We start from the raw sequence: 56,519 nt of genomic DNA, 5'->3' as shown, positions 1-56,519 counted from the left end.
ATCCGGATAGCACAGGACGAAACCGCGGACCAGCTTCTCTCGACTGATCCCTTCGCACTCTTGATCGGCATGCTGCTGGACCAGCAGTACGGCATGGAGCATGCCTTCCGCGGGCCGGCGAAGATCGTCGACAAGCTCGGCACCCTCGACCCCGGGACGATCGCGGCGCAGGACCCGGAGAAGTTCGCCGATCTCTGTTCGACCACCCCCGCCATCCATCGCTATGCCCGCTCGATGGCCGGACGTGTCCAGCAACTGGCGCAGGTCGTGCTCGACGAGTACGACGGCGACGCCTCGCGCATCTGGACGACGGCCGACACGACCGCCGAGTTGCTCAAGCGGCTGAAGTCGCTTCCCGGGTATGGCGACCAGAAGGCCCGCATCTTCGCAGCACTGCTCGGCAAGCAGCTGGGCGTCACGCCCGACGGCTGGCGCGAGGCGATCGGCCCGTATGCCGAGGTCGGCTCGTTCCGCTCGGTCGCGGACGTCGTCGACGAGACCTCACTGCAGAAGGTTCGCGAGTTCAAGAAGAGCGCCAAGGCCGCGGCGAAGGCGAAGGCCGCGAAATGAGCGATCGCCGCGTTGCCGTCATACTCTTCGAGGGATTCGAGCTGCTCGACGTCTTCGGACCCGTCGAATTGCTCCATGTGACACCGGGATTCACGATCGACTACTACGGTCCGCAACGCGGACCGATCGCCAGTTCACAGGGCGGGCAGGTCGTCGCGGAGCACGCGTATGACGAACTCGTCGACCCGGACATCATCCTGGTGCCGGGCGGCTACGGCACCCGCCCGCTGGCCGAGGACGCGGAGTTCCTGAAGCAGCTGAAGACGATCGGAACAGCAGCCAACCTCGTCACGTCCGTCTGCACCGGCTCCGGCCTGTTGGCCGCCGCAGGCCTGCTGGACTCCTACCGGGCAACCAGCAACAAGCTGGCTTTCGGGTGGGCTTCGTCATTCGGCACCGACGTCGAATGGGTGAGCACGGCGCGTTGGGTCCACGACCGCGACAGGTGGACCTCGTCGGGCGTGGCCGCCGGGATGGACATGGCGGCCGCCCTCATCGCCGACCTCTGCGGCACCGACGTCGCCCGCGAGGCGACCGTCTTCACCGAGCTGGAGGTGCACTCCGACAGCACCTGGGACCCGTTCGCGGCCATCCACGGGCTGGCGTGACCGTGGCTAGTGTGGCCGGCATGAAGCTGCGAGCGGAAGTGACGACCGAACCCTTCAAGGGCGAGGGCGACCTGCCCGGACACGTCACCGCCGCCGCAGAAGCGCTGCGCGCCCACGGACTGAAACCCGATCTGGGCCCGTTGGGCACCGCAGTGGAGGGTGACGCCGACACGGTCACGACCGCCGTACGGGATGCCGCACGTGCGGCCCTGGCCGCCGGCGCCACGCGCGTGAGCGTGCAGATCGAGCGCATCGATGACTGAGCGCGTTTCGCCCGCGACGGAGCTCGCGGCCGCATTGCAGCCCCTGTTGCAGCGCATCGGTGCAGTGGTCGTCGATGACGAGCCACAAGCCGACGACGTCCCGATCACCTTGCACGGCACCACGATCCACGTGCGCGTGCTCGACGAGCACGATCTGTCCGACGGCCTCGCCAGGCTGATCCAGACGGTCGAGCAGGAACTCGGTGGGCGCCTGTCGGAGTTGCCCCGCGCAGAGAAACAGCACGCGGTCCGCCTGCTGGAGGAACGCGGCGCCTTCGAGATGCGCCGCTCCGCGGAGACGGTTGCCGAGGCGATGGGGATGTCCCGCTTCACGATCTACAACTACCTGAACAGGGTTCGCGGCTGAACTGTCGGGCGTGAGGAGTGCGGCCAAGAATGTTCAACAAACTGTTGACTTGGATGTGATCTACGACATACTCTCGTTGACGCGATCAAATTTCATATGTTGAAACTCGCATTCCGTATAAGCGAATGACCGGTGTCCGTGGCATCTCAGTCCACCCCACGTCTCGCATGACCAGCGGAGTCTTCCCCCGGCCGGGCCGCCGAAGCGCGAAGATGCCCATGCCACCACATCATTGATGTCCACCTGCCCTGGAAGGACCGCTCGCAATGTCTGCTGCCACTGCTGAAAAAGTGCGCCCCCAAGCGAAGCACCCGGTCGACGAGGTACTCCCCCCACAGCAACTCGCCGTCTACGGACTCCAGCACGTCCTCGCGTTCTACGCCGGGGCGGTCATCGTCCCGATCCTGCTCGCCGGCGCGATCGGCCTGTCCTCCGATCAGCTGATCCACCTGATCAACGCCGACCTGTTCACCTGCGGCATCGCCTCACTGCTGCAGGCCATCGGCTTCTGGAAGGTCGGCGTCCGGCTGCCGCTGCTGCAGGGCGTGACCTTCACCGCGGTCTCGCCGATGATCATCATCGGCGTCAACGCCGGCGGTGGCGTCAACGGCCTGCTGACCATCTACGGCGCCGTGCTCGTCTCCGGTGTCGTGACGTTCCTGCTCGCGCCATACTTCGGCAAGATCGTGCGGTTCTTCCCGCCCGTGGTCACCGGGTCGGTCATCACCGTCATCGGCTTCTCACTGCTGCCGGTCGCCGCGGGTGACGCCCTGTTGCGCTGGGACCCCAAGACCCACTCCTACAGCGCATCGGTACTCAGCCAGGACGCCCATGGCACCTACCACCTGGCCGCCGGCGGCTGGAAGATCCTCTGCCTCGCACTCGGCACCGTTCTCGTCATCGTCGTCATCCAGCGCCTCTTCCGCGGCTTCATCCAGACCATCGCGGTGCTGCTCGGGCTCGCCATCGGCACCCTGATCGCCTGGTTCGCCGGCGAAGCTCACTTCGACTCCGTCAGCAGCTCCAGCTGGGTCGGTGTCACGACGCCGTTCCACTTCGGTATGCCGAAATTCGCTCTCGCCGCGATCATTTCGATGGTGCTGGTCATGCTCGTCACCATGGTGGAGACGTGCGGTGACGTCTTCGCCACCGGCGAGATCGTGGGCAAGCGAGTCGACGGCGAGGACGTCGCCCGGGCGCTGCGCGCCGACGGCCTGGCCACTTTCATCGGCGGCGTCTTCAACTCGTTCCCCTACACCTGCTTCGCGGAGAACGTCGGACTCGTCCGGCTGACCAAGATCAAGAGCCGGTATGTCGTGGCCACCGCCGCGGTCTTCATGATCATCCTCGGCCTGCTGCCCAAGGCCGGCGCGATCGTCGCCGGCATACCGTCCAGCGTGCTCGGCGGTGCGGGGCTCGCGATGTTCGCCACGGTCGCCGTGGTCGGCATCCAGACGCTCGGCAAGGTCGACTTCAACGACCACCGCAACGGCCTCATCGTGGCCACTTCGCTCGGCCTGGCGATGCTGGTGACGGCACAGCCGGGCGTCGCGACCCTGCTGCCGAAGGACTACCAGGTGTTCCTCGGCTCGGGCATCACCATCGGCTCGATCTCGGCCTTCGTGCTCTACCTGGTCTTCTTCCACATCGGCACGAGTCGCGGCGCCGGCGTCGCCACGAGCGCGACCGGGTCCGTGATCGGGCTGACACAGGTCAACGCCATGTCCAGGGACGACTTCGTGCACACCTTCGAGCCGCTCTTCCAGGGCAACTCGTGGATCATCGAGGACGCCTACGAGCAGCGGCCGTTCAAGGACACGCAGGATCTGCGGGCGTCCTTCCAGGAGGCGTTGTTCTCCGCGTCGGACGAGAAGCAGCAGTCCCTCATCGCCGGCTACCCCGACCTCGGCAGCGTGGACATCGCCGGTGGCGAGGTCGGCGAAGCGTCCACCCGCGATCGGGCTGCCATCATGCTCAGCCAGTTGCGTGACGACGAGCGCGAGGAACTCTCGACGCTGACGGCGGCATACCGGGAGAAGTTCGGCTTCCCACTGGTGACCTGCGTCCGGGAGACCGACTCCATCGAGCAGCTCGTGGAGCAGGGCCGGGCGCGGCTGGGCAACTCCCGGCAGCACGAACTCGTGACCGCCCTGCTGGAGAGCGCCAAGATCGCGGGACACCGCTTCGACGACCTCGTCGCGGACGCTGACCCGCTCGGCAACGCACGGAGCAAGATGGCGGCCACCTCGTGAGCGCCGTCAGCGTTCTCGACGGATGCACCGTCGTCACGATGGACTCCGAGCAGCATGAGTATGCCGTCGGACACGTCGTCATCGACGGCGGCCGGATCCGCTCGGTGGCACCCGGGCCCTACGTGCCGACCGGTGACGACGTCGACATCGTGGACGGCACCGGCTGCGTGCTCACACCGGGGCTGGTCAACACGCACCACCACCTCTATCAGTGGGCGACTCGCGGGTATGCCGTGGACGCAACGCTTTTCGAGTGGTTGACCGCGCTCTACCCGGTGTGGGGCAACATCAACGAGCGCGTCGTCGGCCAGGCCGCATCGGCGGGCATCGGGCACCTCGCACTGTCGGGATGCACGACGGTGATGGACCACCACTACGTCTTCCCGCGAGGCGGCGGCGACGTGCTCGGTGCCGAGATCGAGGCTGCCGGCGACATCGGCGTGCGGTTCTTCGCCACTCGCGGATCGATGGATCTGGGTCGCAGCGACGGTGGCCTGCCGCCGGATCACGTCGTGGAGTCGATCGATGAGATCCTGCACGCGAGTGCCGCCGCGATCGATCTGCACCACGATGCGTCGGCCGACTCGATGGTCCGCGTCGGCGTCGCACCGTGCTCACCCTTCTCCGTGACGACCGACCTGCTGCGTGAGGCGGCGACCCTGGCCCGCGACCGCGGCGTCCGGCTGCACACCCACCTGGCCGAGACGCTCGACGAGGATGACTTCTGCCGCGAGCGCTTCGGGCAGGCTCCGATCGACTACATGGAGTCGATCGGCTGGCTAGGCCCCGATGTGTGGTTCGCGCACGGAATCCATTTCGATGACAAGGCGATTCGGACACTGGCCCGAACGGGCACCGGTGTCGCACACTGCCCGTCGTCCAATGCGCGGCTCGGCGCAGGTGTATGCCGCACCCGGGACCTGCTCGATGCCGGAGCACCCATCGGACTCGGGGTCGACGGAGCTGCTTCCAACGAAGCGACGTCGCTGCTCGAGGAGGCGCGCCACGCGCTGCTCTTCGCACGGGCACTCGGCGGTCCGACCGCACTCGGTGTCCGGCAGGCCCTCGAGGCCGCGACGATCGGCGGCGCACGCCTGCTCGGCTGGGAGGACGAGATCGGCTCGATCGAGCCCGGCAAGCAGGCCGACGTGTGCCTCTGGCGGATGGACACCCTGGCCCATGCCGGCATCGCCGATCCGGTCGCCGGTCTCGTGCTCGGCACGCCGCCGCCCCTCGAGCTGGCGTTGGTTGCAGGGCGGCCGGTCGTCCGCGGCGGTCACCTCACGCGTGCCGACGAGGCGGCTCTGGCAGCCGGTGCCGTCGAGGCATCACGGCAGGTTCGAGCGCCGGTCCTGGCCGGCTGAGCATCCCCAAATTTCTTGTTCAACAAATTGTTGAGCCGTAGAGTTGAAGTGCACTCCCGGCTCGAAAGGAGTCGCTGATGACCGACGCCACAGCGCTGGACGTGACCGTCAACGGGCAGGCACGTGTGTTCACCGATGCCGCCCACACCAACCTGCTGGACTGGCTGCGCTCCGAGGGGCTCACCGGCGCCAAGGAGGGCTGCGCCGAGGGCGAGTGCGGTGCGTGCTCCGTGCTGGTCGCCCGCCCGGACGGAGAGGGCCGCACCCAGTGGACCGCCGTCAACGCGTGCCTACCCCCGGCAGCCGCATTCGCCGGCCAGGAGATCATCACCGCCGAGGGTCTGGGGAGCCCCGACGCGCTGCACCCGGTGCAGCAGGAGATGGCGGTCCGCGGCGGATCGCAATGCGGTTACTGCACACCCGGTTTCGTCTGCAGTATGGCGGCCGAGTACTACCGCCCCGACCGCGTCGCGTGCGACCACGATCAGGCCGACAGCGAACATGGCGAGAACGGCTTCGACCTGCACGCATTGTCCGGCAACCTGTGCCGGTGCACCGGCTACCGGCCGATCCGCGACGCGGCATACGCGCTCGGCGACGTTCCCGACGATGACCAGCTCGCCGCCCGCCGCGACTCCCCCGCGCCCGACGCGGTGCCCGCGACCTACAGCTTCGGGGGGCGCCGTTTCGTTCGTCCGGCAACGCTGACGGAAGCACTCACCGTCCTGCGCGACAACCCCGACGCCGTGCCGGTGGCCGGCTGCACCGACTGGGGCGTCGACGTCAACATCAAGTCCACCCGCGCCGACCTCGTCATCGGCCTCGACCGGCTGCCCGAGCTACGGACGTTCACGGAGGCCGACGACCACGTCGAGCTCGGTGCAGCACTCACCCTCAGCGAGATAGAGCAGCGCCTCGACGGGCGAATCCCGTTGCTGTCCAAGCTCTTTCCGCAATTCGCCTCCCGTCTGATCCGCAACGGCGCGACCATCGGCGGCAATCTCGGCACCGCCTCCCCGATCGGCGACACACCGCCGGCACTCCTCGCGCTCGACGCCGAGCTCGTGCTCGCCGGGCTCGACGGAACCCGGGTCGTGCCGCTCGCCGATTACTTCACCGGCTACCGGCAGACCGTGCGCGCACCGGGTGAGCTGATCCAGTCGGTGCGCATCCCGTTGCCGCTGGCCGGGATCACCGCGTTCCATAAGATCGCCAAACGGCGCTTCGACGACATCTCCAGCGTCGCCATCGGCTACGCGATCGGCGTCCAGGACGGCATCGTGCGCACGGCCCGGATAGGGCTCGGCGGTGTTGCTGCCACTCCCCTGCGGGCAACCGCCGTCGAGGCGGCACTCGAGGGCAGGCCGTGGACGGCCGAGACGGTGGGGGCCGCCGCGCGTGTGCTCCAGGAGGAGGGCACCCCGATGGACGACCACCGCGCCAGCAGCAGATACCGCCGGGCCATGCTCGGCACCTCGCTGCGCAAGATCCACACCGAGACCGCCTCCCAGGAAGGAGACGTGGCATGAGCGAGCTATCAGACCGTCCCGCGAAAGCCGTTGTCGGAGAGTCGATCCCGCATGAGGCAGCCATCGGTCACGTCACCGGGGCCGCGCTCTACACGGATGACCTGGTGGGTCGCACGCACGGCGTGCTGCACGCCTACCCGGTGTCGGCGCCGCACGCACACGCACTCGTCACGCGGCTCGACACGGCCCCGGCATACGACGTGTCCGGTGTCGTGCGGGTGCTGACCGCCGATGACGTGCCGGGTGTGAACGACTCCAACATCAACCACGACGAGCCGCTCTTCCCGACCGAGGTCATGTTCTACGGCCACCCGGTTTGCTGGGTGCTCGGCGCGAGCCTCGAAGCTGCCCGTTTGGGCGCCGAAGCGGTCCAGATCGACTACGAGGAGCTGCCGTCGATCGTGACGATCCCCGAGGCGATCGCCGCGGGGAGCTTCCAGGGGCGGGCGCCGACCGTTTCGCGCGGTGACGTCGAGGCCGGCATGTCGGCCGCCACCCACGTCTTCAGCGGCACCTGGGAGGCGTCCGGGCAGGAGCAGTTCTACCTGGAGACCCAGGCATCGATCGCGTATGTCGACGAGGCGGGCCAGGTCTTCATCCACTCCAGCACCCAGAACCCGAGTGAGACCCAGGAGATCGCCGCGCACGTGCTCGGCGTCACCTCCTCGGAGGTCACCGTGCAGTGCCTTCGCATGGGCGGCGGCTTCGGCGGCAAGGAGACCCAGGCCAACGGCTACGCCGCGATCGCGGCACTCGGTGCGACGCTGACCGGGCGGCCGGTGCGGGTGCGTCTCAACCGCAACCAGGACATCCAGTTCACCGGCAAGCGACCCGACTTCCTGTCCACCTGGGAGGCCGGCTTCGACGACGAGGGTCACCTGCTGGCGCTGAAGGTGGTCTTCACCGCCGACGGCGGCTGGAGCCTCGACCTGATGCAGCCGGTGCTGTCCCGGGCGCTGTGCCACGTCGACAACGCCTACTGGATCCCCAACATCGAGGCGCACGGACGCATCGCCAAGACCAACCGCACCTCGCACACGGCGTTCCGTGGTTTCGGCGGCCCGCAGGGCATGCTGGTCACCGAGAACATCCTGGGCACCGTCGCGCCCAAGCTCGGCCTGACCGGCGAGGAGATCCGGCGGCGCAACTTCTACCGATCCGCTGACCAGACGACGCCATACGGCCAACGGGTGCGGCAGATCGAGCGGCTACACCAGATCTGGGACGAGGTGCTCACCGAGAGCGACTTCGCCGGACGGCAGCGGGAGATCGAGCAGTTCAACGCCACGCACGAGCACACCAAGCGCGCCATCGCGGCGACGCCGGTGAAGTTCGGGATCTCCTTCAACAAGAGCTCGATGAACCAGGGCGGCGCCCTCGTGCTCGTCTACAAGGACGGCTCCGTGCTGGTCAATCACGGCGGCACCGAGATGGGCCAGGGCCTGCACACCAAGATGCTGCAGGTCGCGGCCACGGCGCTCGGGCTGCCACTGTCCCGGGTGCGGCTGGCGCCGACCCGGACGGACAAGGTGCCGAACACGTCGGCGACCTCGGCCAGCACCGGCGCCGACCTCAACGGCGGCGCGGTCAAGCACGCCTGTGACCAGATCCGCGACCGTCTCGCCGTCGTCGCGGGAGGCATTCTTGGCGTGCCGCCGGCGGACGTGCGGTTCGCGGACGCCGCGGCATACGGCCTGAACAGCGAGCGCGAGCCGATCCCGTGGGAGGAGCTGGTGCGCACCGCCTACCTGCAGCGCATCCAGCTGCACGCCGCGGGCTACTACCGCACCGAGGGCCTGGAGTGGAACGAGGAGACCTACCAGGGCTCGCCGTTCAAGTACTTCTCGTACGGCGCAGCGGTCGCCGAGGTCGAGGTCGACGGATTCACCGGGGCTTACCGGACCCGGCGGGTCGACGTCGTGCACGATGTCGGCGACAGCCTGTCGCCGCTCATCGACATCGGCCAGATCGAGGGAGCGTTCGTGCAGGGCGCGGGCTGGCTGACGCTGGAGGATCAGCGCTGGGATGCCGGTGAGGGCCCGACTCGCGGCCGGTTCAGCACCCAGGGCGCCAGCACCTACAAGCTGCCGAGCTTCTCGGAGATGCCCGAGGTCTTCAACGTGACGATGTTCCAGAACGCCACCGAGGAGGGCGCGATCTACGGCTCGAAGGCCGTGGGCGAGCCGCCGCTGATGCTGCCGTTCTCGGTGCGCGAGGCGTTGCGCAAGGCTGCCAACGCCTTCGGGCCGGCCGGCACCAGCGTGCACCTGGCGTCCCCGGCGACGCCCGAGGCGGTCTACTGGGCGATCGAGGATGCACGGGCGAAGTCCACGGATTCCGTTGCGGCACAAGAGGTTCCGGCTACCATTCCACAGCGCGTTCCCTCGGGAGTATGACGTGAACTGGTATGACGCGATCGGTCTACTCCGACAACAACGACGTGCCGCTGTCCTGGTCACTCTCGTCGACGTGCGCGGCCACGCCCCTCGGGCGGCCGGCGCGAAGATGGTCGTCACCGCCGAGGAGGTCTTCGACACCATCGGCGGCGGCAACCTCGAGGAGACCGCCGTCTCGAGGGCGCGTGCGCTGCTCGCGGCGCAGGACGACCGGGAGCCACAGGAACTGACCATCGCACTCAGCGACAAGGCACCGGCCGAACACGGCGTCCAGTGCTGTGGCGGCGAGGTGCGAATCCTGCTGGAACCATTGCCGATCCGACCCTCGATCGCGATCTTCGGGGTCGGCCACGTCGGGCTCGAACTGGCCCGCATCCTGTCCCGGCACGAGGTCGAGTTGCATCTGGTCGACTCACGGCCGGCGCACCTCTCCCCCGAGCGGCTCGCCGTGCTGGACGACGCGATCGCTTCCGTCATACCCCATCGGGCGCCGGTGCCGGAGGTCGTGCTCGGCGAGGTTCCGCCGGGCAGTCACGTGCTGGTGATGACCCATGACCACGCCGAGGACATCGCGATCTGCGACTCGGCGCTCCGCTGCGCGCACCTGGGCAGCATCGGGCTGATCGGGTCCTCGGCGAAGTGGGCGCGCTTCCGCCGCCGGCTGACCGAGGAGGGCCACAGTGAGGCGGAACTCGCGCGCATCACCACGCCGATCGGCCTGCCGGACCTGCCGGGCAAGGCGCCGGCGATCATCGCGCTCAGCGTTGCGGCCGACCTCGTGCGTCGCTTCGCCGACGTCTCGGCCTCGGCGGTGAGCCGATGACGATCTATCGCGCCACCGTCCTCGACACCCCGGTCGACCCGTTCACCGGCGGGACGCTGCGGGCCGATGCCGACATCGCCCTGGCCGTGACCGACGGCCGGATCACGGCGCGTGGTCCGTTCCCCACGCTGCGCGCGCAGGCGCCAGACGACGACGTGATCGACCTGCGCGACGGCATCCTGCTGCCCGGCTTCGTCGACACTCACGTGCACTACCCGCAGATCCGTGCCATCGGCGGACTCGGCAAGCCACTGCTCGACTGGCTCGAGCACTCGGCGCTGCCCGAGGAGGCCAAACTGCACGACGAGACCTACGCCGCGCAGGTCGCCGACGAGTTCGTGCACGGCATGACCCGGGCCGGCACCACGTCGGCGCTGGTCTTCGGATCGCACTTCGCGTCGGCGGTCGACGCGCTCTTCCGCAGCGCGGAGCGCAGCGGTATGCGGATCACGTCCGGCCTGGTCGTCTCCGACCGCTTGCTGCGCGAGGACCTGCTCACGACCCCCGAGCGGGCGTATGACGAGTCGGTCTCCCTGGCCGCACGCTGGCGGGGTCACGAGCGCCTGCGGTATGCCGTGACGCCGCGCTTCTCCTACTCGTGCAGTGCCGATCTGCTCGAAGCCTGTGGCGCGGCATACAAGGACATCGACGACGCCTGGTGCACCTCGCACGTGAACGAGAACGTCACCGAAGTCGCAGAGGTGGCAAGGCTTTTCGACGGATCGAGCTACGTGGGCACCTATCAGGACCACGGCCTGCTCGATGCCCACACGGTGCTCGCCCACAACGTGCACCCGACCGATGCCGAGCTGGACATGCTGTCCGCGAGCCGCGCAGCGGTCGCGCACTGCCCGACCAGCAACGCCTCGCTCGGCAGCGGCATGTTCCCGCTCGCCGGCCACCTGAAGCATGGCGTGCGCGTCGCCATGGGCACGGATGTCGGCGGTGGCACCGGCTTCTCGTTGCTCAAGGAGGGCTTGCAGGCCTACTTCATCCAGAGCCTGCTCGGCGCGCAGGGCGTGCCACTCACCCCGGCCCACCTGCTGCACCTGATCACCACGGCCGGGGCCGATGCGCTCGGCCTGCGTGACCAGGTCGGGGATCTCGGTGTCGGCACGCAGTTCGACGCGGTTCTCGTTGCGCCGGAGGCGAATTCACCACTCGCTGTCGGCGTCCGCCATGCTGCCGGCCCGGAGGACGCACTGGCGAAGGTCTTCGCCATGGGCACACCTTCGGACATCGCACAGGTCTGGATCAACGGGAACCGGGTCAAATAGTCATACCCCGGACGCGGCGCTACGGAGACGACACACCCCCTTGCCGAGAGGACACCCGTTCGCCGAGAGGACAGGCAAATTCGCCTCCTGAGCGCACATTTGCGTGTCCTCTCGGTGCATCCGGTGTCCTCTCGGCAAGAAGGGGGGCCGGGGTCGGGGTCAGTCTGGGAGCGGGTGTTCCGCGAGGTATGCCGCCGCCAGCTTCTTGGGTGCCCGGTCCAGCCACGCCTCGATGACGACCTCGGTCAGCTCGTCGACGTCGATCTCGTCCAGCCGCACGAGGACCGCGGGATAACCGTCGAAGTGCGGGATGGTGAAGTAGATGCTCGGATCGTCAGCAATGAAAGCCTGTTTCACACCTTCATCCGGCACACGCACCCCGAGGATCTCGCCGTCCGGAGCAGCGTCCCCGAGGTCGGCCCGGTCCTTCTTGCCCAGCGGTCGCTCCCATACGAAGCCCTTGCCCTTGACCCGCCACATGAGGTGGCCCCACGACACCTTCGTGTCCACCTCGGGCAGGTCCGCCACGATGCGCCGTACGTCGTCCCAGCTCGCCATACCCAGCGAATCTACGCGTGAACGCCCAGGACCGTCACCAGTTCTCGATCGACCGGCTGAGGATGCCGGCGATGTCGTCCTCGGTCGGGGTCTTCGGGCAGGTCGAGAGCAACCGCTGCTGCTTCATCACACCGGGCACCAGGTCGGGCACATCGGACTCCGAGAACCCCACAGCACCAATGCCATTGGGTATCCCGATGTCGCGCATCAGGGCGGTCAGCACCGCCGGTAGCTGCTCGCGCGGATCCGACTGCTCGGGCACGTCCGGGCCCAGCAACTCAGCCACCCGCAGGTGTCGTTCGGGAGCGGCGTCGAACGAGAAGCGGAAGGCCTCCGGCGCGGTCAGCGACACCGCCATACCGTGGGGCACCATCGGCTCGTCGCCGGGATAGCCCTTCGGCCGAAACTCCTTGACCTGCCCTGCGATCGGGTAGGCGTTCGCGTGCGGGATGTGCACACCGGCGTTGCCGAACCCCATCCCGGCGAAGGTGGCTGCCTGCATCATGTCGACCCGCGCCTGCTGGTCCTGCGCGCCGTGCGAGACGGCCCGCCGGAACGCACCGGCCAGCAAGGTCAGTGCCCGCTCGCACCAGAGGTCGGACACCGGGTTCGACCCGCAGTAGGTAACGCGCTCCTCCGGCCGCTTCCTGCTGTATGACGAAAACGGTTTGGCCGTAAAGGATTCGGCAGCATGGCAGACGATGTCCATCCCAGCAGCCGCCGTGACCTCGGGCGGAAGGGACATGGTCAGCGCCGGGTCGACCACTGCCATCGTCGGCCGCAGCCGCCAGTGGCTGATGCCGGTCTTCACCCGCATCGACAGCACGTCCAGCACGCACATGGCGGTGCTCTCCGAACCGGTGCCGGCCGTGGTCGGGACCGCGAAGAGCGGCTTCAGCTCCCCCGGCGGCACCTGTGCCCGGCCGATCGGCGCGTTCAGGTAGTCGCCGAGCTCGCCGGGGAAGGTCGTCAGCAGGTTGACTGCCTTGGCGGTGTCGATCGACGAGCCGCCGCCGACCGCGACGAAGCCGTCCCACGGACCCTGTGCGGCGGCGTACTCGATCGCCTTGTTCATCGAGTCGTCGGTCGGCTCGACGTGCACCCCGTCGAACAACTCGGCGGTCACGTCATACCGTCGCAGCGCGTCGATGATGCGATGCGCGACGCCACTGGCCGCAACGCCGGCGTCGGTGATGACCAGGACCCGCGACACACCGTATTGCTTGAGGTCGTAACCGATTTCGTCACTCGCGCCGATGCCGAACTTCAGCGGCGGTGCCCCCCAGGTGAAGATGGTCTCGCTCTGGCTCATCCCGACAAACCTCTCGTTGGACCCGGGGCCCCCGCGAAGTATTCGGAGGAGCGCAGCGGGGGAGAAACTTCGCGGGGTGGGTCAGGCATCGATGCGCTCCCGGTCGAGCTCGCGTGCGGAGTCGACGATGAAGTCCTTGCGCGGCGCGACATCGCTGCCCATCAGCAACTCGAAGACGCGCTCGGAGTTCTCGGCGTCCTTGAGCGTCACGCGACGCAGGGTCCGGTGACGCGGGTCCATGGTCGTCTCGGCCAGCTGCGAGGCGTCCATCTCGCCCAGGCCCTTGTAGCGCTGCGGCTGCTTGACGGCGCGGCCCTTCTTCTGGAACTGCCCGATGACCTGGCGCATCTGCTGCTCGGAGTAGGTGTAGACGACCTCGCCCTTGGCCCGGCCCTGCGCGGTGGTCTCGATCCGGTGCAACGGGGGCACCGCGGCGAAGACCCGGCCCGCCTCGACCAGCGGTCGCATGTAGCGGAAGAAGAGGGTCAGCAGCAGCGTCCGGATGTGCGCGCCGTCGACGTCGGCGTCGGTCATCAGGATGATCTTGCCGTAGCGCGCCATCTCCAGGTCGAAGGTGCGCCCCGAGCCGGCACCGACCACCTGGATGATGGCGGCGCACTCGGCGTTCTTGAGCATGTCGCCCACGGACGCCTTCTGAACGTTCAGGATCTTGCCGCGGATCGGCAGCAGGGCCTGGAACTCGGAGTTGCGTGCCGCCATACCGGTGCCGAGTGCGCTGTCACCCTCGACGATGAACAACTCACTGCGCTCGTTGTCGCCCGACCGGCAGTCCTTCAGTTTGCCCGGCAGCGAAGACGATTCGAGTGCGCTCTTGCGGCGCAACGTCTCCTTCTGGACGCGCGCATGGATGCGCGCCTTCATCTCGGCGACGACCTTCTCCTGCAGCTGCGTCGACTGCGTCTTCAGGTCGCGCTTGCTCGCCGTCAGCAGCGCGGTCAACTCGCGCTCGACGATCTTGCTGACGAGTTGCCGGACCGCAGAGGTACCGAGGACCTCCTTGGTCTGCCCCTCGAACTGCGGCTCGGCCAGCCGGACCGTGATCACCGCGGTCATCCCGGCGAAGATGTCGTCCTTCTCGACCTTGTCGTTGCCGACCTTGAGCCGCCGGGCGTTGGTCTCGAGTTGCTTGCGGAAGACCTTCAGCAGCGCCTGCTCGAAGCCTGCGACGTGGGTGCCGCCCTTCGGAGTGTCGATGACGTTGACGAACGACCGCATCCGCTGGTCGTAGCCGGTCCCCCAGCGCAGCGCGATGTCGACGCCGCAGTTGCGCTCGACCTCGGTGGGCGCCATGTGTCCCTGCGCGTCGAGCACCGGCACGGTCTCGGTGAACGTGGCTTCGCCCTGCAGTCGCCAGATGTCGGTCACTGCCGGGTCGGGCGCGAGGAACTCGGTGAACTCAGAGATGCCCCCCTCGTGCAGGAACTTCTCCTCGACCGGACCGTCGGCACCGGGTGTGCCCTCGAGGCCGCGCTCGTCGCGGACGACGATCTCCAGCCCCGGCACCAGGAACGACGTCTGGCGGGCCCGCCCGATCAGCCGCTCGTAGTCGAACGTCGCGTTGCGCAGGAAGATCTGCGGGTCGGCCCAGTAGCGGATGCGCGTGCCGGTCACACCGCGCTTGACCTTGCCGACGACGCGTAGCTCGCTGCCCGCGGTGAACGGGGAGAACGGCGAGTCGGGACTGGGACCCGACTTCGGGTCGTCGAAGATGCCGGGCTCGCCGCGCCGGAAGCTCATGGCATAGGTCTTCCCGCCACGGTCGACCTCGACGTCGAGCCGGGCGGAGACTGCATTGACCACGGACGCGCCGACACCGTGCAGACCGCCCGAGGCGGTGTAGGAGCCACCGCCGAACTTGCCACCGGCATGCAGCTTGGTGAACACGACCTCGACGCCGGACAGGCCGGTCCGCGGCTCGATGTCGACCGGGATGCCTGCTCCGCGGTCGGCGACGGCGACCGAGCCGTCGGGATACAGCGTGACCAGCACGTGGCTTCCGCGGTCGGCGAGCGCCTCGTCGACGGCGTTGTCGATGATCTCCCACACGCAGTGCATGAGGCCACGGCCGTCCGTCGAACCGATGTACATGCCGGGTCGCTTGCGCACGGCTTCCAGGCCCTCGAGCACCTGGAGGTGCCGCGCTGTGTATTCGCTCTTGGACGTGGTGGACGGGCTTGCGGTCACGGGTAGCGCTCTCCTGGCTGGTCTGCCGCTCGGTCTCCCGCGCGGTCTTGCACGTTGGCAGGTTAACGCTCGGCTCCGACGATGCCGCGCAGGCTCACTGCGCGACGCCCGGAACGGCGCGCCGAACGATCACGCATATTCGGTTGACAGCGCCACACGATGCCAGTTTGATCTCTTGATATCAAGATATTTCGTGGGAGAAGCGTTGCGCAAACTGCTTGATCGAATCCTGTCCGACGACCCGCTCATCCGGGCCATGTCCTACCAGTCGGTGCTGTCGGCCTTCGGTGAGGGCGCGTTCCTCACGGGCTCGGCGGTCTTCTTCACCCAGATCGTGGGGCTCAGCGCCAGCCAGGTCGGCCTCGGCCTCACCATCGCGGGCGTCGCGACCTTCCTGCTCGCGGTGCCGCTCGGCAAGCTGGCGGACACCGTCGGCACGCGACGCACCTGGATCCTCGGCGCGCTGGCGCAGGCGCTGCTCTTCGGTGCCTGGCTGCTGATCGGCAACTTCGCCGGGTATGTCGCGGTGACCATCGGCCTGGAGCTCGCGCAGGCCTGGATGCGCGCCGGTCGCAACGCCTACCGGTTCGACGTGTTCCCGCGCGAGGCCAGGGTCCGCTCGCTCGCCTACATGCGCGCGTCCCGCAATGTCGGCTACACGCTGGGCGCGCTGGCCAGTGGCCTCGCCCTGGCCGCCGACAACGACACGCTCGTGCGGGTGGTGCCCCTGCTGACCGCGGCAGTGCTGCTGATCAACACGGTCCTGGTCACCCGGCTCCCGCACGTCGCGCCGGCCGCGCGCGGCGCCACCGAGCCCGCCATACAGCACGTGGGGAAGGGTCCACACCGGCGCAGCGCCCTGCGCAATCGCGGTTTCCTGCTGGCGAGCGTCTTCGACGGAGTCCTCGGCACGCACGGCGTCCTGCTCAACACGGTGATCCCGCTGTGGCTCGTCGAGCGCACCGACGCGCCGCGGGTCCTGCTCGCCTGGTTGTTCGGCACCAACACGCTGATGGCGGTGTTCCTGCAGGTGTCGGCAGCCCGCGGGGTCGCCGACACCACCAGCTCGCTGCGGGCCGAGCGCCGCGGGGCAGCCTGTTTCGTGCTGTCCTGTGTCGTCGTGGCCGTCACCCACGACACCGTCGGCTGGTTGACGATCGCGTTGGTCTGGCTGGGACACGTCACGGTCACGGGCACCGAGCTCTTCCAGTCGGCCGGCGAGTGGGGCCTGCAGGCGGAACTGTCCGACCCGGCCCGCCGCGGCGAATACCAGGGAGTGGCCCAGCTCGGCTTCACGCTCGGCACCGTGTGGGCACCCGCCGCCTACACGTTCTGGGCGATGAACTGGGGGCCGCTCGGCTGGCTGGTCATCGCAGTGATCGTGGTCATCGCCGCGGTCGCCATACACCCGGCCGCGCGGAGCGCGGAGCGCTACCTGACCGAGCACGCCGACGGTGCCGAGCCGGTCCGCGCCTGAGCCGGAGGGTTCCCCACGGCGGAACTCATGGCGCCCGCCACTCGTCGGAATGGTCGTGATCGACAAAGGTCACAAAAGTGTGAAGCACGACACACGGCCGGGATATGTTTCGACGGGAATCCCTTCGCGTGATTGACTGTTGAGTACTTCGACGACGGAAACCCCCCCCGGGCGACCGGGAGGGACCCGCAACGAGAGGATGATTACCGTGACTACAGCAGTTGCCCCCACCCTGACCGCATCCGATCGCTGCGACCGCTGCGGCGCCCAGGCCTTCATCCGTGCTCGCCTCAGCTCAGACCAGGATCTGCTCTTCTGCGCGCACCACGGGCGTGAGCACCTGGACAAGCTGCGCGAGATCGCTGACGAAGTGATCGACGAGACCGACCGGCTGCACAGCGAGTCCACGATCGAAGTGTGATCCCGACCCAGTACTTCCCGAGGACGGCGCACCCTGTGGTGCGCCGTTTTCGTTCTGTTCGGGCGCCGAGTCTGTTCAAGGGCTAGGTTCGCTGCGTGGACGCTGTGACGGTTGTGGCCGGGGCGATGATCACCATCGGGATCCTGGGGCTGATCGTCCCGGTGCTGCCGGGACTGCTGCTGTGCCTGGCGGGGGTGCTCCTGTGGGCGTGGAACGTCGATACCGGCACGTCCTGGACTGTCTTCGGCTGCTGCGTCGCGGTGGCGGCGATCGGCTGGGTGGTGCAGTTCCTGGTCCCGAACCGGCGCCTGAAGGCCGCCGGGGTGCCCGGTTTCGCGAAGCTGGCCGGCATTGCCGGAGCGGTTGTCGGCTTCTTCGTCATCCCGTATGTCGGGATGTTCGTCGGGTTTCCGGTCGGTGTGTTCGTGGCCGAACAGGCACGGCTACGGGACGCTCAGCGAGCGTGGGCGGCTACCAAGGCCGCGGTCCGCGCAGTGCTGACCAGCATCGGCATCGAACTCGCCGCAGCCGTGCTGGTGTCGTGGATCTGGGTGGCCGGCGTCCTGGTCACCTGAGGACGCCCGCAGGCGCCGGACCTACCAGCCCTCGCCGCGCCGTCGGTCCCAGCGCTCCTCGAGACGCTGCATGAAGCTGCCATTGGCGCGAGTCTGCCCCCTGGGATGCGCGGCGGCGACCGACCCGTCGTCCTGCACAGTGCCGAGCTCGCGATGGTGGCCCGGCTTGAAGGCATAGGCGCCGGCCGCGACCATGACCGCGAACCCGACCACACCGAGCCAGATCTGGGCGATCGTCATACCGATGATGACCAGTGCGAGTCCCACGACGACTCCGCAGACACCGACCGCAACCCGTCGCCGAAAGCGGCTGCGGCCCGGATGAGCGACCATGTGAGACGCAAACTTGGGGTCCTCCACCTTGAGTGCCTGCTCCATCTGGTCGAGCAGGCGCTGCTCGTGCTCTGAAAGTGGCACGTTGACCTCCCAATGTCCTTCGGCCGTCACCACGCGGCGACCGATCCCGCCGGCTGATCCCCGACTGATCTCTCCTACCAGGATAGTTCGCCGCGCTACCTTGCGGTAGGTGGGATCCGTCCTCTTCGCGCCAGCCTAAACAAGTCGGACGCTCCACAGTGCGGGAGGCAACAACAATTACCGGACTGTCACCCGCCACCCGTCGGAGCGACACATGCAGTGAACGAGTCGCCCATCGGCAGCCCGAGGTGGGTCAGCACCAGCTCCAGGAAGGTCTCCACCTGCCGCACCAGGTCATCCGCCTCGCGCGTCGAGATCACGGCGACGCCACGCTCCACCTGACTGCGCCGCCGGGCCGTGCCCTCGAAGAACTGCGCCCACTCGGCCAATTCGGGCGCCACCGAGGGCAGCACCGCCCAGACATTGCGCGGCCGGGATCCCGGTGTGCGGCGCGCATCGGCGGCGAGCACCGCGGCCGCCGCACGGAGCGCGGCGAGGTGCGCGAGCCGGTAACGCTCGTCCGCCGTCTCGGCGTGGCAGGCCTGCAGCAGCCCGATGCGGGTGCGGTCGACCAGGTCCAGGACGGTGCCGGCCACCGGCGTCGGGGACTTGGGATGAACTGGTGAGCGCATGCGGCCTCCTCGCAACGAGATATCGAACTTTTGTTCGATGCTGACGAGGTTAACCGTGGCCACCGACAACCGCCGGCTCGACGGGAACGGCCTTGGGAGCCGGGTCAGACCAGGCTGCTCTGCCGCAGGTTGGCGAATACCTCGAGCGTCGCGGTCGACTTGTTCATCGTCATGAAGTGCAGGCCCGGAGCGCCTTCGCGCAGCAATCGCTCCGAATGCTCGGTGCAGATGGCGATACCTTCTCGGCGTACGGCCGCGACGTCATCCCCCGCCGCCTCGATCCGCGCCACGACGTCGGCTGCGAGCGGCTGCCCGTTGAGCTCGGTGAGGCGCTGCAACTGTCCCACCGCGGTCACCGGCAACAGCCCGGGTATGACGGGCATCGCGCAGCCGCGTGCGTCCACCAGATCGCGCAGGCGCAGGTAGGCGTCGACATCGGTGATCATCTGGGTGATCGCGAATGCCGCGCCGGCGTCCGCCTTGCGGACCAGTGTCTCGGCCTCCTCCTCCAAGGACGCCGACTCGGGGTGCTTGTCCGGGAAGGCCGCGACACCGACGGTGAAATCTCCGAGCGACCGGACGAGAGACACGAGCTTGTCCGCGTGGTCGAGCCCTTCCGGATGCGCAACCCACGGCGCTGCCGGTCCGCCGGGAGGGTCACCGCGCAGCGCCAGGATGTTGCCGATGCCGACGGAGGCGTACTCCCCCACCACGCGCCGCAACTCCGCGACGGAGGATCCGACGCAGGTCAGGTGCGCCATCGTGCGCAGCGTCGTCTCCTGCTCGATGCGTCCGGTGATCCGCACCGTCCGGTCACGCGTGGAGCCGCCGGCGCCATACGTCACCGACACGAACGTCGGGTGCAACTGCTCCAGACGGCGAACGGAGTTCCAGAGGACCGCCTCCGCTCGTTCGCTGCGAGGCGGCATGAACTCGAAACTGAAGCTCGGACCGTCCTTCGCGAGTAACTCCGGGATCGGACGCGCGGACTTGTCGGAGCGCTGGTCGATGCCCTTCGTCATGCCGCCCAGCCTACGGACTGGTGCGGCGACTACGCTCAACTCGATCACGATTCGGAAGGACAATCACTTGCCCACCGCCGACCTCGACGACCTGCGGGTCCGTGTCCAGCACGCGCTCGACGAGGAGCGCCGGACCCAAGCCGGGATCCTGGCACCCCTCGGGCCGGACATGGCCGACCTGCTGGACGCCGTCTTCGCGCTCCTGAGCGGTGGGAAACGGCTGCGCGCGGGCTTCTTCTACTGGGGTTACCGTGCCGTCGGCGGCCCGGACAGCGCCGCGCTGGTGCGTGCTGCCATGTCCCTGGAGGTGTTCCAGGCCGCGGCCCTGCTCCACGACGACGTGATGGACGATTCCGACGTGCGGCGCGGTATGCCGTCGGCGCATCGCCGCCTGGCCGACATCCACCGCGAGCGGGGTATGGCTGGTGACCCGGACCGCTTCGGTGAAGCCGGAGCGATCCTGGCCGGCGACCTGTGCCTCAACTGGACCGACGAGATCTACTCGACCAGCGGGCTGCCCGCCGACGAGCTCGCCCGCGGGCGGCTGGTCCTGAACACCATGCGCACCCAGCTGATGGGCGGGCAGTACCTCGATGTCATCGAGGCGGCGCAGACCTGGGACGACGTGCCCACAGAGGAACGAATCAGCCGGGCTCGCAAGGTGATTCGTTTCAAGAGCGCGAAATACACCATCGAACACCCGGTCCTGATCGGCGCGACCTGTGCCGGCGCCGACGACGCGACACTGTCGGCGTTGTCCGACTACGGCCTCGCGCTGGGTGAGGCGTTCCAGTTGCGCGACGACCTGTTGGGCGTCTTCGGGGACCCCGAGCAGACCGGCAAACCGGCCGGCGACGACCTGCGCGAGGGCAAGCGCACGGTGCTCATCGCCTACGCGTTGCAGGGCATGAACTCATCGGATCTGCAGCGTTTTCGGGCCGTCTTCGGCGACGCACAGATCGCGCCCGACGACGTCACGTGGCTGCGCGAGCAATGTGTGCGCACCGGCGCCGTCGACCAGACCGAGAAGCTCATCGCCACCAGCGCGGACGCGGCCAGGACCGCTCTGGACACCGCCCGGCTCACCGACGAGGGCCGGGCCGCACTGCTCGACCTGATCGACATCTCCACGGCACGCTCGTCGTGAGAAGTGACGACCGTGGCCCGAGGAGTGCGGTCGTGGTCGGCGCCGGCCTTGCCGGGCTCTCGACAGCGCTGCACCTGCGGGGCGCCGGCGTCGAGGTCACCGTCCTCGAGGCACAACCGACTGCCGGCGGCCGCTGCCCCGAGGTGACCGCCGGCGGTTACCGCCTCGATGTCGGTCCCACTGTCCTCACTGAAACCGACCAGCTGGCAAGGGCATTCAAGGCCGTCGGCGAGTCACTCGAGGACCATCTGACTCTGCTCGAGGTGGACCCGGCATACGTCGCACACTTCGCAGATGGCAGCAGCCTGTCGATGCACAGCGACCCGCAACGCATGCGTGACGCCATACGTGACCTGGCCGGCGAGCGGGACGCTGCGGGGTACGACAGGTTCGTCCGCCACGTGCAACGCCTGTATGACGTCGAACTCCCCCACTTCATCGACCGCAACCTGGACGGTGTGCATTCGCTGCTCCGGCCGGCGCTGCCGCGGCTCGCGGCACTGCGTGGGTTCGGGCGCCTCGACCGGTTGATCGCATCGTTCTTCCACGATGAGCGGCTCCGACAGGCCTTCAGCTTCCAGTCGTTGTATGTCGGAGTGCCCCCGCACCGGGCGCGCGGCATGTTCGCCGTCGTGAGCGCGATGGACCTGGTGCATGGCGTGACCTACCCGGTCGGCGGCATGCACGCGATCGTGCGCGCGATGGTCGAGGTCGCCCGCGCGCACGGCGTGGAGTTCCGGTTCGACCACCAGGTCGACGCCGTCCGGCAGGTCGGCGACAGCTACGAGGTCCGCACCCCACACACCGCCCATGCGGCCGACGCAGTCGTGCTGACCTGCGAACCCGCCCGCGCCGCAACGCTGTTGGCCGATCCCGACGCCCTGCGACCGGACACGACGGCAGCACCGAGTTGTGTGCTGCTCGCAGCGGGAGTGCCTGCCGGCCTGCCGGGCTCAGGGCATCATCACCTGCATTTCGGAACATCGTTGCGTGGGGCGATGGACGACATCACGAGCGGGCGGCTGATGCGCGACCCGAGCTTCCTGGTGTCCGTGCCGACCCGGACCGACCCGACCCTCGGCCCGGCCGGTGCCGACGTGCTCTACGCACTCTTCCCGGCGCCGGCACGGGACGGCAGTGGCGCCGACCTGGACTGGCGCCAGCTGCGCGGTGCCTATCGGGACCACATGCTGCGGTGCCTGACTGCTGCCGGCTACGCGGTGGACGATCTCGTCGGGGAGCAGCTGATCACCCCGCAGGACTGGGACGACCGCGGAATGCCTTGGGGCACACCGTTTTCCAGCGCACACACCTTCCGACAGAGCGGGCCCTTCCGTCAACCGAACGTGATCGGACCGCGCCTCGCGCTCGCCGGTTCGGGCACCACCCCCGGGGTCGGGGTGCCGATGGTGCTGATCAGCGGCCGGCTGGCCGCCGAGCGAGTTCTGGCGGGTCGAGGACACAGGCGCCACCCCGACCATGGATGAGTTGAGCGCCGCCTACCGGACGTGCCGCCGGATCAACGCACTGCACGGTCGCTCGTTCTATCGCGCAACGAGCCTGCTGCCGCCCGGCCGTCGACCACACATCTGGGCCCTGTATGCCGTGGCCCGGCGCAGCGACGATCTGGTGGATGCTCCGGCGGCCGGCACCGATCCGGCAAAATCGTTGCGGCAGTGGGAATCCGAGGTGATGCGGGCAGTCTCGGGCGGGTCCGAACCCACTGATCCCGTGCTGCGCGCGTTGCGTCATACGGTGCGGATCTACGACATCCGCCCGCGACTCTTCGCGGAGTTCTTCGAGTCGATGCGTCGCGACCTGACCACCACGCGATATGCCACCTGGGACGACCTGCGCACCTACATGCGCGGCAGTGCCGCCGTGATCGGCGAGATGACGGCGCCGATCCTCGGCAGCGGCCCGCCCGGCCTGCCCTACGCGGCAGCGCTCGGCGAGGCGTTCCAGCTGACGAACTTCATCCGCGACATCGCCGAGGATTGGCAGCGCGGGCGAATCTACCTGCCATTGGAGGACTTTCGCACCGCCGGTTGCACCGAGGACGACCTCGGCACCTGCGTCGCGACCGGCACGAGCAGTCCAGCCCTACGGCGGCTGGTGGCGTTCGAGATCGCCCGCGCCCGCACCCTCTATGACGCAGCGCAGCCGGGCCTGGCCGAGGTCGACACGGTCGTCCGGCCCTGCCTGCGAACCGCCTTCGGGCTCTACAGCGAGATCCTGCGGGAGATCGAGCGACGCGACTTCGAGGTGTGCCGCGGCCGGGTCGTCGTCCCGGCGGCGCGACGTGCTGTCGTCCTCAGTCGCTCGCTGGCCGGCGGGCGTCCCTGGCGCTCCACCAGCGCCACGACACGATGGTGAGCAGAACCAGCGCGAACCCGAAGCCGAGGTCTTCGACCGGCGCGTAGAAGATCCGCCAATCCCCCATGAAACGCTGGTGATTCGTCCCGAGAATGGTCGATCCGTCATACGTGACGATCCGTCGGCCGGTGAGCCAGCCGTTGACCGCGAACTGCCCCGCCAGCGTGATCGCATAGGCGATCCACCACTGCAGCGTCAGCACAACGCGGGTGCGCACGACGACCAGGTCGATGACGAGCGCGACGGGCACGGCGATCAGCGCCAGCAGGGTGTAGGTCATCGTCCGCGCCGCCGCTGCAACAGAGAGCCGACGGCCTCATAACTGGCGATGGCAGCAAAGGGTATGACGACGAAGAACGCCCACTCCTCGAGCGGTAGCCCGAGCAACCGAGCTCCCAGGACCTGCCCACCGTCGAAGTCCCACTGCCCGGAATGTGTGGCCCACAGGTCCCAGATCACGAATGGCGCCGCAGCGCAGCAGATCGCCGCGAGCAGGACGCGCACCCGGCGCATCCGCGTGAGATAGAAGACCGGAACCAGCGGCACCGTCGCGGCCAGACAGGCGATCAGCACCGCGGCATACGCCAGGTGCCTCATCAGGTCAGAAAGCGAGCTCGGAGGCCCGCTTGCGCACCTCCGCCTTGCGATGTGCCAGCAGCATCGTGATCGGCGAACCCTCCACCGGCAGCGTGGGATCGACGGTGAACAGCCACTCCAGGGCCTCTTCGTCCGACAACCGGGCGTCCCGCAGCACGGTGATGGTGCCCTCGAGCGCGGTCAGCAGATGGTCCTCCTCGACGAAGGCCGCCGGCACACACAGCGCCCTGTTGGGCCCGACCCGGTGGGCGAGCACGACCTTGTCGTCGACGAGGCGCCGCGCCTGGCGCTGGGTCAGCCCCAGCGCGTCGCCGAGTTCGGGGATCGACAGCCATTCGCCGACCAGAGTCTCCAGGTCGCTCGTCGCATCAGTCACGAGAGAAGAGTCTAGGCGCCGATCCATTTGGCCCTTCGAGGCGCGGGGTGACGAAAGCGGGGTCCCCGCGAAGTATTCGGAGGAGCGAAGCGGGGGAGAAACTTCGTGGGGTGATCGACACGCCTGCCCGGCGTGGGTCGGCCACCTCGGGTCCGCAAGCCGCTACTTTGGCGGCGAGTCACATCTGTCCCAACTGCCACATCCGGGCGCCCCGAACGCCCGCTCGGGCTAAGGAGACCCATGCCACCGCTCACCACCGGCGCACCCCCGGCCGCCGTGCACGCCATCCACGCCCAGGCCGGCGTCAACACCAAGAAGGCGTCCCAGCACGCCACGAAGGTGAAGTCGAAATCGCCGCGGTTGCACCCCCGGCGCAGCACGTCGGTCGCCAAGAAGGCCACCCGCATCGCCTCGCCGTACCGCGTGCAACGGGGCGACAACCTGACCTCGATCGCCGCTCGGCAACACGTGTCCGTCGCCGCACTCATCAAGGCGAACGGCATCGCCAATCCCAATCGCGTGCTCAGTGGCTCGGTCCTGCGCATCCCGCATCGCGCCGCACCGCACAAGGCGGCTCCGCCGAAGAAGGCGACCGCCGGAAAGACGCCACGCCGGACCGCGAAGAAGACTCCGGCTGCCACCGGGACATCGGCCAGGACCAGGGCGACGCGAGCGGCCATCGAGAGACGAGCCGTGCCCAGCCGTACCCAGACGAAGGCGATGATCGAGCGGACCGCCCGCAAGTATGGCGTCAACCCCCGGCTCGCACTCGGCATCAGCTGGCAGGAGTCCGGCTGGAACCAACGCGTGGTGTCACCGGTCAATGCGATCGGCACGATGCAGGTCCTGCCGCAGTCCGGCGAGTGGGCGTCGGCGATGGTCGGCCGCAACCTGGACCTGACCGACACCCAGGACAACATCACCGCCGGCGTCGCCATCCTTCGCTACCTGACCAGCAACGCGACGAGCCTGGACCAGGCGATCGGTGGCTACTACCAGGGGCTCGCCGGTGTGAAGCAGCACGGGGCGTATGCCGAGACGAAACATTACGTGCGGAACGTCAGGGCCCTCATGGAACGTCTCTGACAAGAGTCCTTCCATGGCGCGCCCGGTCACCTGGCCGGCGCAGGAGCACGAGGTTCGTAGACTTTGGCCGTGTCCGTATCCGCCCCTTCGCTCGTCGGTCGCACGATCGACAAGCGATACGTCGTGCGCGAGCACCTTGCCGACGGCGGAATGGGATCGGTCTACGTCGCGCTCGACGAGCGCCTCGACCGCGAGGTCGCACTCAAGGTCATGCGGCCCGATCTCGCCCGCGACGAGGAGTTCGTGCGGCGCTTCCGTCGCGAGGCCCGCTCGGCCGCACGGCTGACGCACCCCAACGTCGTCGCGGTCACGGACCAGGGCTCCGACGACGAATTCGTCTTCCTCGCGATGGAGTTGGTGCGCGGCCAGACCCTGCGCCAGCTGATCCGCCGCGATGCACCCCTGCCGATCCGCCGGGCGCTGGACTACACCGAGGGCATCCTGCGCGCCCTCGACGCAGCGCACCAGGCCGGTCTGGTCCATCGCGACGTGAAACCCGAGAACGTCCTGATCGGCGCACACGGCGTGAAGGTCGCCGACTTCGGGCTGGCCCGTGCAGTCACGACGGACACGGTCACCGGTGACAGCGATGTGCTGCTCGGCACCGCCGCCTACCTGTCCCCGGAGCAGGTCGAGGTCGGCCGGGCCGACGAGCGCAGCGACGTCTATGCCGCCGGCCTGCTGCTCTTCGAGATGCTGACCGGCGAGAAGGCGTTCCCGGGTGACTCCCCCATCAACGTCGCCTACCAGCACGTCCATGGCACGATGCCGCGCCCGTCCGACGCGGTGCCCACCGTGCCGTCCGTCGTGGACGACCTGGTGCTCCGGTCCACCGCGAAGAACCCCGACGACCGCCCCGCGAACGCCGGCGCGATGCTGCACGAGTTGCACCTGACCCGCGACCGGCTCGGATCGGCCACGCTCGACCGGACGCCGCGCAGCGAACCGCTGGAGGTCTCCGACGACCACACGACCGGCCCGCTCGACGCCGACTCGACCCAGCAGATCGGGCTCGGCGACCCGCCTCCGACCGGCCGCACCCGGCGTCGCCGCTGGCGCTGGATCGCCGGGGCGCTGGCCGTCGTACTGCTCATCGCGGGCGGACTCGGCGCGTGGGCGTTCACGGCCGGGCCGTTGGGCAAGGTCGAGGTCCCGACCGTCGCCGGTGCGAAACAGGGGCGCGCGGTCGACGCCATACAACACGCGGGGTTGCACGCCCGGGTCAAGCAGGTCTTCTCGGAGAAGGTCGCCCGTGGAGTCGTCGTTTCGGCGGCCCCGGCCGCCGGTGACGAGGCGCGCAGGAACTCCACCGTGACGCTGACGGTCTCCAAGGGCGCCGAACGCTACAACGTCCCGTCCGTCGTCGGCAGGTCCGAAGCCGCCGCACGCATCGCCATCAAGAACGCGCACCTGCGGGTCGGCAAGGTCACCCACGCGTATGACGAGAAGGTGGCCACCGGCAAGGTGGCCCGCGTCGACCCGGACGGCGGAAGCGCACAGAAGCCCGGCACCAAGGTCGACCTGGTGATCAGCAAGGGCAAGCAGCCCATCGACATCGTCGATGTGACCGGCACGCCGAAGGCCGAGGCCGAACAGACCCTCACCGAGGCCGGCTTCACGGTGACGTTCGGTGCGACGCAGCACAGCGACACGGTCCCGCGCGGTGACGTGATCAGCCAGGATCCGCCGAACGGCACCGGACACAAGGGCGACGAGATCCGGTTGGTCGTGTCCCAGGGGCCCGTCATGGTCACGGTGCCCAAGGTGATCGGCATGAGTTCGGGCGCGGCGAAGGAGAAACTGGAGGCGCTGGGCTTCCAGGTCAAGACAAGCTATCCGCTGCTCGTCCCGGTGCTTTTCCAGGTACAGGGACAGTCGGTCAAGGCCAATACCCAGGCGCCCAAGGGAAGCACCATCACCATCGACGTGGTCTGAACGCTCCACCCGTCGCGGTCCGACGGATTCGGAAGCGGAGGATCCGTCCGATAGCATGCCTAAGTGACTGCCCGTAGTTCGTCCTCGCTCCCGAAATGACGGGGGCAGTTTCACAATCGCCGGCAACGGCAGGTGTCCCCGAGCCCGGACCGACACCTGCGGCCCGAAGGACCCGCCCGTCACACGCCGAGTGGATTGACCGTGTCCTCGCCTCCGACCCCGGCCTCAACCGGCTGCGGATGGCGCTGCAGGTCGTCGTCAGCATCGGCGCAGCACTGCTCGCCGAGCGCCTGTTCGTGCACGTCACCGGTGCCCTGCAGCAACCCGTGAGGGGCTTGCCGGCCGAGCTGGCCGCCGCGGCCACTGCCGGCAATCACGCGATGCTCGTGATGAGCATGATGGTCGGCGCCATGGTCTGCATGATGGCGACCTTCGCAGCTCCGATGGTGCCGACGGTGGGTCGGCTCTACCTGACGATCCTGCTCATGCCGATCCCGATGATCGCCGGGCTGGCCATCGGTCTGGCGACCGGCCGGAATCGTCCGCTCGCACTCGCGATCCTGACGGTGATCCTGGCCGGTGGTGCCTACCTGCGCCGTTTCGGGACGTGGGGCTTCTTCGGCGGGCAACTGCTGTTCATGGGCGACTTCATGGGTTTCTTCCTCGGGAGCCGGGTGGACTTCACGACGATCAACTGGCTGGCGCCCGAAGTCTGTGTGGGTGCCGCGGTCGCCGCTCTTGCCCAATTGCTTCTCTTCCACCCGAGCCGGCGGCGCACCCTGCGCCGCATCCGACGCAGTTTCGCCGGGCGCGCGAACGCGCTCGTGGACAGCGCGCTCGATGTGCTGGACGACCCCGACGACCGACGTGCCCTCCGGCGCCTTCAACGCCGTACCGTGCGCCTCAACGAGACCGCACTGATGGTCGACGCCGCGATCGGCGCGCCCGGGGCAGTGCCCGACGGCACGACCGCGAAGCAATTGCACCAGCTCGTCTTCGACGCCGAGCAAGCCCTCGCCAACATGGCCCGGTTCGCCGCGACCCTCGGCCGCAGCGGACTCAACGACGGCGATCAATCCCTCGTGCGTATGGCGCTGGCGGCCGTCGGCCGGCACGACCCGGCCGAAGCGCAGCAGAGTGCGCAACTGCTGTTCGAGCGCCTCCACCGGGCCGAGGCCCGGACACCGGCCGATGACGCATCCCGGCAACGGCGGGTCATCGTGCACCGCTTCGCGTCCAGCGTCCAGGACTGGGCACAGATCGCGGCCAACCCGCTGCGGAACGCCGCTACGAATGAGGACTCGGAGTTCATCCCGTCCGTTGCGCTGGTCGGCGGCTGGTTGCCCGGTTCGACCATGGTGAGTGCGAGCGCATCCAGCGAGCGCGGGCCGCGCAGGCGGGACCGGGTGCGTCTAGCCCCGAACGTGCGGGTCGCCTTCCAGATCGCAGTCGCCGTCTCGGGCTCGATCGTGATCGGCAGCATCCTGTCCGAACGCCGCTTCTACTGGGCGGTCATCGCTGCCTTCGTGACATTCATGGGTGCGAACAACGCGACCGAGCAGGTGCGCAAGGGGCTGCTCCGGGTCCTCGGCACCCTCGTCGGTGTCTTCGTCGGATCGCTGCTGGCGCACGTCATCGGGCATCACACCGACCTGGCCGTCATCGTCGTGCTCGTGTCCATCGGACTCGGCATCTATCTGCTACGCATCAGTTATGCATTCATGGTGATCGGCATCACCGTGATGGTGTCGCAGCTGTACGTCCAGCTCGGCGAATACACCGACTCCCTGCTGCGCCTGCGTTTGGAGGAGACCGCCATCGGCGCTGCCGTGGCGATCGTGACGGTGCTGGTCGTCTTCCCGTTGCGGTCCTGGCAGGTCGTCCGGGTCGCCGCGCGCGGGCACGCCGAGGCCGTCCAGGCGCTGGTCGACAGCACGCTGCGTCGTGTCACAGGCAGCTGCGCGGACGCCGAACTCCGTTCAGCAGCAAGGACTCTCGACGCAGCGCACCAAACCCTCATCGCATCGCTCCAACCGCTGCGCGGCCTGCCGGGCCCGGGCAGCAAGGTGCACCGCGGGCTGCGCTCGGCGGCGGACGCATCCGTCCACCGGGCCAGGATGATGCTGCGCGAGAGCGGGCGCATCGCGATGCGCGACGGCGAGGACACGAACGCAGGACTGCGGTCGGACGCGGTGGCGCTGGATGCGGCTCGGACCCACTTGAGCGGGTCGTTGCAGGTGATCGCCGATGCGCTGACCGAGGACCACGTCGCGAACGAACACGTCTACACGCGGTCCGCCTCACTCTTCGACGTCATCGCCACCCGACGTGCCGACGCCGACCTGATCACACCCGAGCAGCTGCTGCTGCGCGACGCCCGGCTGCTGGACGAGTCGATGGCCGCCTTCGCCGCCGCCGCGGACCTACGGGTGCGCGCGCTCGACACCGACGCGGACACCCACGCCGGCCGCTGATCAGTGCTGCGGGCGGTCCCGCTGCGAGAGCATCTCTGCGACGAGGAACGCCAGCTCCAGGCTCTGCTGGTGGTTCAGTCGCGGGTCGCAGGCGGTCTCGTAACGCTTCTCCAGGTCGGCGTCGAGGATCTTCTCGCTGCCGCCGAGGCACTCGGTCACGTCGTTGCCGGTGAGCTCCACGTGGATGCCGCCGGGCACCGTACCGAGGTCGCGGTGCACCTCGAAGAAGCCACGGACCTCTTCGATGATGTCGTCGAACTCGCGGGTCTTGTAACCGGTGGACGACTCGAACGTGTTGCCGTGCATCGGGTCACAGATCCAGACGACCTTCGCACCGGTCTCGGTGACCCGGCGGACGATCTCCGGCAGCTTGTCGCGGACGTTGCCCGCACCCATCCGGGTGATGAACGTCAGCCGGCCCGGCTCGTGCCCCGGGTCGAGGCGCTCGATCAGTGACACGACCTCGTCCGGGTCCGCCGTCGGCCCGAGCTTCACACCGATCGGGTTGTGGATGCGCGCCGCGAAGTCCACATGGGCGTGGTCCAACTGGCGGGTGCGCTCACCGACCCACACGAAGTGCCCGGACACGGCGTAGGGGTTGCCGGTGCGGGAGTCGATGCGGGTCAGCGGTTGCTCGTAGTCCAGCAGCAGCGCCTCGTGGCTCGCGAAGAACTCCACACCGGACAGTGGTGTCGACTCGAAGTCGACGCCACACGCGAGCATGAACTTCATCGCGCGGTCGATCTCCCGCGCGATCGATTCGTACCGCGAGTAGGCAGCGTTGGCGATGAAGCCGCGGTTCCACTCGTGGACGTGCCGCAGGTCGGCGAATCCGCCTGTGGTGAAAGCACGTACGAGGTTCAGCGTGGACGACGCCGTGTGGTAGGCGTGCAGCAGTCGCTGTGGGTTCGGGGTGCGCGACTCGGCGTCGAAGTCGAAGTCGTTGATGATGTCACCGCGGAAGGCCGGCAGCGTGACGTCGCCGCGGGTCTCGGTGTTGTTGCTGCGCGGTTTGGCGTACTGCCCGGCGATGCGGCCGATCTTGACCACGGGGGTGCTGGCGCCATACGTCAGCACAGCGGCCATCTGCAGGATCGTCTTGACCCGGTCGCGGATGTTGTCGGCGGTCGCCTCGGAGAAGCGCTCTGCGCAGTCGCCACCCTGCAGGACGAAGGCGTCACCCACCGCAGCGGCGGCCAGCCGCGAGCGCAACACGTCACACTCACCGGCGAAGACGAGCGGCGGTGCGGCGGCGAGCTCGGCACGGACTCGATAGACCTCGTCGGAGTCCGGCCACTGCGGCTGCTGCAGGGAAGGCAGTGCCGGCCACTCGATCTGCTCGGCCAGCAGGCGGGGCGTGGAAAATGCGTCAGGGGTCGTCGTGCTCACCCGCCAAGGGTACGGGCGCCGACTGGGTATGCCGCGTCCGGTATTGCCTGCTGGTCATGATCAAAGATGAAGGTAGTGCGGATGTGGGCAAAGTTGCTGGTCAGGCGCGGAGCGATTGACCAGCAACTTTGCACGCACCTCACTACTGGGACTTCGCCGCACCGTCGGCGTGGTCGGCGGCGGCCGTCGTCCGGTTCTCGGTCGCGCCGGGGTCGGCCGGTGCGTCGTCCTCGGCCCTGTCGGCCTGGTCGGTCTCGCCGTCCTTGTCGTCCTTGTCGTCCTTGTGGTGCTGCAGTCGATCCTTGGCCTGGGTCGCGAGGGCGGCCGCGCCACCGCCGATCTCCTTCGCCTTCTTGGTGATGCCGCCCTTCTTCAGGGATGCGGCATACACGTCGACATACTCCTGGCCGGTGAGCAGCATGATCTCGTACATCACTTCGTCGGTGATCGACCGCAAGACGAAACGGTCGTCCTCCATGCCCTCGTAGCGGGAGAAGTCGATCGGCGCGCCGAACCGCACATGCGGCCGCACGATCCGCCCGAAGAGCTTGCCCTGGGGCGCGATCACGTCGGTGCCGATGACACCCACCGGGATCACCGGCGCGCCGGATTCCAGTGCGATGCGCGCCAGGCCGGTCTTGCCCTTGTAGAGCCGGCCGTCGGGAGATCGAGTGCCCTCCGGGTAGATGCCGAAGACCTCGCCCTCCCGCAGGATCCGCAGGCCGGTCTCGAGCGCGCCCGCAGCCGCCGTGCCGCTGCTCCGGTCGATCGGCACCTGACCGGCGCCGGAGAAGAAGGCCTTCTGCAGGCGGCCCTTGACGCCAGGGGTGTTGAAGTACTCGGCCTTGGCCACGAACGTCACGCGGCGCGGGATCACCAGCGGCATGAAGAGCCAGTCCGCCACCGACAGGTGGTTGCTGGCGAGGATGACCGGTCCCCGCTCGGGGACGTTCTGCGCACCCTCGACCGTCGGGCGGAAGACGCCCTTGAGCAAGGGGCCCAGGAGCACCCACTTCAGCAACCAATAGAACACTGCATCTCCTTCGCACCGGGTTGATTCCCACCGCACGTGGCCGCAACCCGTTGCACGTCATCGGCTTCCGGTGCAGGATACGGCAGGCGTCACACGCCTTCGCCGAGGTGAAAGGATGTTACGCGGACGACAACCTCGAACACCCTCAGCGAAGGAATCATCATGGACGTTCTGCCTGGGGCGGAGCCCTTTGCCCACGACGGTTCCGACATCGGTGTCCTGGTCTGCCATGGCTTCACCGGGACCCCACAGAGCATGTTGCCGATCGCGCGCCGCTGCGCCGACGCCGGATACACCGTGCGGCTGCCACGCCTGCCCGGCCACGGCACGACGTGGAAGGAACTCAACACCAAGCGCTGGACCGACTGGTGGTCCGAGATCGATGCTGCGTATGACGAGCTGCGCCAGCGCTGCGACCGGATCGTCGCCGTCGGCCTCTCGATGGGCGGCACGCTGGCGACCCTCGCGGCACAGAGTCACCCCCACGGCATACGGGGCCTGGTGCTGATCAACCCCGCCTACACGATGCGCGACATCCGACTCAAGGCACTCCCGGCGTTGCAGCACGTGGTGCCGTCGATCGCGTCGATCGCCAACGACATCAAGAAGCCCGGGGTACGGGAACTCGCCTACGAGCGCACCCCGCTGCGGGCGTTGCAGTCCCAGCGGCAGATGTGGGAGAAGGTCACGCGCGACCTGCCGCAGGTGACACAGCCGGTGCTGTTGCTGCACTCCCCCGACGACCACGTCGTCCCGCCGGAGTGTTCGGCGTTGCTCCTGGCACGCGTGTCCAGCTCCGACAAGACCGAAATCCTGCTGACCGACAGCTATCACGTCGCCACCCTCGACAACGATGCCGCACTGATCGAGGATGAAACCATGCACTTCATCCAACGGGTGACCGAGCGGCCGTGATCGAGGACTTATGAGCCTCGAGGGCCGCGAGGGACCGGACGAGCAGACCGACATCGACCGCCGGTTTGCCGAGATCGTCGCGCAACTGCAGCCGCAGGAGACCGACTGGGACAAGGCCGCCGCGCACGATTCGCCGGCCGGCGAGCAGGCCGACAGCGACGCCGGAGATGACGACGCCGGAGATGACGACACCGGCGATGACGAGGAGGACGAGGACGACGAGGACCCGCCGCAGGCTGCAGCGCCGCCGGCGTCACCGTTGGCCGGCCTCCCGGACCAGTGGCGTATGCCGCCGAGCGGCTCGGCGTCCCTGCTGGACGACGACGACGCGGACGTGTTCGTCCCGGCGCCACCGCGCCCCCTGCCGAGCAGTGACGACATGGGCTTCTGGACCATGGCCGGTTGCCTGATCGGTGGCCCGGCCTGGCTGCTCTACCTCTTCTTCTTCGACCGCTACGCCCAATCCCTGTGGTGGGTGCTGGCCTGCGCGTTGTTCGTGGCGGGTGTCATCCAGTTGTTCATGCGGTCGCCGAAGAACCGCGACGACCTCGACGATGACGACGACGGCGCGGTGCTCTAAGGCCTTCCGGCTACTCGGACAAGGCGCTGACATCGACGTCGACGACCACGGGCAGGTGATCGGTCGCCGCCGCCAGCTGTGCCGTCGGCAGGACCAAATCCGGTGTCGTTCCTGCTAATTCGGCCGATGCGAAGATGCCGTCGATGCGTTTGTGCGGCTGCTGCGCCGAGTAGGTGGGTCCGTCCGCCGACACCTCCCGCAACCCGCGCGCGAGATATCGCCACGTCTTCCCGGCCGGCTCCTCGTTGAGGTCGCCACCGAGAACGACCGGGAGACCTCGGGTCGCTGCGGCACCGAGCAACGCCTTCGCCTCCGGCAGGCGATCCGTGCCGCGCAGCGACAGGTGGGCACTGGCTGCCACCAGCGGCCGATGGCCGGGCAGCCGAACGGTCGCCATACCGAAGCCTCGCGGCTCGTCGAATCTGCGCACGGGCAACCGGCCGTGGCATGCGTCGAGCACGTCCAGCCGCAGGCTGGTCATCAACGTGGTGCTCATCCGGTAGCGCCTGCCGCCGAACCACGTCAGCCCGACGTCGTCGGCGAATGTCGCGATGCGGTGGCCCGACACCGGATGCCGCGGGACCTCCTGCAGCAGCAGGACGTCCGGTGCGATCGCGCGAATGACCTCGACCAGCGCCGCACGATCATCCTTCAGAGCACGCACGTTGTATGACGCGACCCGGATCACGTGCGGATCGCGGGCCGGACCGGGTGCCTCGAGACTCGCCTCGAAACTCATCGGTCCGCCTCGGCGACCGCGGTGCGGGCCAGGTCAGCGGCTCCGACGAACCCGGACTCGTTGCCGAGCGCCGCCTGCACGATCCGTGCCTCGGGCCGGTAGCCACGGCCGGCCAGATGCCTGCGGAACGAGTCCCGCGCCGGGTCCAGCAGCATGCTTCCGGCAGCGCTCACGCCACCGCCGATCACGAAGGCACCGGGGTCGAACGCGTTCGCCAGGTTGGCCAGGCCGGTCCCCAGCCAGGTCCCGATCTCGGCCAGCAATTCGGCCGCCGTCGGATCGCCGGCCCGGGCAGCCTCGGTCACCATCGGACCGGTCAGCTCACGCGGGTCGCCGCCGACACTCGCCGCGAGGTCGTGCGCCAGCGGGGATCCGGCCAGCACCAGCGAACGAGCTTCTCGCACCAGCGCATTGCCACTGGCGTACTGCTCCCAGCAGCCACGGTTCCCGCACTCGCAACGGTGTCCGCCGGGCATGACCTGCATGTGCCCGAACTCACCCGCGATGCCGAACCGGCCACGCTGGATCCGGCCGTCCACGACGATCGCGCCGCCGATCCCGGTGCCGAGATTGACCATCACGACATGCGATTCGCCCTGGACGTTGCCGAAGCGGTATTCGGCCCAGCAGGCGGCGTTGGCGTCGTTGTCGACGAAGACCGGCACGTCGAGACGCTGCAACAGGGCATCGCGCAGTGGCTCGTGCCGCCACGACAGATGCGGTGCGAAGACGACGGTCGCCCGGTCGGCGGCGACGAAGCCGGCTGCGCCGATACCGACGCCGACCACCTCGCTCGTCGCGCGCCCATGCAACTCCTGCACGACCTCGACGATGAGGTCCTCCACCACCTTCGGCTCCGTCGTGCGGTGCGGCGTGTTGCGACGGACCTGGTCGATCACGGTCCCGCTCGCGTCCACCAGGCCACCGGCGACCTTGGTGCCGCCGATGTCGATCCCGATGGCGAGCGATGTGTGCGGATCGGTCACTGCGGCAACTCCCCTGCTCGTTCGTGTCCCATGTCAGTCGTCGTCCCCGCCGGTCACCGGGACGTCCATGCCGCCGTCGGACCGCCCCGATGCGCCGGCGTCGGGCGCGTTGCCGGCGCCGGTGGTGGACGTGCGGCGCTGCTCCGCGGCCGAGTGCAGGCCGCCGGCGACCAGTCCCAGCAGGTCGGCGACCCTGTCCAGCAGGTCCGGCTGGACGGCCTGCACCAGGCCCGCCATACGACACACCGGGCACATCCGACAGACGGCTTCGACCGCGGCGCCGTGCGCGCAATCGCAGCTGGGTGCTGCTGCGGCGGCGGGCGGACGCGCGCCGGCGGCCCGGTCGGGCTCCTCGGTGGCGGTGCCGGCGCCTGTGTCGTCGACGGACGTGTCGTGCGCTGCAACATCGGCCGCGAGCTTGCCGTTCTGCGCCCAGACCGCGAACGCCTCGGCCAACCGCATCGCTTCGTCGGCGACGGTGGACGCCCCGGTCTGCTGGTTGTCGGGATCGGCGGGATCGTCGGGTGTCACGTCAGGCTCCTGCTAAGTTCGGACGGAATGCAATGTCAAGCATGCCGTCTCGCAGCCGCGCACCCGACGGGCGGCATCGCTGCAATGCAGACGGCAACTCCAGCAGCGACTGGTGCCCGCATGCGCTGAGCGTGAGGCTGTGTCCGGACCAGTGGATCTTGAGATCTCGAAAGTCGCTGAGCGGCAACGGCATTCGCATCCGGTAACCCTCCGCCGCGTCCGGCTGGATGCGCAACGGCGGCTGGCCGTCCTGCTCGAGTCCGGCGAGCATGTCCTTCTGTGCAAGGCGCGGCACACCGGGCAGCACGTCGCTCGCGCCATCCAGACCGATGACGCCACGCACTCGCACGCCGCTGAGCCCCACGCCGACGCCGAGTCGCGCCGTCTTGCCCTCGTCCCCGGCGACCAGCAACGCACCGCCGGAGCCACCGCACACGTCATGACGTATGCCGCGGGCCCGCTGTGCAGCCGACTGCAGTTGCTCCAGCAACGCCGGACCGGACCGTCGCCCGCCGAGGGCCGCCAGCAGTGGCCGACTCGTCCGCAACCACCCGGTGCCGAGACGCGAGAGCCGCAGGAGGGTTCCGGGCAGTGTGCGAGCCAGTCGTGCCAGCTCGGGACCGGCCGTGCCGGAGTCGATGACGACCAGGTGATCCGCGGGCAGACCGACCGGGATCGACCAGAGCAGTTTCAGTGCCGAGGCCGTCGCCGTATGGCGCAAGGGGTCGATCAGGTCGGCGGAGGCACCGAGCGCCTCGAGCACCCGACGGGCACCATCACCACCATCGGTGTCGTGAGCGGTCGCGTGCAGCACCGACGACTCGCGGCAGCGCGCACCCGCTCCGTCATACGGGTCATCGTCCAGAACGGTGACGCCGCTGCCGTTGGCGGCGAACTCGTCGGCGACGCGCGCAGCTGTGGTCGACGCTCCCGCTCCGCCCGGTCCGACGACCAGCAGAACGCGAGGAGCCATCAGGCCTCGACGCGCTTCTTCAAGCCCTTCAGGGCGGTTTCGATGATCGTCTTCTCCGCCTTGCGACGAATCATGCCGATCACCGGGAGGCTCAGGTCGACGGTGAGCTCATAGACGACATTGGTCGTCTCGCTGTCGCCGGTCAGCCGGTAGACGCCGTCGAGTGACTTCAGGATGCTGGACTTCACCAGCTCCCAGGACACGATTCCGGTGCCGTCCTCGGCGACGTCCCACGTGTAGGCCAGCACGTAGGTGTCCTTGATGACACCGGCATCGAGCGTCAGCCGGACCTGCAGCGGCCAGCCCTGCTCGTCCTCGCTGAGGACCTCCGCCTTCTTGATCTGGCCGGTCCACTCGGGGTAGCCATCGAAGTCGGCGATCACGTCGAGCACCTCGGCGGGCGCGGCGTTGATCGAGACGGAGGACTTGGTGCTGTCAGCCATGCCGGGGAGCCTACCTGCCGGCTGAGGGCGGTTGTCGGCGCGTGACCGATCAGCTGCCGGCTGGTGGTGCGGTGCTGCCGGCCGCAACCTGCGTGCGAAGGAACCGTTGGAAAGGTTGCCGCAACGAGCCGGTCGATGTGCCGAAAGCCGCAGCGAAATCAGCGTGTTCGCCCGTGTCGGCCGATCGCACGAAGCCGGTGAACCGGGCGGTCCCGAAGCGCTCGACGAGGAACGCGCACCACGCGTAGGCCTCCTGGTATGCCGATTGTGGAGCGGACCGGAAACGCGCATCCGACGGTGGGCCCGTGGGTAGGTCGCCGGAGCGTACGGCCGCGGCGAGTTGGGGCGCCAGCCGAGGTAGTCCGAGGCCGGTTGAACGGTAGGCGGTGAACTCCGCCGAGCCCTCCACCACCCATCGGGCAAGAGCGCGGTCTCCCGCTTGATGTAGTGCGACGTGTGTCAGCTCATGGGTGAGCACGACCACCACGCCCTGCCCGGTCACCTGGGTGAACAACGCCGGCGACAGCACGACCCGGCCCGCTGCCGTCGTGGTGGCGGCGACCTGCGCCCCCGGCTCGGCAGAGCCTCCCTGGGCTCGAAACCCTGCCTCGTCGGCGGGCACCTCGATGTGCACCGGACCGGTGAGCACCGAACTTCCCCATATCTCCCGGACCCGACCCACTGCCGTCCGGGCGTCGGAGGCGACCCGTCGCAACCGGGCCTCGGTTGCGGTGCCGGAGACCACGAGCTGCCCGTCGCGCACCGTGTGCGCGGCAGCCCTAGACGTGGGCGAACGGGACGTCGTTGCGGATGTCGAAGCGGACTTCGATGCGGACTTCGATGCGGACTTCGAGACGGGTGTCGCAGCTGACGTCGTCGACGACGAACAGCCGGTGATCACCCCGCTGAGCAGCGCCCAGCCGACGCAGCACGCCATACGGCGCGTGATCGCCTGCCGGGTCGCCATCTTCACCCGGTCGACCGTAATGGCTTCCAGGGTTCGAGCCGTGCGGTGGCCGACACCGCTTCCTGTGCGGAGATCAGGCCGGCCGACGCGAGGGTGTCGACCGCGCGTCGCTCGTCGCTGTCCAGGCGCTGCTCCAGCGGTGCGAGCTGCAGCAGCGCGGTCACCATGCACTCGGCGCATTGCCGGTCGCGCACGGGGCAGGTGTCGCAATCGATGCGCATGTCATCACCTCTTCGTTCCTGGTCGTTAAATCAACCTTCGACTCGAACGCTAGGGCGGACGTGTGACAAGGCCCTGCGCGATGCCGTGACCACAGCGCCGGACAACTGCTCGAGGGAGGCGGTACGCAACCGCCACGCCTGCCAGTGGAGCGGCACGTCGGCGACGTGGTCACGCACGACCCGCACGAGCTCCCCTTCGTCGATCCGACGGCGCACCTGCGCCACCGGCAACATGCCCCAGCCGAGCCCGGCGGCCACCGCGGCGGCGAACGCCTCCGACGACGGAACCTCGTGCAGTGCGCCCGTCGCACGCACACCACGCGCACGCAACAGCTCGTCCTGCAGGTCGTCACGCTCGTTGAACCGCACCATCGGCATCGCCGCCAGATCGACCGTGCGACCACGGCGGTAGCGCTCCCGCAATTGCGGCGCACACAGCGGCAGGTATCGCATGGTCCCCAGCTGTATGACGGAACACCCCTGCACTGCAACGGGATCCGACGTGATGGCGGCGACCACCGCTCCCGACCGCAGCAGGGCACTGCTGTGGGCCTGGTCCTCCACACGAAGGTGCAGCGCGATGTCCGGCCATCCCGCCGCCATGTGCAGGACGTCCTCGAACCAGGTGGCGAGGGAGTCTGCGTTGACCGCGACCGCCAGGGCATCGACACCGCCGGGACGCAGGCCGAGCTCCGCGAGCGCCTCCTCCTCCAGGGCCATCCGTTGCCTGCCGAGGCGAAGCAGGACCTGCCCGACTTCCGTCGGCCGGACCGGCGAACTCCGTTGCACGACAACGGCGCCCACCGCCATCTCCAGTGCGCGGATCCGTTGGCTCACCGCCGACGGAGTGATCGTCAGCCGCCGCGCCGCTGCCTCGAAGGTGCCCTCGTCCGCTACCGCGACGAGCGTACGGAGTTGTTCGTCCTGCATGAAGCAACACTAATGGTTCATCAAAAACATTCGCTTTCCTGAACTCGCTGCCGATCATAGGTTGGGGCCCATCATGCTCAGCGCACTCCTCACCGGCCTGTTCACCGGACTCTCCCTGATCGTCGCCATCGGTGCGCAGAACGCCTTCGTACTGCGACAGGGCCTGTCCCGCGAGCACATCGGCACTGTGATCCTGATCTGCATCGCCGGTGACGTCCTGCTGATCACCGCCGGGGTCGCCGGTGTGGGCGCGGTCATCCAGAGCCATCCCGCGGTGCTGACCGTGTGTCGTTGGCTGGGCGCGGCATACCTCGTGTGGTTCGGGATCCGCTCCCTGCTCGCCGCGCGGCATCCGTCCACGCTCGGCACCGGCACGCCCGCGGCGCGCGGGTCCGTGGCGGTCGTCGCACTGACCATCACGTTCCTCAACCCGCACGTCTACCTCGACACCGTGCTGATGCTCGGCAACATCGCCAATCAGCAGGGCACCACCGCTCGCTGGTGGTTCGCGGTGGGCGCCTGCCTCGGCAGCATCGCCTGGTTCACCGTCATCGGGTATGGCGCCCGCTACGCCGCGCGATGGATGAGCCGACCCGGCACCTGGCGGGTGCTGGACGTACTCGTCGGCCTCACGATGCTGACCGTCGCCCTGCTGCTCGTTCTGGGTTGAGCGCAGCGGCGCGCCCCGACGCGCTTGTCACACCTGCGCCCTACCTTCGTCGGTATGACCTCGCCCGCTGCGATCCAGTCGACGTTCGACGACCTGGGCACCCCGCTCGCCGACGTCACCTTCGTGGTGCTCGACCTGGAGACCACCGGTGGCAGCGCGACGGAGTGCCAGATCACCGAGATCGGCGCGGTCAAGGTGCGCGGCGGCCAGCAGCTGGGCGAGTTCCAGACGCTGGTCAATCCCGGTGAGCCGATCCCGGCCTTCATCTCGGTGCTGACCGGCATCACGAACCCGATGGTCGCGACTGCTCCGCACATCCGCTCGGCACTGCCGGCGTTCCTCGAATTCATCGGCGACGCGGTGCTGGTCGCGCACAACGCACGGTTCGACATCACCTTCCTGAAGGTCAATTGCGAGCGGCTGCAGCTGTCCTGGCCGAACAACACGGTGCTCGACACCGTCCATCTCGCCCGGCAGCTGGTGACCCGCGATGAGGCCCCCAACCACAAGCTCTCCTCGCTGGCACGCGTCTTCAGCACTCGGGTGACTCCCGACCACCGGGCGTTGCACGACGCGCAGGCCACCGTCGACGTGCTGCACGGGCTCATCGAGCGGGTCGGCAACCTCGGCGTGCACACCCTCGAGGAGCTGCGGTCCTACACCTCACGGGTCACGCCCGACCAGCGGCGCAAGCGCTTCCTGGCCGACTCGTTGCCGTCGGCGCCGGGTGTCTACATCTTCAAGGATGAGCACGGCGAGCCGCTCTACATCGGCACTTCCATCGACATCAAGCGGCGGGTTCGCAACTACTTCACCGCCAGCGAGCAACGCACCCGGATGGCCGAGATGGTCCGACTGGCCACGTCGGTCACCCCCATCGTGTGCCACACGACGCTCGAGGCGCAGGTCCGCGAGCTGCGACTGATCGCCGAGCACAAGCCGCGCTACAACCGTCGGTCGCGGCATCCCGAGCGGGCGATGTGGCTCAAGCTGACGGCCGAGGCCTTTCCCCGCCTGTCGATCGTGCGCACCGTGCGCGACGACGGCGCCACCTACGCCGGCCCCTTCACCTCACGCGCGGTCGCCGAGCAGGCCGTCGCCGCGGTCCACGAAGTGGTGCCGCTGCGGCAGTGCACCAGCCGCCTGTCCCGCAAGGGCACCGGGTCCGCCTGCGTGCTCGCCGAGATGGGGCGCTGCGGTGCTCCGTGCGACGGACGGCAGTCCCCCGACGACTACGCCGAGATCGCCGACCGGGTGGCTCGCGCACTGGACGGTGACGGCCATCAGGTGATCGACGCACTGGGCGACCGGCTGCGCAGCCTCGCGGCCGACCAGCGCTTCGAGGACGCCGCGGTGGTCCGCGACCGCATGCTCGCGCTGGTGCGGGCCGCTGCGCGCTCCCAACGTATGACGCCCCTGGCCACCAGCCCGGAGATCATTGCGGCGGCGCGCACGCCCGCCGGCGGCTGGGAGTTCACCTGCGTCCGCTACGGCAGGTTCGCCGGTGCCACGGTCTGCCCGCCACGGTCCGATCCGCGCAGATACATCGCCGCCCTCCGCGAGAGCGCCGAGCAGGTCGAGCGTCCGCAGGTTCCTGTCCCGGCGGCCACCCATGAGGAGACCGAGAAGATCCTGCGCTGGATGGAGCAGCCCGGGGTGCGCGTCGTCGACATCGACGGCGTGTGGGTCTGCCCCGTCGGCGGTGCCGTCGGGGCTCAGGAATCACTCGACGACGCGATGGGCGAAGGGATGACCGACCGCGGCGATGCAGTCGGCTTCGACGACAGCTCCACCTGGCGGGGACGCAAGCGGGCAACTGCCTGAGACGAGCCCACGACATACTCCGGAGAGCGAGGTGTGTCCCGGGAAGTAGCTGCGGGAGCAGAGCGGAGGAGAAACTTCCGGGGTGACACTAAGCTGACGACATGATTTCTGCGATCGTGATGATCAAGGCCGACGTGGACCGCATACCGGAGGTCGCTCAGCAGATCTCCGAGATCGACGGCATCGCCGAGGTCTACAGCGTCACCGGTGACATCGACCTGATCGCGGTCGCCAAGGTGGCGCGGCACGAGGACTTCGCCGACGTCATCGCCGACCGCCTCAACAAGGTCGAGGGAGTGCGCGATTCACAGACGCACATCGCGTTCCGCACCTACTCCAGCAAGGACCTCGGCGCAGCATTCGCCATCGGCCTCGACGACTGACTGTGCCTTTGGCTCGACTCCTCGCAGCCCGGCGGTGGCGCTAGCTCGCAAGCTCGCCGCGCGCCCATTCGCCGGACTGGTCGTCGTCTCGCGTTCACGCCCGTGCCTGAGGTGACTCAGCGACGCGCAGCTTCGGTCGCGGTGGCCCACCGGTCGACCGCAGCCGTCGCAGCTCCGGAGTCGATCGCATCGCGGGCTCGGGCGATCCCGGCATCGAGAGCGGCGTCCAGGTCGTCATACGCACCGAACCGACCCGGCCCGTCGCCGCCGGCCACCACGGCCAGCGCGAGTCCGGCATTGAGCAGCACCGCATCGCGCACGGCACCGGGCGCCCCGGAGAACAGCTCCCGGGCGATCGCGGCGTTGTGCTCCGCGTCACCACCTCGCAGGGCTTCGATGCCGACGAGTTGTATGTCGTGGTCGCGCGGATCGAGCGTGTGGATGCTGACCTCACCATCGGCCACCCAGTGCACGGTCGAGGTCGTCGTCACCGTGACCTCATCGAGCCCGTCGTCACCGCGGGAGACCGCGGCGTTGCGACCGCGCTCGGCGAAGACACCGGCCATCAGCGGCAGGATCGACGCGTCCGCGACGCCGATCGATGCGAACTGCGGTGCCGCCGGGTTGGTCAGTGGGCCGAGCACGTTGAACGCCGTGCGGATCCCGAGCTCGCTGCGCGTCGGCGCCGTGAACCGGAACGACGGGTGGAACGTCTGGGCGAAGCAGAACGTGATGCCGGCCGACTTCGCCACCGTGGCCACCTGGTCCGCCGTGAGGTCCAGGCGCACACCGAGAGCTTCCAGCACGTCGGCCGCGCCGGACTTGGAGGACGCGGCTCGATTGCCGTGCTTCACCAGGGTCACGCCGGCCCCCGCGCAGACGATCGCCGACATCGTCGAGATGTTGACCGTGTGCGCTCCGTCACCGCCGGTGCCGACGATGTCCAGAATCGTGCCGGGAACCCGGATCGGCACAGCGTGCCGGATCATCTCGTCGGCCAGACCGCGCAACTCATCGACCGTCTCGCCCTTGGCGCGCAGGGCGACGAGGAATCCGGCGATCTGCGAGCCGGTGGCTTCACCGGACATGATCCGGTCCATCGCCCACCCCGCCTGCGGCGCGGTCAGATCCCGGCCGTCGAGCAAGGTGTTGAGCAGAACCGGCCAGGTGGTGTCCGCTGCCATTGCGGTGCGATCGCTCAGGACGCGGCGCCGCGACGCACCAGGTCGGCGATCGCCGACCCGATCGTGAGCGGGTCGATCGGGTGCGGGACCGCAGCGTCACACTGCGACCACACCGCGAGCCAGCCGTCGGAGGGACGGCCGGTGAGCACCAGGACCGGCGGGCAGTCGAAGACTTCGTTCTTCAGCTGCCGGCACAGGCCGAGGCCGCCGAGCTTGGCCGCTTCGCCGTCCAGGATGAGCAGGTCGTACTTCTCCTTGTCGACGGCCTCCACGACCGCCGCGGGAGTCGCACACTCACGCCAGCTGGTGATCTCCACATCCTTGGCCGGACGACGCCCGACCCCGAGACGTACGGCGTCGCGCGTCGCGATGTCGTCGCTGTAGAGCAGGACGCTCAACTGGTGCACAGCACCCGTGACGCCCACTGCCGGGACCACTGCGGAGGAAGAGCTCATAACGCAGAATGCTACTGGTCCGGCCGGGCACGATCGACAGCAGCCATCCGTTCATCAGCACGAGACCGATACGTATGACGAAGCCGGATTCGCGCTGTCCGCGGCATCTGAGCAGAAGCCCTGGCACGAAAAGGAACTCGCCCCGAAGTCCAATCCCGTCGGACCGGGGGGTCGCTCGCGCATGCGCGCGCCGATGGGGCCATAATGGCGGACGTGGCGACCGCAACGACGGCTCATACGAGCGATTCCCGGATCCCGGCAGGGCATGGACCTGTCAGTCGACCCAACCTGACGGCAGTCGGCACCATGGTGTGGCTGGCCAGCGAGTTGATGTTCTTCGCGGGGCTCTTCGCGATGTACTTCACGATTCGCTCCGTCGCCGGGCCCCTGTGGGACGAGCGCACCAGTCATCTCGAGGTCGGCTTTGCCTTCGGCAACACCGTGATCCTGGTGATCTCCTCGATCTGGTGCCAGTTCGGCGTCTTCAAGGCCGAGGCCGGCAAGGCCCACCGCGACGGCAAGCTGTGGCAGCTCGGCTCGTGGGGCATGCGCGAGTGGTACGTCCTGGCCTTCCTCTTCGGCGCGATCTTCGTCTCCGGCCAGGTCCTGGAGTACTCCAACATGTTCGCCGAGGGCATCTCGCTGGACTCCGATGCCTACGGCTCGATGTTCTACATGACCACCGGCTTCCACGCACTGCACGTGACCGGCGGGCTGATGGCGTTCCTGATGATCATCGGACGCACCTTCACCGCCAAGAAGTTCACGCACCACCAAGTCACCGGCGCGATCGTCGTGTCCTACTACTGGCACTTCGTCGACGTCGTCTGGATCGCGCTGTTCGCCACGATCTACCTGCTCCAGTGACCGGCGACGCCCTGTTCTGGCCCACCCATCCCTTCAACGACGACAGGACGACTTCGTGAGTTCACTCGTTGCCCGCCGCCGGCACCCGGCAGCGATAGCGATCGTGTTGCTTCTCGGCCTCATCATCACCGGTGGCCTCTACGCCGCGTTCGCCCCCAAGAACGCCGACGCCGCAAGCAGCAGCACCCAAGCAGCTTCGGCCGGCCACAAGCTGTTCTTGTCCAACTGCGCGACCTGCCACGGCCTGGACGGTGCCGGTGGTGACGGTGGTCCGTCGCTGGTCGGTGTGGGCGCCGCAGCCGTCGACTTCCAGGTCGGCACCGGCCGTATGCCGCTGGCCAACCCCGGTGTCCAGGCCGAGCGCGGCACGCCGCAGTTCGACAACAAGGAAACCTCCCAGCTCGCGGCATACGTCGCCACGCTCGGTGAGGGCCCCTCGGTTCCGTCCTCGAGCCTGACCAGCGGTGGCGGTGACATCGCCAAGGGTGGCGAGCTGTTCCGCGTCAACTGCGCCATGTGCCACAACTTCGCCGGCTCCGGCGGCGCACTGACCCGCGGCAAGTTCGCACCGAACCTCATGGACGTCTCCGGGAAGCACATCTACGAAGCGATGCTGACCGGCCCCCAGTCGATGCCGGTCTTCAACAACTCCAACCTGACGCCGCAGGACAAGAAGGACATCGTCTCCTTCCTGCAGAACGTCAAGGCCGAGTCCAGCCCCGGCGGTTGGAGCATGGGCAACCTCGGCCCCGTGCCGGAGGGCCTGTTCGCCTGGACCATCGGCATCGGCATGTTGATCCTGATCGCTGTCTGGCTCGGTAAGAAGGCCGCCTGATGACTGATGACAACGAAAGTTTGATCCGCAAGGAGACCGCAGTGACCCATGACGAGTCCGGCCATGCGGTCGCGACCCGTGACGAGCACGCTCTTCCCGAGGTGTTCGAGAACCCAGGGCTGCCCGCGCACGTGCACCGCCAGGGCGACTTGGACGAGGCGGCCGCGCGGCGCAGTGAGCGACAGGTCGCCTCCTTGTTCGGCCTGTCGATGCTGGCGACGGTCCTGTTCGTCGTCGCCTACGCGGTGATCGGTGAGGACACCAACGTCACCCTCCCGATCCTCGGCAAGGTGCACGCGCTGCATGTCGCACTCGGTGTGACGCTCGCGGTGTCCCTGCTCGGCATCGGCCTCGGCGCGGTCCACTGGGCCAAGACCCTGATGTCCGACGAGGAGGTCGTCGAGGAGCGCCATACCCTGCGATCCGACGACGACTCCCGCGCCGGGTTCGTCCAGGAACTCACGGCCGGCGCCGAGTCCTCCCAGATCAACCGCCGCCCGCTGATCAAGTACAGCCTCGGCGGCGCGCTCGGCCTCTTCGCGGTGCCACTCGGCCTGCAGCTGGTCGGTGGCCTCGGACCTTTCAAGAACGACGTCGAGGACCTGCGTACGACGCTGTGGGACACCCAGGTTCCGGTCATCGGCGCAAACGGCAAGCCCGAGATGAAGAACGGCAAGCCCGTCACCCGCCCCCGCCGGCTGATGCGCGATCCCGACGGCACCGCCATCCGCCTGTCGGACGTCACCCTCGGTTCGGTCTTCCACGTGCTGCCCGAGGGCATCAACGACACGGAGCACCCCAGCAACGAGAAGGTCAAGGCAGCAGTCATCCTGATCTCGCTGCAGGAAGACCTGATCAAGAGCACCCGCGAACGTGATTGGGGCCAGGGCGGCGTCGTGGCGTTCTCCAAGATCTGCACGCACGTCGGCTGCTCGGTCGGCCTCTACGAGCAGACGACGCACCACCTGTTGTGTCCGTGTCACCAGTCGACCTTCGACGTGACCGAGGACTGCAAGGTCATCTTCGGTCCCGCCAAGCGTCCGCTGCCACAGCTGAAGATCGCGGTTGACGACAACGGGTACCTCTATGCACCACACGGCTTCGACGAGCCGGTCGGACCGAGCTTCTGGGAGCGTGGCTGATGAGCGAGCAGACCAAGGCACGCAGCACCGCCGACGCGTTGCGCGCGGACGACAAGAAGGACGCCCCCGCAGCGGGTGGCGGTCCTGTGGGCGCCGTCGGCAACTGGCTCGACGAGCGCACCGGCGCCGCCAAGGGCGTGCGCTACCTGATGAAGAAGGTCTTCCCGGACCACTGGTCGTTCATGCTCGGTGAGATCGCGATGTACTCACTGGTCATCCTGCTGATCAGTGGCACGTTCCTGACCTTCTGGTTCGTCCCGAGCATGGGCGAGACGACATACACCGGCTCCTATGTGCCGCTCAAGGGCATGCAGATGAGTGAGGCGTTCGCCTCCACGGTGAACATCTCGATGGACGTCAAGGGCGGCCTGCTGATCCGGCAGATCCACCACTGGTCCGCGCTGATCTTCGTCGTATCCATCGCGTTGCACATGTTCCGGGTGTTCTTCACCGGCGCGTTCCGCAAGCCGCGTGAGATCAACTGGATCATCGGCCTGCTGCTCGCGATGCTCGCCATGGTCGAGGGCTTCATCGGGTACTCGCTGCCGGACGATCTGCTGTCCGGTACCGGTATCCGCGCGATGCAGGGCTTCATCCTGTCGATCCCGGTCGTGGGCACCTACATGAGCTACATCCTCTTCGGTGGCGGGTTCCCGGGCGAGGACATCATTCCCCGGTTCTTCACCATCCACGTGCTGCTGTTGCCGGCGATCCTGGTCGGCTTGTTCACTGCGCACATCATCCTGGTGATGGTGCACAAGCACACCCAGTACCCCGGGCCCGGCCGGACCAACAAGAACGTCGTCGGCTTCCCGATGATGCCGGTCTACGCGGCCAAGGCCGGTGGCTTCTTCTTCATCGTCTTCGGTGTCACCGCGCTGATCTCGGGCCTGGTGTCGATCAACCCGATCTGGATGTACGGCCCCTACGAGCCCACCATGATCACCGCCGGTTCCCAGCCGGACTGGTACATGGGCTTCGCCGACGGTGCACTCCGACTGTTGCCCGGATTCCTGGAGTTCAACCTCTTCGGGAAGACGTGGAGCTTCAACATCATGATCGGCGCGATCCTGATGATCCCGATCCTGTGGACGATCATGGGCCTCTACCCGTTCGTCGAGAAGTGGGTCACCGGGGACAACGAGGAACACCACATCCTCGACCGGCCGCGCAACCGGCCGACCCGCACCGGTCTGGGAATGGCCGCCATCACGTTCTACGGCATCCTGTTCGCGGCCTGCGGCAACGACATCATCGCCATCAAGTTCCATCTCTCGATCAACGACATCACCCGTTCCTTCCAGATCGGACTGATCGTGATGCCGATCATCGTCTTCTGGGTGGTCAAGCGCATGTGCCTGTCGTTGCAGCGCTACGACCGTGACCTGGTCCTGCACGGCCGCGAGAGCGGTCGCCTGGTCCGGACGAACAGGGGCCGCTTCTTCGAGGCTCACGAGGACCTCAGCGAGTTCGAGCGGTGGCCGCTGGTCGCCTACGAGTCCCCGGCGCCGGTGGAGCTGACGTCGGAGACCGACGAGAACGGCGTGCATCGCAAGAGTGCCCGCAAGGATCGCATGCGGGCGCGCCTGTCGCACTACTACTTCAAGGACCGGGTCGAGCCCGTCACCCCGATGGAGTTGGCATCGGCACACCACGACGGTCACGCCGGCGAGGAGATCGAGTCGCACCCCGATGAGGCCGAGTCCGGTCACATGCACGGTGGTGCCGAGGAGATCGGGGCGGCACACGCTTACGGTCACCCCACGCCGCACGACAAGCAGGACTGAGCACCGCCCTCCCCCGACCGGGAGGGATGCGCAGCACCGAGAGGCCCATCCGCACACTGTGCGGGTGGGCCTCTCGGCATGCTCGGAGCGCGCGGCTCCTAAGCTGTTGTTCCACTGACCGGACGGAGCCCGCAGATGCCCATCGCCATGAGCCGTGAAGAGTTCGAGGACGCGGCCGCCGACGCCATGGACACGATTCCGCAAGAGCTGCTGGACCGGATGGACAACGTGGCGATCACCGTCGAGGACGAGCCACAGCCCGGCAGCGTCCCCGGCCTGCTCGGTCTGTATGTCGGAGTGCCCCTCACCGCGCGTGACTCGGGCTACGGTCTCGGCAACCTGCCGGACCGGATCTATATCTATCGCGGGCCGCTCACCCGCTACTGCCACACGCGCGATCAGCTGCTTCACCAGATCCGGGTGACCGTGCTGCACGAGATCGGCCACCACTTCGGCATCAGCGACGAGCGCCTGCACGAGCTCGGCTGGGGCTGAGCGCACTCCCCCGACGTCCCCACGTCCCGAAGTGACAACGGTCGCGCCTTCGGGACGGGATGCGGGCCCGGGAGTGTCCCGAAGTGACAACGGTCGCGCCCTCGGGACCGGATGCGGGCCCGGGAGCGTCCCGAAGTGACAACGATCGGGCCCTCGGGACGGGATCTGGGTCTGGGAGCGTCCCGAAGTGACAACGGTCGCGCCTTCGGCACCGGATGTGCGCTCTGGGAGCGTCCCGAAGTGCCGACGGTCGCGCCCTCGGGACGGGATCTGGGTCTGGGAGCGTCCCGAAGTGCCGACGGTCGCGCCTTCGGGACGGGTTCGCGCACAACGCAAGGCAAAAGCCGGCCCGCCATACAGCGTGTGTATGGCGGGCCGGCTTTCGGAGAGCGAGCTAGATCGAGTGCTCACCGTGGAAGTACTCGAAGACCCAGCCGATCGAGGCCAGCGCGACGAATGGCACCGCGAGCATGACCAGCCACCAGCCGACGGCCAGGCCAAGCGCAATGATGGCGAGCGACGCACCCAGGAAGAGCGGCCACCAGGAGTGCGGGCTGAAGAACCCGTAGTCGCCCTCGACGTCGGACTGCTCGCCCATCGGGTCGTCGTCGGGTCGCAGATCGATCTTGCGTCCGGTCCACCAGAGGAAGCCGGCGATCAGTGCACACAACGCACCCGAGAGGTAGAGACCGACCGAACCGACGGGCTCCTCCCAACCGCTGAAGTGGCCGTAGATCGTCCCCACAGCCACCATGAAGACGGTCAGGATGGCGAACAGTTTGTATTCGACCTTCATGGAACCCTCACTCACCCTTCTCGGGCTTGTCACCCATGAATGCTTGGTCGCCCCGGTCCGCGGGGCCGGTCAACTGTGCCAGCGTGTCCTCGGACGCCTTCACCGTCCAGGAGGCGGCCTCCGGGTGGTGCAGGTCGAACGCCGGGCGCTCGGAACGGATCCGCGGGATCGAGTCGAAGTTGTGTCGCGGCGGCGGGCAGGACGTCGCCCACTCCAGCGAGGCTCCGTAACCCCACGGGTCGTCGACCTCCACCTTCGGAGCGGTACGCCACGTCTTCCACACGTTGTAGATGAACGGCAGCATCGAGATGCCGAGGATCAGGGCGCCGACCGAGGAGATGTCGTTCATCCACTGGAAGTCGTCGGCCGGCAGGTAGTCGGCGTAGCGACGCGGCATGCCCTTCACACCCAGCCAGTGCTGGATCAGGAAGGTGCCGTGGAAGCCGATGAACAGCAGCCAGAAGTGCAGCTTGCCGAGTCGCTCGTCGAGCATCCGGCCGGTGAGCTTCGGCCACCAGAAGTACCAGCCCGCGAACATCGCGAACACGACCGTGCCGAACACCACGTAGTGGAAGTGCGCGACCACGAAGTAGGAGTCGGTGAGGTTGAAGTCCAGGGCCGGGCTGGCCAGGATGACGCCGGTCAGACCACCGAAGAGGAAGGTGACCAGGAAGCCGATCGCCCACAGCATCGGCGTCTCGAACGTCAGGGACCCGCCATACATCGTGCCGACCCAGTTGACGAACTTCACGCCGGTGGGCACCGCGATCAGCATCGTCATGATCGCGAAGAACGGCAGCAGCACCTGACCGGTGGCGTACATGTGGTGGGCCCACACGCTCACCGACAGCGCCGCGATCGAGATCGTCGCGAAGACGAGCGTCTTGTAACCGAAGATCGGCTTGCGCGAGAAGACCGGGATGACTTCGGAGATGATGCCGAAGAACGGCAACGCGATGATGTAGACCTCCGGGTGCCCGAAGAACCAGAACATGTGCTCCCAGAGCATCGCTCCTGCGGTCTGCGGATCGAAGACATGCGCACCCATGATGCGGTCGGCGCCGAGTCCGAACAACGCGGCGGCGAGCACCGGGAAGACGACCAGCACGAGGATCGAGGTGATCAGGATGCCCCAGGTGAAGATCGGCATCCGGAACATCGTCATACCGGGCGCGCGCATGCACACGATGGTGGTGATGAAGTTGACCGATCCGAGGATCGTGCCGAAACCGGCGAGCGCCAGACCGAAAACCCACAGGTTGCCGCCGACGCCGGGGCTGTAGGTCGCGTTGGACAGCGGCGCGTAGGCGAACCAGCCGAACGCAGCCGCACCCTGCGGGGTGATGAAGCCGGCGCTGGCGATCAGGCCGCCGAAGAGGTAGAGCCAGTAGGCGAACATGTTCAGCCGCGGGAACGCCACATCGGGCGAGCCGATCTGCAACGGCATGATCGCGTTCGCGAAGCCGGCGAACAACGGTGTCGCGAAGAGCAACAGCATGATCGTGCCGTGCATGGTGAACAGCTGGTTGAACTGCTCGGGGTTGTCGACGATCTGGAGGCCGGGCGACACGAGCTCGGCGCGGATCATCAGCGCGAGCACACCGCCGACCAGGAAGAACGCGAACGAGGTGATGAAGTAGAGGTTGCCGATGACCTTGTGGTCCGTCGCGGTGATCCACTTGACGAACGTGCGGCCGGGGTGGCGAGTTGACGACGGCGTGGTGGGACCGGACTCGTCGGTGCCGCCCGCGTCCCCGACACGTGGGGTGGCGATGCTGGCCATTACTTCGCTCCTTCGGTGACGATGTCAGAGCCTGTGACCCCGGCGGGCAGGTACTGCTGCATCTTCTTCTGGTCCTTGGCCTCGATCGTCGAGCTTTCACGAACGAGCGCGTTGGACAGGAAGCCGACGTTGCCCTTGTCGCGCAACTGCTGCATCTTCTTCTGGTAGTCGGCCTGGCTGACCACCTTGACGTTGAAGAGCATCTGCGAGTGGTAGGCGCCGCACAGCTCGGCGCACTTGCCCTGATAAGTGCCGATCTCGGTCGGCGTGACCTGGAACTTGTTGACCTTGCCCGGGATCATGTCCATCTTCTGCAGGAACTGGATCACCCAGAACGAGTGGATGACGTCCCGCGAGGTGAGGACGAACTCGACCTTCTTGTCGACCGGGAGGTAAAGCGTCGGGACGGTGCTCTCGGGGTTCGGCGCACTCATGTCCGCCTGCACGCCCGCGTCATAGACCTTGGAGTTGACGTAGTTGAAGTCCCACGACCATTGCTTGCCGACCACGTTGACCGTGACGGCGGGCTTCTGGCTCGTGTCGAGCATCTTGTTCTCCATCTCCACGGTCTTGCCGAAGAACACGGCAACCATGAAGATCGGCACGACGGTGAAGAGGATCTCGATCGGCACGTTGTAGGCCAGCTGCGGCGGCAGGCCGACATCGGTCTTCTTCCGCCGGTAGCGGATCATGCAGTAGATGATCATCGCCCAGGTGATCACACCGACGACGAGCGCCCAGACCCAGGCGGAGACCCAGAAGTCGGTGATCTCCTGACTGAGGCTGGTGACGCCCTTGGGAAGGTATCCACGCTTCTCCACAGGGGTACAGCCGGTCAGCAGCATTGCGCTGACCGCGATCAGACCTCCGAAGGCGATCTTGCTACGCCGCCGCCGTCCAGGAGCCTGGGAACGGGGCGCGGATTCCACGTTGGGTTTGTCAGATCCGGGCACAGGCAGACTCTATCCCAGCCGTATTCGAAGTCGACGTCAGGGCAGGCCTGTCGGAGGCATCAATTCGACTGTCCCAACGCCCAACTCGGCGAAAACGTGCCCGAGACCTCAGGAGGGGTCCGCCATGTCGTCCCAACACGGTGGCAACGGAGCGTGTGCGGCGCGCTGCACGCGACGCAGATAGTCGCGGCGCGGGATCTCACGGACCCCGAGAGTGGCGAGGTGCTCGGTCTGCCATTGCACGTCGATGAGCCGCCGGTCGTCGCCATCACCGAACACGAGTTCGGTCAATCCCCAGACGGCGACCTTCCCGGCATCGGTCGCTCGGTGGAACATGGACTCGGCGGCGAAGACACCACCGGTGCACACGCCATACAGGCCACCGGCGAGCCGGCCGTCCGCGTCCCAGGTCTCGACGGAGTGCGCCCAGCCGAGCCGGTGCAACTGCTCGTATGCCGCCCGGATGTCGGGGGTGATCCACCGGCCGGGCCGTGACGGATCGGCGCAGCCGTCGACGACCGCTTCGAAGGCGGTGTTGTAGGTCACCTGGAAGCGGTGTCGCGCCCGGCGCAGCGACCGTGATGCGTGGAAGTCGCCGGGCAGCAGCACGCCGCGGCGCAGCGGCGACCACCAGCCGATCGGCCGGCGGCCGTCGTCGCCGATCCCCATCGGGAACATTCCGGCGCGGTATGCCGCCAGGAGGGTCCCGGGCTGCAGGTCCGCGCCGACCGCGATGAGGTCCTGCGTGACGTCGTCCTGTTGTTGCTCGTCAAGGTTCCACCGGCTCGGGGCGGGTTCGACGGGCACGGCGGGTCTCGCGGGGTCAGCCGCGCGGGCAGTTCAGCAGCGGCTCGACGGTGGCGACGGTCTTGTCGCCATACGACTCGCCCAGGCGGGTGAGGAAGTCGGCCTTGCGCAGGATGTACTCCTGGGTGCCGACGGTCTCCAGGACATAAGTGGCCAGCATCGAACCAACCTCGGCGCAGGTGCGCAGGTCCAGCTCCCAGGTCAGCCCGGCCAGGAAGCCGGCGCGGAAGGCGTCGCCGACACCGGTCGGGTCCAGTCGGCGTACCTCGCGGGCGACCGGGACCTCGATCGGCTCCTCACCGCGGCGCAGGATGACGGCGCCGTCCTTGCCCTTGGTGATGACGCGGGTGCCGACCTGCTCCAGGATCTCGTCGGCCGACCAGCCGGTCTTCTGCTCGGTCATGTGCGCTTCGTACTCGTTGGTGAAGAGGTAGTCGGCGCCGCTGATCAGGTCACGGATGAACGGGCCGTCGGCGAACGCGAGCTGCTGGCTCGGGTCGGCGATGAACGGTATGCCGCGCTGGCGGCATTCGACGGTGTGCCGGCGCATGCCCTCCGGATCGGACGGACCGACCATCACCATGTCGAGGCCACCCACCCGTCGTGCGACCGGCTCGAGCTCGATCTCGCGGGCCTCGCTCATCGCGCCGGCGTAGAAGGTCGCGATCTGGGCCATGTCGTCATCGGTGGTGCAGACGAACCGCGCGGTGTGCTTGGTCTCGGACACGTAGACCGACTCACAGTCGACGCCGTGCCGCTCCAGCCAGGACCGGTAGTCGGCGAAGTCCTCGCCGACCGCGTCGACGAGCAGCGGATGCAGGCCGAGGTTCGCCATACCGAAACAGATGTTGGCGGCCACTCCCCCGCGCCGGATCTGCAGATCGTCGGCGAGGAACGACAGCGAGAGCTTGTCCAGCTGTTCGACGACGAGCGAGTCGGCGAAGCGACCCTTGAACGTCATCAGGTGATCGGTGGCGATGGATCCGGTCACGGCAATCTTCATGAGGAACAACCTAAGGGGCGGCGGCCCGCGTTGGCGAAGCGCCACCGGCGGAACGCGTCGCGGCCGGTCCTGCCCCCTAGACTCCCCGCCATGATCGATGCTGTCGCTGCCCTCCAGGCCGCTGTCCGGCGGCGCACGGTTGCCGGCGAGGCCAAGGACGGCGGTGAGTTCGACGGACTGCACGCGGACCTGCGCTCCCGGTTCCCGCGGTTGTTCGCCGCGTGCGAGCAGGTCGAGTTGCCCGATCATGCGTTGCTGCTGCGGTGGCCGGGCACCCATCCCGACGGGTCGACGGGCCGCCCGATCGTGCTGCTGGCCCACCAGGATGTGGTGCCGGTCAATCCGTGGGACGAGTGGACGCATCCGCCATACGACGGCGAGGTCGTTGACGGCGTCATCTGGGGTCGCGGCACGCTGGACTGCAAGGGCTCACTCGTCGCGATCTGCGCGGCCGTCGAGGAGTTGCTCGCCGCAGGATTCGTCCCGGCCAGGGACGTCTGGCTGTCGTTCGGTGCGGACGAGGAGGTGTACGGCAGCACGGCACTCGCTGCCGTCGATGCCCTCGATGCCCGCGGCGTCGAGCCGTGGTTCGTCCTCGACGAAGGCGGTATGGCGGTCAGCGGTGCCTTCCCCGGTGTGTCCGAACCGCTGGCGGTCATCGGCGTGACCGAGAAGGGGCTCGTCGAGCTGGAACTCATCGCGCGGGCCGAGGGCGGCCACGCCTCGATGCCACCGCGGAACAGCGCGCCGGCGAAGCTCGCACGGGCGATCCTCACCCTGGAGAAGCATCCGGCGCCCGCCCAGCTGCCGGAGCCTTCGCTCGCGATGCTGGAGCGGCTCGGGCCGCACGTGCACGGTCCGCTCGGTGCACTGGTCGGCAGGGCGGCGACGTTGCGCCGACCGTTGTCGAAACTCTTCGCCCGCCTGGGTCCGACCACCGCGGCGATGACACGCACGACCTACGCGATCACCCAGCTCAACGGCGCCCCGGCCAACAATGTGCTGGCGACGACCGCAACCGCCGGGGTCAATATGCGGGTCGCGGTGACCGAGACGGTCGACGATGCGGTGGACCGCGTGCGGACCCTGGTCGGCGAGGAGATCGAGGTGGTCGTCCGGACGGCCTACGAGCCGAGTCCGATCGCGGACCTCGGCGACGCCTTCGAGTTGCTGGAGCGCGTCACGCGCGAGGTGCTGCCGGACGTCGTTCCGGTCCCGTATGTCGTGATGGCCGCGACCGATGCCCGGCACTTCCAGCGGGTGTGGCACAACTGCTACCGGTTCAACCCATTCCGGATGGACGAGGCGCAGCGGCAGAGCCTGCACAGCGTCGATGAACGCCTTGGGGTGGACTCATTCCTCGAGGGGATCCGCTGGTACCGCGCCCTGTTGCAGGGGCTGTAGCGGCGCGGCGGCACTGGCGGCCGGACGGCGCGGTCCTTTTCGCGCGACGGTCGCGACAAAAAGACACGATCCGGCCCGACTTCGGTCCTTTTCCCGCAACCGTCGCGACAAAAGAACGCCACCTGACCCGGCTTCGGTCCTTTTCCCGCAACCGTCGCGACAAAAGCACAGGCGACAGCCACGACTTCACCGAACGACACGGACGGCCGCGAGGACGACGACTGGGCCCGATGCACACGGAGACACGGAGACTAAGGAATCCCCAGGTGACGGCCCACGACAACGCAACCGACCGACAAGCGGACGGCCGCGGAGGCGACAACCAAGACAGGGAGAGGGCGGCAACGAACTCGTTCGTTGCCGCC

The 56,519-nt window shown here is 68.0% G+C and carries 56 protein-coding genes (1 of these 56 running past the window's edge); 30 read left to right on the top strand and 26 right to left on the bottom strand.

The window, feature by feature from the left end; genetic code table 11:
* The 10 genes from VG502_RS00600 to guaD all read left to right on the top strand — a co-directional run.
* Window positions 1-570, top strand: partial view of an HhH-GPD-type base excision DNA repair protein gene (locus VG502_RS00600; protein WP_325547718.1) — the 3' portion only. Its footprint begins 9 nt before the window's first position; 570 of the gene's 579 nt are visible here — the last part of the coding sequence; its start codon lies beyond the left edge, outside the window; it ends in the stop codon at window positions 568-570.
* Complete coding sequence (locus tag VG502_RS00595) at window positions 567-1,178, top strand: DJ-1/PfpI family protein (protein WP_325547716.1); 612 nt, start codon at window positions 567-569, stop codon at window positions 1,176-1,178. The genes VG502_RS00600 and VG502_RS00595 overlap by 4 nt, the downstream gene beginning before the upstream one ends.
* A 20-nt stretch (window positions 1,179-1,198) precedes the next feature.
* Window positions 1,199-1,441, top strand: a complete 243-nt coding sequence (locus VG502_RS00590; RefSeq protein ID WP_325547714.1) for a thiamine-binding protein — start codon at window positions 1,199-1,201, stop codon at window positions 1,439-1,441.
* Window positions 1,434-1,808: a helix-turn-helix domain-containing protein gene (locus VG502_RS00585; RefSeq protein ID WP_325547713.1), complete on the top strand. Its 375-nt coding sequence runs from the start codon at window positions 1,434-1,436 to the stop codon at window positions 1,806-1,808. Before VG502_RS00590 ends, VG502_RS00585 begins: the two co-directional genes overlap by 8 nt.
* Window positions 1,809-2,074: 266 nt before the next feature.
* Window positions 2,075-4,060 carry a 2-oxo-4-hydroxy-4-carboxy-5-ureidoimidazoline decarboxylase gene (gene uraD, locus VG502_RS00580; RefSeq protein ID WP_325547712.1) on the top strand — a complete coding sequence of 662 codons (1,986 nt, stop codon included), beginning with the start codon at window positions 2,075-2,077 and terminating at the stop codon, window positions 4,058-4,060.
* A complete protein-coding gene (locus VG502_RS00575) occupies window positions 4,057-5,424 on the top strand; it encodes an 8-oxoguanine deaminase (RefSeq protein WP_325547710.1) in 1,368 nt (455 codons plus the stop codon). The genes uraD and VG502_RS00575 overlap by 4 nt, the downstream gene beginning before the upstream one ends.
* 77 nt (window positions 5,425-5,501) lie before the next feature.
* Entirely contained in the window at window positions 5,502-6,953 is a 1,452-nt protein-coding gene (locus VG502_RS00570) for a xanthine dehydrogenase small subunit (RefSeq protein ID WP_325547708.1), read from the top strand.
* On the top strand, window positions 6,950-9,349 hold the full coding sequence (gene xdhB / locus VG502_RS00565) for a xanthine dehydrogenase molybdopterin binding subunit (RefSeq protein WP_325547706.1): 2,400 nt from the start codon (window positions 6,950-6,952) through the stop codon (window positions 9,347-9,349). Before VG502_RS00570 ends, xdhB begins: the two co-directional genes overlap by 4 nt.
* A 1-nt stretch (window position 9,350) precedes the next feature.
* The gene (gene xdhC, locus VG502_RS00560) at window positions 9,351-10,172 is read left to right on the top strand and encodes a xanthine dehydrogenase accessory protein XdhC (RefSeq protein ID WP_325547704.1); all 822 of its coding nucleotides are present in this window, start codon (window positions 9,351-9,353) and stop codon (window positions 10,170-10,172) included.
* Window positions 10,169-11,449, top strand: coding sequence for a guanine deaminase (gene guaD, locus VG502_RS00555; RefSeq protein WP_325547702.1), 1,281 nt, complete (start codon window positions 10,169-10,171; stop codon window positions 11,447-11,449). The genes xdhC and guaD overlap by 4 nt, the downstream gene beginning before the upstream one ends.
* Window positions 11,450-11,608: 159 nt before the next feature.
* On the opposite strand, the gene VG502_RS00550 is transcribed toward guaD, so the two are convergent.
* From VG502_RS00550 to VG502_RS00540, 3 genes are all read right to left on the bottom strand, one after another.
* A complete protein-coding gene (locus VG502_RS00550; RefSeq protein ID WP_325547700.1) occupies window positions 11,609-12,007 on the bottom strand; it encodes an MmcQ/YjbR family DNA-binding protein in 399 nt (132 codons plus the stop codon).
* Between the two features lie 34 nt (window positions 12,008-12,041).
* On the bottom strand, window positions 12,042-13,319 hold the full coding sequence (locus VG502_RS00545; RefSeq protein WP_325547698.1) for a hydroxyacid-oxoacid transhydrogenase: 1,278 nt from the start codon (window positions 13,317-13,319) through the stop codon (window positions 12,042-12,044).
* A gap of 81 nt (window positions 13,320-13,400) precedes the next feature.
* A complete protein-coding gene (locus tag VG502_RS00540; RefSeq protein WP_325547696.1) occupies window positions 13,401-15,524 on the bottom strand; it encodes a DNA gyrase/topoisomerase IV subunit B in 2,124 nt (707 codons plus the stop codon).
* 205 nt (window positions 15,525-15,729) lie between these two features.
* Between VG502_RS00540 and VG502_RS00535 the strand changes: the two genes are divergently transcribed.
* From VG502_RS00535 to VG502_RS00525, 3 genes are all read left to right on the top strand, one after another.
* Window positions 15,730-17,001 (top strand): MFS transporter, encoded by a 1,272-nt coding sequence (locus tag VG502_RS00535; RefSeq protein ID WP_325547694.1) that lies wholly within the window; start codon window positions 15,730-15,732, stop codon window positions 16,999-17,001.
* Window positions 17,002-17,200: 199 nt separating this feature from the next.
* Complete coding sequence (locus tag VG502_RS00530) at window positions 17,201-17,422, top strand: DUF7455 domain-containing protein (protein WP_325547692.1); 222 nt, start codon at window positions 17,201-17,203, stop codon at window positions 17,420-17,422.
* Window positions 17,423-17,517: 95 nt separating this feature from the next.
* Window positions 17,518-17,997, top strand: a complete 480-nt coding sequence (locus VG502_RS00525; RefSeq protein ID WP_325547690.1) for a DUF456 domain-containing protein — start codon at window positions 17,518-17,520, stop codon at window positions 17,995-17,997.
* A 21-nt stretch (window positions 17,998-18,018) separates the two neighbouring features.
* Here VG502_RS00525 and VG502_RS00520 read toward each other — a convergent pair whose 3' ends face one another.
* From VG502_RS00520 to VG502_RS00510, 3 genes are all read right to left on the bottom strand, one after another.
* Window positions 18,019-18,414 (bottom strand): DUF3040 domain-containing protein, encoded by a 396-nt coding sequence (locus VG502_RS00520; protein ID WP_325547688.1) that lies wholly within the window; start codon window positions 18,412-18,414, stop codon window positions 18,019-18,021.
* A gap of 188 nt (window positions 18,415-18,602) precedes the next feature.
* Window positions 18,603-19,046 carry an SAV_6107 family HEPN domain-containing protein gene (locus VG502_RS00515; RefSeq protein ID WP_325547687.1) on the bottom strand — a complete coding sequence of 148 codons (444 nt, stop codon included), beginning with the start codon at window positions 19,044-19,046 and terminating at the stop codon, window positions 18,603-18,605.
* Window positions 19,047-19,150: 104 nt separating this feature from the next.
* A complete protein-coding gene (locus VG502_RS00510) occupies window positions 19,151-20,068 on the bottom strand; it encodes a methylenetetrahydrofolate reductase (protein ID WP_325547685.1) in 918 nt (305 codons plus the stop codon).
* Between the two features lie 67 nt (window positions 20,069-20,135).
* On the opposite strand from VG502_RS00510, the gene VG502_RS00505 reads away from it, so the two are divergent.
* The 3 genes from VG502_RS00505 to VG502_RS00495 are packed head-to-tail and all read left to right on the top strand — an operon-like array spanning window position 20,136 to window position 23,591.
* Window positions 20,136-21,215: a polyprenyl synthetase family protein gene (locus VG502_RS00505; RefSeq protein ID WP_325547684.1), complete on the top strand. Its 1,080-nt coding sequence runs from the start codon at window positions 20,136-20,138 to the stop codon at window positions 21,213-21,215.
* On the top strand, window positions 21,212-22,702 hold the full coding sequence (locus VG502_RS00500; protein ID WP_325547682.1) for a phytoene desaturase family protein: 1,491 nt from the start codon (window positions 21,212-21,214) through the stop codon (window positions 22,700-22,702). Before VG502_RS00505 ends, VG502_RS00500 begins: the two co-directional genes overlap by 4 nt.
* Window positions 22,695-23,591 carry a phytoene/squalene synthase family protein gene (locus tag VG502_RS00495; protein ID WP_325547680.1) on the top strand — a complete coding sequence of 299 codons (897 nt, stop codon included), beginning with the start codon at window positions 22,695-22,697 and terminating at the stop codon, window positions 23,589-23,591. The genes VG502_RS00500 and VG502_RS00495 overlap by 8 nt, the downstream gene beginning before the upstream one ends.
* Here the strand turns inward: VG502_RS00495 and VG502_RS00490 are convergent.
* From VG502_RS00490 to VG502_RS00480, 3 genes are read right to left on the bottom strand one after another with little or no spacing between them, the layout of a single operon-like run.
* A complete protein-coding gene (locus VG502_RS00490; protein ID WP_325547679.1) occupies window positions 23,530-23,871 on the bottom strand; it encodes a lycopene cyclase domain-containing protein in 342 nt (113 codons plus the stop codon). The genes VG502_RS00495 and VG502_RS00490 overlap by 62 nt on opposite strands.
* On the bottom strand, window positions 23,868-24,188 hold the full coding sequence (locus VG502_RS00485) for a lycopene cyclase domain-containing protein (RefSeq protein WP_325547678.1): 321 nt from the start codon (window positions 24,186-24,188) through the stop codon (window positions 23,868-23,870). Before VG502_RS00485 ends, VG502_RS00490 begins: the two co-directional genes overlap by 4 nt.
* A 4-nt stretch (window positions 24,189-24,192) precedes the next feature.
* Window positions 24,193-24,564: an Rv2175c family DNA-binding protein gene (locus VG502_RS00480; protein ID WP_325547677.1), complete on the bottom strand. Its 372-nt coding sequence runs from the start codon at window positions 24,562-24,564 to the stop codon at window positions 24,193-24,195.
* Window positions 24,565-24,804: 240 nt separating this feature from the next.
* On the opposite strand from VG502_RS00480, the gene VG502_RS00475 reads away from it, so the two are divergent.
* The 3 genes from VG502_RS00475 (at window position 24,805) to VG502_RS00465 (ending at window position 30,059) form a co-directional block, all read left to right on the top strand.
* On the top strand, window positions 24,805-25,650 hold the full coding sequence (locus VG502_RS00475; protein WP_325547675.1) for a lytic transglycosylase: 846 nt from the start codon (window positions 24,805-24,807) through the stop codon (window positions 25,648-25,650).
* Between the two features lie 69 nt (window positions 25,651-25,719).
* Window positions 25,720-27,585, top strand: coding sequence for a Stk1 family PASTA domain-containing Ser/Thr kinase (gene pknB / locus VG502_RS00470; RefSeq protein WP_325547673.1), 1,866 nt, complete (start codon window positions 25,720-25,722; stop codon window positions 27,583-27,585).
* Between the two features lie 95 nt (window positions 27,586-27,680).
* Window positions 27,681-30,059 carry an FUSC family protein gene (locus VG502_RS00465; RefSeq protein WP_325547672.1) on the top strand — a complete coding sequence of 793 codons (2,379 nt, stop codon included), beginning with the start codon at window positions 27,681-27,683 and terminating at the stop codon, window positions 30,057-30,059.
* Here VG502_RS00465 and VG502_RS00460 read toward each other — a convergent pair whose 3' ends face one another.
* Both VG502_RS00460 and VG502_RS00455 read right to left on the bottom strand, forming a co-directional pair.
* Window positions 30,060-31,448: a class II 3-deoxy-7-phosphoheptulonate synthase gene (locus tag VG502_RS00460; protein WP_414655686.1), complete on the bottom strand. Its 1,389-nt coding sequence runs from the start codon at window positions 31,446-31,448 to the stop codon at window positions 30,060-30,062.
* 142 nt (window positions 31,449-31,590) lie between these two features.
* A complete protein-coding gene (locus VG502_RS00455) occupies window positions 31,591-32,481 on the bottom strand; it encodes a lysophospholipid acyltransferase family protein (protein WP_325547670.1) in 891 nt (296 codons plus the stop codon).
* Window positions 32,482-32,643: 162 nt separating this feature from the next.
* On the opposite strand from VG502_RS00455, the gene VG502_RS00450 reads away from it, so the two are divergent.
* Window positions 32,644-33,396 (top strand): alpha/beta hydrolase, encoded by a 753-nt coding sequence (locus VG502_RS00450; RefSeq protein ID WP_325547669.1) that lies wholly within the window; start codon window positions 32,644-32,646, stop codon window positions 33,394-33,396.
* Window positions 33,397-33,406: 10 nt separating this feature from the next.
* Window positions 33,407-33,976 carry a hypothetical protein gene (locus VG502_RS00445; protein WP_325547667.1) on the top strand — a complete coding sequence of 190 codons (570 nt, stop codon included), beginning with the start codon at window positions 33,407-33,409 and terminating at the stop codon, window positions 33,974-33,976.
* Window positions 33,977-33,986: 10 nt separating this feature from the next.
* Here the strand turns inward: VG502_RS00445 and VG502_RS00440 are convergent, their stop codons facing one another.
* Genes VG502_RS00440 through VG502_RS00405 form a run of 8 tightly spaced genes read right to left on the bottom strand, consistent with a single transcriptional unit; the run spans window position 33,987 to window position 39,766 of the window.
* Entirely contained in the window at window positions 33,987-34,715 is a 729-nt protein-coding gene (locus tag VG502_RS00440; RefSeq protein WP_325547665.1) for an endonuclease/exonuclease/phosphatase family protein, read from the bottom strand.
* Complete coding sequence (locus VG502_RS00435; RefSeq protein WP_325547663.1) at window positions 34,712-35,701, bottom strand: ROK family glucokinase; 990 nt, start codon at window positions 35,699-35,701, stop codon at window positions 34,712-34,714. Before VG502_RS00435 ends, VG502_RS00440 begins: the two co-directional genes overlap by 4 nt.
* Before the next feature lie 33 nt (window positions 35,702-35,734).
* A complete protein-coding gene (locus tag VG502_RS00430) occupies window positions 35,735-36,232 on the bottom strand; it encodes a hypothetical protein (protein ID WP_325547662.1) in 498 nt (165 codons plus the stop codon).
* Window position 36,233: 1 nt separating this feature from the next.
* Window positions 36,234-37,205, bottom strand: coding sequence for a hypothetical protein (locus VG502_RS00425; RefSeq protein ID WP_325547661.1), 972 nt, complete (start codon window positions 37,203-37,205; stop codon window positions 36,234-36,236).
* Window positions 37,205-37,648, bottom strand: coding sequence for an SRPBCC family protein (locus VG502_RS00420; protein ID WP_325547659.1), 444 nt, complete (start codon window positions 37,646-37,648; stop codon window positions 37,205-37,207). The genes VG502_RS00425 and VG502_RS00420 overlap by 1 nt, the downstream gene beginning before the upstream one ends.
* A gap of 49 nt (window positions 37,649-37,697) precedes the next feature.
* Window positions 37,698-38,621 (bottom strand): hypothetical protein, encoded by a 924-nt coding sequence (locus tag VG502_RS00415; RefSeq protein ID WP_325547657.1) that lies wholly within the window; start codon window positions 38,619-38,621, stop codon window positions 37,698-37,700.
* Window positions 38,618-38,836, bottom strand: a complete 219-nt coding sequence (locus VG502_RS00410; protein ID WP_325547656.1) for a hypothetical protein — start codon at window positions 38,834-38,836, stop codon at window positions 38,618-38,620. The genes VG502_RS00415 and VG502_RS00410 overlap by 4 nt, the downstream gene beginning before the upstream one ends.
* A 30-nt stretch (window positions 38,837-38,866) precedes the next feature.
* Entirely contained in the window at window positions 38,867-39,766 is a 900-nt protein-coding gene (locus VG502_RS00405; protein ID WP_325547655.1) for an ArgP/LysG family DNA-binding transcriptional regulator, read from the bottom strand.
* Between the two features lie 73 nt (window positions 39,767-39,839).
* On the opposite strand from VG502_RS00405, the gene VG502_RS00400 reads away from it, so the two are divergent.
* The 3 genes from VG502_RS00400 to VG502_RS00390 all read left to right on the top strand — a co-directional run bounded on the left by VG502_RS00400 (window position 39,840) and on the right by VG502_RS00390 (window position 42,643).
* Window positions 39,840-40,436 carry a LysE/ArgO family amino acid transporter gene (locus VG502_RS00400; RefSeq protein ID WP_325547654.1) on the top strand — a complete coding sequence of 199 codons (597 nt, stop codon included), beginning with the start codon at window positions 39,840-39,842 and terminating at the stop codon, window positions 40,434-40,436.
* A gap of 54 nt (window positions 40,437-40,490) precedes the next feature.
* On the top strand, window positions 40,491-42,260 hold the full coding sequence (locus tag VG502_RS00395) for a DEDD exonuclease domain-containing protein (RefSeq protein WP_325547653.1): 1,770 nt from the start codon (window positions 40,491-40,493) through the stop codon (window positions 42,258-42,260).
* A gap of 101 nt (window positions 42,261-42,361) precedes the next feature.
* Complete coding sequence (locus VG502_RS00390) at window positions 42,362-42,643, top strand: Lrp/AsnC family transcriptional regulator (RefSeq protein ID WP_325547652.1); 282 nt, start codon at window positions 42,362-42,364, stop codon at window positions 42,641-42,643.
* Window positions 42,644-42,759: 116 nt separating this feature from the next.
* Here the strand turns inward: VG502_RS00390 and trpD are convergent, their stop codons facing one another.
* Window positions 42,760-43,827, bottom strand: a complete 1,068-nt coding sequence (gene trpD, locus VG502_RS00385) for an anthranilate phosphoribosyltransferase (RefSeq protein ID WP_325547651.1) — start codon at window positions 43,825-43,827, stop codon at window positions 42,760-42,762.
* A 14-nt stretch (window positions 43,828-43,841) separates the two neighbouring features.
* Complete coding sequence (locus tag VG502_RS00380) at window positions 43,842-44,282, bottom strand: response regulator transcription factor (RefSeq protein ID WP_325547650.1); 441 nt, start codon at window positions 44,280-44,282, stop codon at window positions 43,842-43,844.
* A gap of 204 nt (window positions 44,283-44,486) precedes the next feature.
* Between VG502_RS00380 and ctaE the strand changes: the two genes are divergently transcribed.
* The 5 genes from ctaE to VG502_RS00355 all read left to right on the top strand — a co-directional run bounded on the left by ctaE (window position 44,487) and on the right by VG502_RS00355 (window position 49,408).
* Window positions 44,487-45,149: an aa3-type cytochrome oxidase subunit III gene (gene ctaE / locus VG502_RS00375; protein WP_325547649.1), complete on the top strand. Its 663-nt coding sequence runs from the start codon at window positions 44,487-44,489 to the stop codon at window positions 45,147-45,149.
* 55 nt (window positions 45,150-45,204) lie between these two features.
* Window positions 45,205-45,984, top strand: a complete 780-nt coding sequence (gene qcrC, locus VG502_RS00370) for a cytochrome bc1 complex diheme cytochrome c subunit (protein WP_325547648.1) — start codon at window positions 45,205-45,207, stop codon at window positions 45,982-45,984.
* The gene (qcrA, locus tag VG502_RS00365; RefSeq protein ID WP_325547647.1) at window positions 45,984-47,126 is read left to right on the top strand and encodes a cytochrome bc1 complex Rieske iron-sulfur subunit; all 1,143 of its coding nucleotides are present in this window, start codon (window positions 45,984-45,986) and stop codon (window positions 47,124-47,126) included. The genes qcrC and qcrA overlap by 1 nt, the downstream gene beginning before the upstream one ends.
* Window positions 47,126-48,913, top strand: a complete 1,788-nt coding sequence (gene qcrB, locus VG502_RS00360; protein WP_325547645.1) for a cytochrome bc1 complex cytochrome b subunit — start codon at window positions 47,126-47,128, stop codon at window positions 48,911-48,913. Before qcrA ends, qcrB begins: the two co-directional genes overlap by 1 nt.
* A gap of 135 nt (window positions 48,914-49,048) precedes the next feature.
* On the top strand, window positions 49,049-49,408 hold the full coding sequence (locus tag VG502_RS00355; RefSeq protein ID WP_325547643.1) for a metallopeptidase family protein: 360 nt from the start codon (window positions 49,049-49,051) through the stop codon (window positions 49,406-49,408).
* Window positions 49,409-49,802: 394 nt separating this feature from the next.
* Here the strand turns inward: VG502_RS00355 and VG502_RS00350 are convergent, their stop codons facing one another.
* The 5 genes from VG502_RS00350 to VG502_RS00330 form a co-directional block, all read right to left on the bottom strand.
* The gene (locus tag VG502_RS00350; RefSeq protein WP_325547642.1) at window positions 49,803-50,204 is read right to left on the bottom strand and encodes a cytochrome c oxidase subunit 4; all 402 of its coding nucleotides are present in this window, start codon (window positions 50,202-50,204) and stop codon (window positions 49,803-49,805) included.
* A gap of 7 nt (window positions 50,205-50,211) precedes the next feature.
* Window positions 50,212-51,987: an aa3-type cytochrome oxidase subunit I gene (gene ctaD / locus VG502_RS00345; RefSeq protein WP_325547640.1), complete on the bottom strand. Its 1,776-nt coding sequence runs from the start codon at window positions 51,985-51,987 to the stop codon at window positions 50,212-50,214.
* Window positions 51,987-52,916: an aa3-type cytochrome oxidase subunit II gene (gene ctaC, locus VG502_RS00340; RefSeq protein WP_325547638.1), complete on the bottom strand. Its 930-nt coding sequence runs from the start codon at window positions 52,914-52,916 to the stop codon at window positions 51,987-51,989. The genes ctaD and ctaC overlap by 1 nt, the downstream gene beginning before the upstream one ends.
* 132 nt (window positions 52,917-53,048) lie before the next feature.
* Window positions 53,049-53,747, bottom strand: coding sequence for a leucyl/phenylalanyl-tRNA--protein transferase (aat, locus tag VG502_RS00335; protein WP_325547636.1), 699 nt, complete (start codon window positions 53,745-53,747; stop codon window positions 53,049-53,051).
* A gap of 16 nt (window positions 53,748-53,763) precedes the next feature.
* Window positions 53,764-54,750 (bottom strand): carbohydrate kinase family protein, encoded by a 987-nt coding sequence (locus VG502_RS00330; RefSeq protein ID WP_325547634.1) that lies wholly within the window; start codon window positions 54,748-54,750, stop codon window positions 53,764-53,766.
* 90 nt (window positions 54,751-54,840) lie between these two features.
* Between VG502_RS00330 and VG502_RS00325 the strand changes: the two genes are divergently transcribed.
* A complete protein-coding gene (locus tag VG502_RS00325; protein ID WP_325547632.1) occupies window positions 54,841-56,154 on the top strand; it encodes a M20/M25/M40 family metallo-hydrolase in 1,314 nt (437 codons plus the stop codon).
* The last annotated feature ends 365 nt before the right edge of the window (window positions 56,155-56,519 follow it).

The organism is Flexivirga sp. (genome assembly GCF_035551235.1).
Taxonomy (GTDB): Bacteria; Actinomycetota; Actinomycetes; order Actinomycetales; family Dermatophilaceae; genus Flexivirga.
This window is presented reverse-complemented; position numbering and strand designations above follow the sequence as displayed.

Excerpts from the sequence above, each read along its gene's own strand:
- VG502_RS00595 (WP_325547716.1), top strand. The coding sequence starts at position 567 with ATGAGCGATCGCCGCGTTGCCGTCATACTCTTCGAGGGATTCGAGCTG.
- VG502_RS00590 (WP_325547714.1), top strand. The coding sequence starts at position 1,199 with ATGAAGCTGCGAGCGGAAGTGACGACCGAACCCTTCAAGGGCGAGGGC.
- VG502_RS00585 (WP_325547713.1), top strand. The coding sequence starts at position 1,434 with ATGACTGAGCGCGTTTCGCCCGCGACGGAGCTCGCGGCCGCATTGCAG.
- uraD (WP_325547712.1), top strand. The coding sequence starts at position 2,075 with ATGTCTGCTGCCACTGCTGAAAAAGTGCGCCCCCAAGCGAAGCACCCG.
- VG502_RS00570 (WP_325547708.1), top strand. The coding sequence starts at position 5,502 with ATGACCGACGCCACAGCGCTGGACGTGACCGTCAACGGGCAGGCACGT.
- xdhB (WP_325547706.1), top strand. The coding sequence starts at position 6,950 with ATGAGCGAGCTATCAGACCGTCCCGCGAAAGCCGTTGTCGGAGAGTCG.
- guaD (WP_325547702.1), top strand. The coding sequence starts at position 10,169 with ATGACGATCTATCGCGCCACCGTCCTCGACACCCCGGTCGACCCGTTC.
- VG502_RS00550 (WP_325547700.1), bottom strand. The coding sequence starts at position 12,007 with ATGGCGAGCTGGGACGACGTACGGCGCATCGTGGCGGACCTGCCCGAG.
- VG502_RS00545 (WP_325547698.1), bottom strand. The coding sequence starts at position 13,319 with ATGAGCCAGAGCGAGACCATCTTCACCTGGGGGGCACCGCCGCTGAAG.
- VG502_RS00530 (WP_325547692.1), top strand. The coding sequence starts at position 17,201 with ATGATTACCGTGACTACAGCAGTTGCCCCCACCCTGACCGCATCCGAT.
- VG502_RS00515 (WP_325547687.1), bottom strand. The coding sequence starts at position 19,046 with ATGCGCTCACCAGTTCATCCCAAGTCCCCGACGCCGGTGGCCGGCACC.
- VG502_RS00510 (WP_325547685.1), bottom strand. The coding sequence starts at position 20,068 with ATGACGAAGGGCATCGACCAGCGCTCCGACAAGTCCGCGCGTCCGATC.
- VG502_RS00495 (WP_325547680.1), top strand. The coding sequence starts at position 22,695 with ATGGATGAGTTGAGCGCCGCCTACCGGACGTGCCGCCGGATCAACGCA.
- VG502_RS00490 (WP_325547679.1), bottom strand. The coding sequence starts at position 23,871 with ATGACCTACACCCTGCTGGCGCTGATCGCCGTGCCCGTCGCGCTCGTC.
- VG502_RS00485 (WP_325547678.1), bottom strand. The coding sequence starts at position 24,188 with ATGAGGCACCTGGCGTATGCCGCGGTGCTGATCGCCTGTCTGGCCGCG.
- VG502_RS00475 (WP_325547675.1), top strand. The coding sequence starts at position 24,805 with ATGCCACCGCTCACCACCGGCGCACCCCCGGCCGCCGTGCACGCCATC.
- VG502_RS00465 (WP_325547672.1), top strand. The coding sequence starts at position 27,681 with ATGACGGGGGCAGTTTCACAATCGCCGGCAACGGCAGGTGTCCCCGAG.
- VG502_RS00450 (WP_325547669.1), top strand. The coding sequence starts at position 32,644 with ATGGACGTTCTGCCTGGGGCGGAGCCCTTTGCCCACGACGGTTCCGAC.
- VG502_RS00445 (WP_325547667.1), top strand. The coding sequence starts at position 33,407 with ATGAGCCTCGAGGGCCGCGAGGGACCGGACGAGCAGACCGACATCGAC.
- VG502_RS00440 (WP_325547665.1), bottom strand. The coding sequence starts at position 34,715 with ATGAGTTTCGAGGCGAGTCTCGAGGCACCCGGTCCGGCCCGCGATCCG.
- VG502_RS00425 (WP_325547661.1), bottom strand. The coding sequence starts at position 37,205 with ATGGCTCCTCGCGTTCTGCTGGTCGTCGGACCGGGCGGAGCGGGAGCG.
- VG502_RS00420 (WP_325547659.1), bottom strand. The coding sequence starts at position 37,648 with ATGGCTGACAGCACCAAGTCCTCCGTCTCGATCAACGCCGCGCCCGCC.
- VG502_RS00410 (WP_325547656.1), bottom strand. The coding sequence starts at position 38,836 with ATGCGCATCGATTGCGACACCTGCCCCGTGCGCGACCGGCAATGCGCC.
- VG502_RS00405 (WP_325547655.1), bottom strand. The coding sequence starts at position 39,766 with ATGCAGGACGAACAACTCCGTACGCTCGTCGCGGTAGCGGACGAGGGC.
- VG502_RS00400 (WP_325547654.1), top strand. The coding sequence starts at position 39,840 with ATGCTCAGCGCACTCCTCACCGGCCTGTTCACCGGACTCTCCCTGATC.
- VG502_RS00395 (WP_325547653.1), top strand. The coding sequence starts at position 40,491 with ATGACCTCGCCCGCTGCGATCCAGTCGACGTTCGACGACCTGGGCACC.
- VG502_RS00390 (WP_325547652.1), top strand. The coding sequence starts at position 42,362 with ATGATTTCTGCGATCGTGATGATCAAGGCCGACGTGGACCGCATACCG.
- trpD (WP_325547651.1), bottom strand. The coding sequence starts at position 43,827 with ATGGCAGCGGACACCACCTGGCCGGTTCTGCTCAACACCTTGCTCGAC.
- VG502_RS00380 (WP_325547650.1), bottom strand. The coding sequence starts at position 44,282 with ATGAGCTCTTCCTCCGCAGTGGTCCCGGCAGTGGGCGTCACGGGTGCT.
- ctaE (WP_325547649.1), top strand. The coding sequence starts at position 44,487 with ATGGCGGACGTGGCGACCGCAACGACGGCTCATACGAGCGATTCCCGG.
- qcrA (WP_325547647.1), top strand. The coding sequence starts at position 45,984 with ATGACTGATGACAACGAAAGTTTGATCCGCAAGGAGACCGCAGTGACC.
- qcrB (WP_325547645.1), top strand. The coding sequence starts at position 47,126 with ATGAGCGAGCAGACCAAGGCACGCAGCACCGCCGACGCGTTGCGCGCG.
- VG502_RS00355 (WP_325547643.1), top strand. The coding sequence starts at position 49,049 with ATGCCCATCGCCATGAGCCGTGAAGAGTTCGAGGACGCGGCCGCCGAC.
- VG502_RS00350 (WP_325547642.1), bottom strand. The coding sequence starts at position 50,204 with ATGAAGGTCGAATACAAACTGTTCGCCATCCTGACCGTCTTCATGGTG.
- ctaD (WP_325547640.1), bottom strand. The coding sequence starts at position 51,987 with ATGGCCAGCATCGCCACCCCACGTGTCGGGGACGCGGGCGGCACCGAC.
- VG502_RS00330 (WP_325547634.1), bottom strand. The coding sequence starts at position 54,750 with ATGAAGATTGCCGTGACCGGATCCATCGCCACCGATCACCTGATGACG.
- VG502_RS00325 (WP_325547632.1), top strand. The coding sequence starts at position 54,841 with ATGATCGATGCTGTCGCTGCCCTCCAGGCCGCTGTCCGGCGGCGCACG.